The 57671-nt window shown below is 37.9% G+C and carries 65 protein-coding genes, 1 pseudogene and 1 riboswitch (1 of these 67 running past the window's edge); of the genes and pseudogenes, 26 read left to right on the top strand and 40 right to left on the bottom strand.

Annotation, left to right across the window (positions count from 1 at the left end):
• The 3 genes from OC533_RS10950 to OC533_RS10940 form a co-directional block, all read left to right on the top strand.
• Window positions 1-1045, top strand: partial view of a MalY/PatB family protein gene (locus OC533_RS10950; protein ID WP_194322917.1) — the 3' portion only. 122 nt of this gene lie to the left of the window's left edge; the window shows 1045 of its 1167 coding nt (coding positions 123-1167); its start codon lies off the left edge, out of view; its stop codon occupies window positions 1043-1045.
• A gap of 138 nt (window positions 1046-1183) precedes the next feature.
• The gene (locus OC533_RS10945; protein ID WP_010991210.1) at window positions 1184-2287 is read left to right on the top strand and encodes an ABC transporter permease; all 1104 of its coding nucleotides are present in this window, start codon (window positions 1184-1186) and stop codon (window positions 2285-2287) included.
• Entirely contained in the window at window positions 2287-2967 is a 681-nt protein-coding gene (locus OC533_RS10940) for an ABC transporter ATP-binding protein (protein WP_003763734.1), read from the top strand. Before OC533_RS10945 ends, OC533_RS10940 begins: the two co-directional genes overlap by 1 nt.
• A 42-nt stretch (window positions 2968-3009) precedes the next feature.
• Here OC533_RS10940 and OC533_RS10935 read toward each other — a convergent pair whose 3' ends face one another.
• Window positions 3010-3324, bottom strand: coding sequence for a PTS sugar transporter subunit IIB (locus tag OC533_RS10935; protein ID WP_003763736.1), 315 nt, complete (start codon window positions 3322-3324; stop codon window positions 3010-3012).
• 243 nt (window positions 3325-3567) lie between these two features.
• Between OC533_RS10935 and OC533_RS10930 the strand changes: the two genes are divergently transcribed.
• The gene (locus OC533_RS10930; protein ID WP_185541202.1) at window positions 3568-4929 is read left to right on the top strand and encodes an aspartate kinase; all 1362 of its coding nucleotides are present in this window, start codon (window positions 3568-3570) and stop codon (window positions 4927-4929) included.
• 45 nt (window positions 4930-4974) lie between these two features.
• Here OC533_RS10930 and OC533_RS10925 read toward each other — a convergent pair whose 3' ends face one another.
• Entirely contained in the window at window positions 4975-5370 is a 396-nt protein-coding gene (locus OC533_RS10925) for a hypothetical protein (protein ID WP_194324101.1), read from the bottom strand.
• A 156-nt stretch (window positions 5371-5526) separates the two neighbouring features.
• Here OC533_RS10925 and OC533_RS10920 point away from each other — a divergent pair, with 156 nt between their 5' ends.
• A complete protein-coding gene (locus tag OC533_RS10920; RefSeq protein WP_194324013.1) occupies window positions 5527-7248 on the top strand; it encodes an ABC transporter substrate-binding protein in 1722 nt (573 codons plus the stop codon).
• A gap of 40 nt (window positions 7249-7288) precedes the next feature.
• Here the strand turns inward: OC533_RS10920 and OC533_RS10915 are convergent, their stop codons facing one another.
• On the bottom strand, window positions 7289-7873 hold the full coding sequence (locus OC533_RS10915) for a peptidylprolyl isomerase (protein WP_003726864.1): 585 nt from the start codon (window positions 7871-7873) through the stop codon (window positions 7289-7291).
• Between the two features lie 231 nt (window positions 7874-8104).
• On the opposite strand from OC533_RS10915, the gene OC533_RS10910 reads away from it, so the two are divergent.
• The 8 genes from OC533_RS10910 (at window position 8105) to mnhG (ending at window position 15649) form a co-directional block, all read left to right on the top strand.
• Complete coding sequence (locus OC533_RS10910) at window positions 8105-9316, top strand: lmo2377 family MFS transporter (RefSeq protein ID WP_003763740.1); 1212 nt, start codon at window positions 8105-8107, stop codon at window positions 9314-9316.
• Window positions 9317-9660: 344 nt separating this feature from the next.
• Complete coding sequence (locus OC533_RS10905) at window positions 9661-12069, top strand: Na+/H+ antiporter subunit A (RefSeq protein WP_194324015.1); 2409 nt, start codon at window positions 9661-9663, stop codon at window positions 12067-12069.
• Entirely contained in the window at window positions 12053-12478 is a 426-nt protein-coding gene (locus tag OC533_RS10900) for a Na(+)/H(+) antiporter subunit B (protein ID WP_003769105.1), read from the top strand. Before OC533_RS10905 ends, OC533_RS10900 begins: the two co-directional genes overlap by 17 nt.
• Complete coding sequence (locus OC533_RS10895) at window positions 12478-12825, top strand: Na(+)/H(+) antiporter subunit C (RefSeq protein WP_003763750.1); 348 nt, start codon at window positions 12478-12480, stop codon at window positions 12823-12825. The genes OC533_RS10900 and OC533_RS10895 overlap by 1 nt, the downstream gene beginning before the upstream one ends.
• The gene (locus OC533_RS10890) at window positions 12818-14302 is read left to right on the top strand and encodes a Na+/H+ antiporter subunit D (protein WP_262265273.1); all 1485 of its coding nucleotides are present in this window, start codon (window positions 12818-12820) and stop codon (window positions 14300-14302) included. The genes OC533_RS10895 and OC533_RS10890 overlap by 8 nt, the downstream gene beginning before the upstream one ends.
• 6 nt (window positions 14303-14308) lie before the next feature.
• A complete protein-coding gene (locus OC533_RS10885; protein ID WP_003768160.1) occupies window positions 14309-14788 on the top strand; it encodes a Na+/H+ antiporter subunit E in 480 nt (159 codons plus the stop codon).
• Window positions 14785-15072 carry a Na(+)/H(+) antiporter subunit F1 gene (locus OC533_RS10880; protein WP_003722409.1) on the top strand — a complete coding sequence of 96 codons (288 nt, stop codon included), beginning with the start codon at window positions 14785-14787 and terminating at the stop codon, window positions 15070-15072. Before OC533_RS10885 ends, OC533_RS10880 begins: the two co-directional genes overlap by 4 nt.
• Window positions 15056-15649: a monovalent cation/H(+) antiporter subunit G gene (mnhG, locus tag OC533_RS10875; protein WP_185484844.1), complete on the top strand. Its 594-nt coding sequence runs from the start codon at window positions 15056-15058 to the stop codon at window positions 15647-15649. Before OC533_RS10880 ends, mnhG begins: the two co-directional genes overlap by 17 nt.
• A gap of 44 nt (window positions 15650-15693) precedes the next feature.
• Here mnhG and menI read toward each other — a convergent pair whose 3' ends face one another.
• Window positions 15694-16065 carry a 1,4-dihydroxy-2-naphthoyl-CoA hydrolase MenI gene (menI, locus tag OC533_RS10870; RefSeq protein WP_194324017.1) on the bottom strand — a complete coding sequence of 124 codons (372 nt, stop codon included), beginning with the start codon at window positions 16063-16065 and terminating at the stop codon, window positions 15694-15696.
• 127 nt (window positions 16066-16192) lie between these two features.
• Between menI and OC533_RS10865 the strand changes: the two genes are divergently transcribed.
• The gene (locus OC533_RS10865; protein ID WP_003763760.1) at window positions 16193-16666 is read left to right on the top strand and encodes a divergent PAP2 family protein; all 474 of its coding nucleotides are present in this window, start codon (window positions 16193-16195) and stop codon (window positions 16664-16666) included.
• 33 nt (window positions 16667-16699) lie between these two features.
• On the opposite strand, the gene OC533_RS10860 is transcribed toward OC533_RS10865, so the two are convergent.
• The 3 genes from OC533_RS10860 to OC533_RS10850 form a co-directional block, all read right to left on the bottom strand.
• A complete protein-coding gene (locus OC533_RS10860) occupies window positions 16700-17518 on the bottom strand; it encodes a YwqG family protein (protein ID WP_194324019.1) in 819 nt (272 codons plus the stop codon).
• A 34-nt stretch (window positions 17519-17552) separates the two neighbouring features.
• A complete protein-coding gene (locus OC533_RS10855) occupies window positions 17553-18374 on the bottom strand; it encodes a YwqG family protein (RefSeq protein ID WP_010991217.1) in 822 nt (273 codons plus the stop codon).
• 83 nt (window positions 18375-18457) lie between these two features.
• Window positions 18458-19669: an NAD(P)/FAD-dependent oxidoreductase gene (locus OC533_RS10850; protein ID WP_003769108.1), complete on the bottom strand. Its 1212-nt coding sequence runs from the start codon at window positions 19667-19669 to the stop codon at window positions 18458-18460.
• A 450-nt stretch (window positions 19670-20119) separates the two neighbouring features.
• Between OC533_RS10850 and OC533_RS10845 the strand changes: the two genes are divergently transcribed.
• Entirely contained in the window at window positions 20120-21115 is a 996-nt protein-coding gene (locus OC533_RS10845; protein WP_003763767.1) for an NAD(P)/FAD-dependent oxidoreductase, read from the top strand.
• Window positions 21116-21202: 87 nt separating this feature from the next.
• Window positions 21203-21832, top strand: coding sequence for an SDR family oxidoreductase (locus tag OC533_RS10840; RefSeq protein WP_003769109.1), 630 nt, complete (start codon window positions 21203-21205; stop codon window positions 21830-21832).
• A gap of 45 nt (window positions 21833-21877) precedes the next feature.
• Here OC533_RS10840 and OC533_RS10835 read toward each other — a convergent pair whose 3' ends face one another.
• The 5 genes and pseudogenes from OC533_RS10835 to OC533_RS10810 form a co-directional block, all read right to left on the bottom strand.
• Window positions 21878-22111 (bottom strand): YuzB family protein, encoded by a 234-nt coding sequence (locus OC533_RS10835; RefSeq protein ID WP_003725587.1) that lies wholly within the window; start codon window positions 22109-22111, stop codon window positions 21878-21880.
• A gap of 21 nt (window positions 22112-22132) precedes the next feature.
• Entirely contained in the window at window positions 22133-22459 is a 327-nt protein-coding gene (locus tag OC533_RS10830) for a YuzD family protein (RefSeq protein WP_003768177.1), read from the bottom strand.
• Window positions 22460-22699: 240 nt separating this feature from the next.
• Window positions 22700-22882 carry a hypothetical protein gene (locus tag OC533_RS10825; RefSeq protein ID WP_077957558.1) on the bottom strand — a complete coding sequence of 61 codons (183 nt, stop codon included), beginning with the start codon at window positions 22880-22882 and terminating at the stop codon, window positions 22700-22702.
• A 31-nt stretch (window positions 22883-22913) separates the two neighbouring features.
• Window positions 22914-23045, bottom strand: a complete 132-nt coding sequence (locus OC533_RS10820; RefSeq protein WP_373404175.1) for a hypothetical protein — start codon at window positions 23043-23045, stop codon at window positions 22914-22916.
• A 164-nt stretch (window positions 23046-23209) separates the two neighbouring features.
• A pseudogene (locus OC533_RS10810) lies at window positions 23210-23341 on the bottom strand (hypothetical protein); the annotation flags it as partial.
• A 430-nt stretch (window positions 23342-23771) separates the two neighbouring features.
• On the opposite strand from OC533_RS10810, the gene OC533_RS10805 reads away from it, so the two are divergent.
• From OC533_RS10805 to OC533_RS10795, 3 genes are all read left to right on the top strand, one after another.
• Window positions 23772-26579: a MucBP domain-containing protein gene (locus OC533_RS10805; RefSeq protein ID WP_194324021.1), complete on the top strand. Its 2808-nt coding sequence runs from the start codon at window positions 23772-23774 to the stop codon at window positions 26577-26579.
• A 173-nt stretch (window positions 26580-26752) separates the two neighbouring features.
• Window positions 26753-26989, top strand: a complete 237-nt coding sequence (locus tag OC533_RS10800; protein ID WP_003763779.1) for a NifU family protein — start codon at window positions 26753-26755, stop codon at window positions 26987-26989.
• Window positions 26990-27103: 114 nt separating this feature from the next.
• A complete protein-coding gene (locus tag OC533_RS10795; RefSeq protein WP_003769113.1) occupies window positions 27104-27604 on the top strand; it encodes a phosphatidylglycerophosphatase A in 501 nt (166 codons plus the stop codon).
• Between the two features lie 23 nt (window positions 27605-27627).
• On the opposite strand, the gene OC533_RS10790 is transcribed toward OC533_RS10795, so the two are convergent.
• From OC533_RS10790 to OC533_RS10770, 5 genes are read right to left on the bottom strand one after another with little or no spacing between them, the layout of a single operon-like run.
• On the bottom strand, window positions 27628-28938 hold the full coding sequence (locus OC533_RS10790; RefSeq protein WP_003769115.1) for a hemolysin family protein: 1311 nt from the start codon (window positions 28936-28938) through the stop codon (window positions 27628-27630).
• A 35-nt stretch (window positions 28939-28973) separates the two neighbouring features.
• Window positions 28974-29417, bottom strand: coding sequence for a GNAT family N-acetyltransferase (locus OC533_RS10785; RefSeq protein WP_003763788.1), 444 nt, complete (start codon window positions 29415-29417; stop codon window positions 28974-28976).
• A gap of 49 nt (window positions 29418-29466) precedes the next feature.
• A complete protein-coding gene (locus OC533_RS10780; RefSeq protein ID WP_185482652.1) occupies window positions 29467-30234 on the bottom strand; it encodes a TIGR01457 family HAD-type hydrolase in 768 nt (255 codons plus the stop codon).
• Between the two features lie 19 nt (window positions 30235-30253).
• Window positions 30254-30529 carry a YutD family protein gene (locus tag OC533_RS10775; RefSeq protein WP_003722426.1) on the bottom strand — a complete coding sequence of 92 codons (276 nt, stop codon included), beginning with the start codon at window positions 30527-30529 and terminating at the stop codon, window positions 30254-30256.
• Window positions 30526-31917, bottom strand: coding sequence for a bifunctional metallophosphatase/5'-nucleotidase (locus OC533_RS10770; protein WP_194324023.1), 1392 nt, complete (start codon window positions 31915-31917; stop codon window positions 30526-30528). The genes OC533_RS10775 and OC533_RS10770 overlap by 4 nt, the downstream gene beginning before the upstream one ends.
• Window positions 31918-32049: 132 nt before the next feature.
• On the opposite strand from OC533_RS10770, the gene OC533_RS10765 reads away from it, so the two are divergent.
• The gene (locus OC533_RS10765) at window positions 32050-32889 is read left to right on the top strand and encodes a sulfite exporter TauE/SafE family protein (protein ID WP_003722428.1); all 840 of its coding nucleotides are present in this window, start codon (window positions 32050-32052) and stop codon (window positions 32887-32889) included.
• Entirely contained in the window at window positions 32890-33255 is a 366-nt protein-coding gene (locus OC533_RS10760; RefSeq protein ID WP_185543594.1) for a DUF1634 domain-containing protein, read from the top strand.
• Between the two features lie 31 nt (window positions 33256-33286).
• On the opposite strand, the gene OC533_RS10755 is transcribed toward OC533_RS10760, so the two are convergent.
• Window positions 33287-34129 carry a DUF72 domain-containing protein gene (locus OC533_RS10755; RefSeq protein ID WP_070752519.1) on the bottom strand — a complete coding sequence of 281 codons (843 nt, stop codon included), beginning with the start codon at window positions 34127-34129 and terminating at the stop codon, window positions 33287-33289.
• Window positions 34130-34265: 136 nt separating this feature from the next.
• Here OC533_RS10755 and OC533_RS10750 point away from each other — a divergent pair, with 136 nt between their 5' ends.
• The gene (locus OC533_RS10750; RefSeq protein WP_041176564.1) at window positions 34266-34439 is read left to right on the top strand and encodes a hypothetical protein; all 174 of its coding nucleotides are present in this window, start codon (window positions 34266-34268) and stop codon (window positions 34437-34439) included.
• A 66-nt stretch (window positions 34440-34505) separates the two neighbouring features.
• On the opposite strand, the gene sufB is transcribed toward OC533_RS10750, so the two are convergent.
• Genes sufB through sufC form a run of 5 tightly spaced genes read right to left on the bottom strand, consistent with a single transcriptional unit; the run spans window position 34506 to window position 39695 of the window.
• A complete protein-coding gene (sufB, locus tag OC533_RS10745) occupies window positions 34506-35900 on the bottom strand; it encodes a Fe-S cluster assembly protein SufB (protein WP_003722438.1) in 1395 nt (464 codons plus the stop codon).
• Window positions 35901-35922: 22 nt separating this feature from the next.
• A complete protein-coding gene (sufU, locus tag OC533_RS10740) occupies window positions 35923-36366 on the bottom strand; it encodes a Fe-S cluster assembly sulfur transfer protein SufU (RefSeq protein WP_003722439.1) in 444 nt (147 codons plus the stop codon).
• On the bottom strand, window positions 36363-37589 hold the full coding sequence (locus tag OC533_RS10735; protein WP_185501409.1) for a cysteine desulfurase: 1227 nt from the start codon (window positions 37587-37589) through the stop codon (window positions 36363-36365). The genes sufU and OC533_RS10735 overlap by 4 nt, the downstream gene beginning before the upstream one ends.
• The gene (gene sufD / locus OC533_RS10730; protein ID WP_160464761.1) at window positions 37590-38891 is read right to left on the bottom strand and encodes a Fe-S cluster assembly protein SufD; all 1302 of its coding nucleotides are present in this window, start codon (window positions 38889-38891) and stop codon (window positions 37590-37592) included. It abuts the gene before it with no gap.
• An 18-nt stretch (window positions 38892-38909) separates the two neighbouring features.
• Window positions 38910-39695 carry a Fe-S cluster assembly ATPase SufC gene (gene sufC / locus OC533_RS10725; protein ID WP_003768207.1) on the bottom strand — a complete coding sequence of 262 codons (786 nt, stop codon included), beginning with the start codon at window positions 39693-39695 and terminating at the stop codon, window positions 38910-38912.
• 339 nt (window positions 39696-40034) lie between these two features.
• On the opposite strand from sufC, the gene OC533_RS10720 reads away from it, so the two are divergent.
• Window positions 40035-41111: a hypothetical protein gene (locus OC533_RS10720; protein ID WP_010991227.1), complete on the top strand. Its 1077-nt coding sequence runs from the start codon at window positions 40035-40037 to the stop codon at window positions 41109-41111.
• 40 nt (window positions 41112-41151) lie between these two features.
• On the opposite strand, the gene OC533_RS10715 is transcribed toward OC533_RS10720, so the two are convergent.
• The 15 genes from OC533_RS10715 to OC533_RS10645 form a co-directional block, all read right to left on the bottom strand.
• Entirely contained in the window at window positions 41152-41982 is an 831-nt protein-coding gene (locus OC533_RS10715) for a MetQ/NlpA family ABC transporter substrate-binding protein (RefSeq protein ID WP_003763809.1), read from the bottom strand.
• A gap of 64 nt (window positions 41983-42046) precedes the next feature.
• The gene (locus OC533_RS10710; protein WP_003763810.1) at window positions 42047-42721 is read right to left on the bottom strand and encodes a methionine ABC transporter permease; all 675 of its coding nucleotides are present in this window, start codon (window positions 42719-42721) and stop codon (window positions 42047-42049) included.
• Window positions 42718-43740, bottom strand: coding sequence for a methionine ABC transporter ATP-binding protein (locus tag OC533_RS10705; RefSeq protein ID WP_003769138.1), 1023 nt, complete (start codon window positions 43738-43740; stop codon window positions 42718-42720). Before OC533_RS10705 ends, OC533_RS10710 begins: the two co-directional genes overlap by 4 nt.
• An 89-nt stretch (window positions 43741-43829) precedes the next feature.
• Window positions 43830-43948, bottom strand: a riboswitch (SAM riboswitch).
• A gap of 108 nt (window positions 43949-44056) precedes the next feature.
• The gene (locus OC533_RS10700) at window positions 44057-44245 is read right to left on the bottom strand and encodes a hypothetical protein (RefSeq protein ID WP_003768214.1); all 189 of its coding nucleotides are present in this window, start codon (window positions 44243-44245) and stop codon (window positions 44057-44059) included.
• Between the two features lie 78 nt (window positions 44246-44323).
• Window positions 44324-45466 (bottom strand): histidine kinase CesK, encoded by a 1143-nt coding sequence (cesK, locus tag OC533_RS10695; RefSeq protein ID WP_194322928.1) that lies wholly within the window; start codon window positions 45464-45466, stop codon window positions 44324-44326.
• Window positions 45456-46151, bottom strand: coding sequence for a response regulator CesR (gene cesR / locus OC533_RS10690; RefSeq protein ID WP_003763814.1), 696 nt, complete (start codon window positions 46149-46151; stop codon window positions 45456-45458). Before cesR ends, cesK begins: the two co-directional genes overlap by 11 nt.
• 75 nt (window positions 46152-46226) lie before the next feature.
• Window positions 46227-47102, bottom strand: a complete 876-nt coding sequence (locus OC533_RS10685) for a cation diffusion facilitator family transporter (RefSeq protein ID WP_003768219.1) — start codon at window positions 47100-47102, stop codon at window positions 46227-46229.
• A 192-nt stretch (window positions 47103-47294) separates the two neighbouring features.
• Window positions 47295-47603 carry a thioredoxin family protein gene (locus OC533_RS10680; protein ID WP_077918115.1) on the bottom strand — a complete coding sequence of 103 codons (309 nt, stop codon included), beginning with the start codon at window positions 47601-47603 and terminating at the stop codon, window positions 47295-47297.
• A gap of 60 nt (window positions 47604-47663) precedes the next feature.
• Window positions 47664-48041, bottom strand: coding sequence for a glycine cleavage system protein GcvH (gene gcvH / locus OC533_RS10675; RefSeq protein ID WP_003769150.1), 378 nt, complete (start codon window positions 48039-48041; stop codon window positions 47664-47666).
• A 39-nt stretch (window positions 48042-48080) separates the two neighbouring features.
• Window positions 48081-48434, bottom strand: coding sequence for an arsenate reductase family protein (locus OC533_RS10670; RefSeq protein WP_003763821.1), 354 nt, complete (start codon window positions 48432-48434; stop codon window positions 48081-48083).
• A gap of 154 nt (window positions 48435-48588) precedes the next feature.
• Window positions 48589-49764 (bottom strand): rod shape-determining protein RodA, encoded by a 1176-nt coding sequence (gene rodA, locus OC533_RS10665; RefSeq protein ID WP_003769152.1) that lies wholly within the window; start codon window positions 49762-49764, stop codon window positions 48589-48591.
• Window positions 49765-49834: 70 nt separating this feature from the next.
• Window positions 49835-51004 (bottom strand): rod shape-determining protein RodA, encoded by a 1170-nt coding sequence (gene rodA / locus OC533_RS10660; protein ID WP_003768222.1) that lies wholly within the window; start codon window positions 51002-51004, stop codon window positions 49835-49837.
• A 140-nt stretch (window positions 51005-51144) separates the two neighbouring features.
• Window positions 51145-51936, bottom strand: coding sequence for an ABC transporter ATP-binding protein (locus OC533_RS10655; protein ID WP_003768223.1), 792 nt, complete (start codon window positions 51934-51936; stop codon window positions 51145-51147).
• Window positions 51933-52943 (bottom strand): FecCD family ABC transporter permease, encoded by a 1011-nt coding sequence (locus OC533_RS10650; RefSeq protein WP_003732470.1) that lies wholly within the window; start codon window positions 52941-52943, stop codon window positions 51933-51935. Before OC533_RS10650 ends, OC533_RS10655 begins: the two co-directional genes overlap by 4 nt.
• Window positions 52943-53914, bottom strand: a complete 972-nt coding sequence (locus tag OC533_RS10645) for an ABC transporter substrate-binding protein (protein WP_033837589.1) — start codon at window positions 53912-53914, stop codon at window positions 52943-52945. The genes OC533_RS10650 and OC533_RS10645 overlap by 1 nt, the downstream gene beginning before the upstream one ends.
• A 155-nt stretch (window positions 53915-54069) precedes the next feature.
• On the opposite strand from OC533_RS10645, the gene OC533_RS10640 reads away from it, so the two are divergent.
• Both OC533_RS10640 and OC533_RS10635 read left to right on the top strand, forming a co-directional pair.
• The gene (locus OC533_RS10640) at window positions 54070-54234 is read left to right on the top strand and encodes a hypothetical protein (protein ID WP_003763827.1); all 165 of its coding nucleotides are present in this window, start codon (window positions 54070-54072) and stop codon (window positions 54232-54234) included.
• A gap of 132 nt (window positions 54235-54366) precedes the next feature.
• Window positions 54367-55125 (top strand): alpha/beta hydrolase, encoded by a 759-nt coding sequence (locus OC533_RS10635; RefSeq protein ID WP_194324025.1) that lies wholly within the window; start codon window positions 54367-54369, stop codon window positions 55123-55125.
• 38 nt (window positions 55126-55163) lie between these two features.
• Here the strand turns inward: OC533_RS10635 and OC533_RS10630 are convergent, their stop codons facing one another.
• A complete protein-coding gene (locus OC533_RS10630; RefSeq protein ID WP_194324027.1) occupies window positions 55164-56567 on the bottom strand; it encodes a glutamate decarboxylase in 1404 nt (467 codons plus the stop codon).
• 125 nt (window positions 56568-56692) lie between these two features.
• On the opposite strand from OC533_RS10630, the gene OC533_RS10625 reads away from it, so the two are divergent.
• Complete coding sequence (locus OC533_RS10625) at window positions 56693-57001, top strand: SdpI family protein (protein WP_194324029.1); 309 nt, start codon at window positions 56693-56695, stop codon at window positions 56999-57001.
• Between the two features lie 59 nt (window positions 57002-57060).
• Here the strand turns inward: OC533_RS10625 and OC533_RS10620 are convergent.
• Window positions 57061-57671, bottom strand: a 611-nt coding sequence (locus OC533_RS10620) for a BglG family transcription antiterminator (protein ID WP_262265257.1), incomplete at its 5' end; no start/stop codon positions are given.

Raw genomic sequence — 57671 nt, 5'->3', positions numbered from 1 at the left:
TGCGCCAAAGCCTGTACTTGATGCATTCCAGCGTCAAATCGATCACGGGATTTTTGGTTATTCAACAAAATCAGCGGCACTTGTCGAAGCTGTTATTGATTGGAACAAAGAGCAACACCAATTTGAAATTGATCCGAGCACTTTGTTTTTCAACGGGGCTGTTGTTCCAACTATTTCGCTAGCAATTCGTTCGTTAACAAGTGAAGGTGACGCTGTTCTAATGGTTTCGCCGATTTATCCGCCATTTTTCAACGTAACCAAAGCTACAGAACGAAAAGTAGTTATGTCCCCACTCATATATGAAAACCACCAATATCGAATGGATTTTAATGATTTGGAAAAACGGATGAAAGAAGAAAATGTAAAATTATTCCTTCTATGTAATCCGCAAAACCCTGGTGGTCGTTGTTTCACAAAAGAAGAACTAGTGGAACTTGCTAATCTGTGTGAAAAATACCAAATTCCGATTGTTTCAGATGAAATTCACGCTGATTTAGTGATGAAAAATCATAAACATGTACCAATGATGGTTGCTGCGCCATTTTATAAAGATCAAATTATCACTTTGATGGCTGCTACAAAAACATTTAATTTAGCTGCTATTAAAGCTTCCTACTATATTATTACGAATAAAGACTACCAAGCAAAATTCGCCGCGGAGCAAAAATATGCTACAACTAATGGGCTTAATGTTTTTGGAATTGTTGGTACTGAAGCTGCCTACCGGGATGGCGCTGCTTGGTTAAACGAACTAAAAGAATATATTTATCGTAATTATGAATATGTAAAGGCTACAATCGAAAAAGAAGTACCTGAAGTTGGTGTAACGGACTTAGAGGCAACTTACTTGATGTGGCTTGATTGCCGCGCGCTTCCTAAAGATGAGAAAACGATTTATACTGATTTAATCGAAGCCGGCGTTGGTGTCCAAATGGGTTCTGGATTTGGTCATTCAGGTAAAGGTTTTGTCCGCCTCAACATTGCTTGTCCAAAAGAAACTTTAGAAAAAGGTCTAAAACTTCTGATTCAAGGCTTAAAAAAATAGCTTATTCTGGGAAACTAAGTAGCAAATACTTAGTTTCTTTTTTTAGGAAATTGAATATAGCTTTGGTATACTATTCTTTGGAAAGTGAAATAATGTTCATTTTCCGTTTACATAAATTTAAAGGAGTTGGTATAACCGATGTTTTTAGGGCTTCGTGAATTAGTTTATTCTAAGTTGCGCTATATTTTAGTAACAGGCATCATGGTCTTAATTATGTTACTATCACTTATTTTATCAGGGCTGGCAAACGGGCTTGCTTACGATAATGCTTCATCTGTAGCAGATAACGGGGTTCCATATTATGTTCTCAGCAAAGACGCCCAAGACAAATTATCTAGATCTCAGTTCCCAGAATCCAAACTCGCTGACGTGAAAAAAGATGCGAACGTGAAGGATGCTGCGGTTCTCGGACAATCTATGCAAACGTTAAAACGGGAAAGTGACGATAAAAAGTTTAGTGTAGCACTTTTCGGTATTCAACCAGATAGCTTTCTCGCTCCCAAAATTTCTGATGGAGCTAACATACAAGTAACAAAACCTGACGAAATCGTTGTCGATTCTTCCTTGAAATCAGACGGAATCAAAATTGGCGATGTTTTAATGGATGATATTTTAAATAGAGAATTAACAGTTGTCGGCTTTACAGAAAATCAAAAGTATAGCCATGCTCCCGTTGTTTATATTAATATCGCAACTTGGCAAGAGATTAACCCTGTTTTATATCACCAAAAAATCCCACAAACAAGTACTATTGCGATTAAAACAGACAACCCTGATAAAGGTGTAACACTCTCGGATAAAGATTTAACGACAATCGATCACAAAGAGTTTTTAAATCAAATTCCAGGTTATTCCGCGGAACAAATGACGCTTAACATGATGATTTTCTTCCTAATCATTATTGGTGGATTTATTTTAACAGCATTCTTCTATGTAATGACGCTCCAAAAAACAACGCAATTTGGTATTTTGAAAGCACTTGGAACGAAAACTAGTTACTTAGTGAAGAGCATTATTACTCAAGTGGTGATTATTTCGATTATTAGTATTTTAATTAGTGTCGGTGTGACGCTCCTACTTCCAAGTATTATGCCAGCAGCTATGCCATTTAGATTGAGTCCAATGACGATTGCGCTTTATAGTGGCCTATTCTTCTTAGTTGCTCTATTTGGTGCTCTTTTATCACTTAGACGAATCGCTAAAGTAGATGCATTAGATGCTATTCGAGGAGGTGATGAATAATGGAAACTCTATTATCTTTTGAAAATGTATACAAAGATTACCCGTCTGGCCCTTCAATTATTCATGCACTGAAGGAAACCAATTTCGAAGCGAAAAAAGGAGAATTAATCGCCATCGTTGGTCCAAGTGGTTCTGGTAAAAGTACGCTACTTTCTCTTGCCGGAGCGCTATTAACACCAACTGGCGGAACGATTTCCATAAACGGCAAGTCAGTCGGAAACTTATCTTCTAAAGAACAAACGGCTCTTCGTTTAGAAGAAATTGGCTTTATTTTCCAAGCTGCTCACTTAGTTCCTTATTTACACGTAAAAGATCAAATCAGCTTTATTGGAAAAATGGCAGGAAAAAGCGCGGCGGAACTTGAAAAAGATACTGCTTCCCTTCTAAGCCAACTTGGAATTAGCGATCGCGCAAATTTCTATCCAAAAGATCTATCTGGTGGGCAAAAGCAACGTGTCGCTATTGCGCGAGCACTTATCAACCAACCTTCCGTTATTTTAGCCGATGAACCAACTGCAAGTCTTGACACAGAAAGAAGTCGTGAAGTTGTGGAGCTCATCCGAAACGAGGTTGTTCAAACGAGTCGAACTGCGATTATGGTTACACACGATGAACGTATGTTAGATTTAGTGAACCATGTGTATCGTATGGAAGACGGAATACTTACCCAAGAAAGCTAAAAAACCTGCGTGGCTTAACTGCCACACAGGTTTTTTTACTGTTTATTTTTGGAACCCATCAATTAAATCTAATGCTTGACCGAGTACTTTTTCACCGTTCATTGTACCATAAGCTGCCATGTCGATAACATCTACTGGAATTTTCCCAGCAGCTAGTTCATCAACTGTTTTTTTCTGATAACGTACTTGTGGTCCTAAAAGTACTACATCTGCATCATCGATTAAGTTACTTACTTCAGCAATGGAGTATGCTTCGATTTCGCATGTTTCTCCACGATCTTCAGCTGCTTTACGCATTTTTGTTACTAAAAGGCTTGTTGACATCCCTGCCGCACATACTAAAACAATATTTTTCATCGTAATCTTTCCTTTCAGATTAAGGCTGCTTTTTTTGTACACTCTTATTATAACTACCTTTAGCTTTTTAAACAAGTAAACTACTGGTGCCAAGATAAAATTATTAAAAATGCGAAAAAACATTGCGATTTCACGTAAAAAGAGCGATAATAGACAATAACTTTATCCGAAAGCTCAGAAAATTTCGCATCATCCAAATACAACAGTTTCGGGAGATAAAAATTCAGATCAGGAGTGTGTTGCATGAAAGTAATTAAATTTGGCGGAAGCTCTTTAGCATCAGGGATTCAATTAAATAAGGTTTTCCAACTTGTAGCGGAGGATTCTGAACGAAAAATCGTCGTTGTTTCTGCACCTGGAAAGCGTTTCAAGGACGATACAAAAGTGACCGATTTACTTATTGATTGTGCGGCAAAAGCACTTCTAGGCGAAGATACGAGCGAACTATTTGAAGCCGTCATTGCGAGATATGCTGGCATTGCCCTTGATACAGGAATGGATGACGCGATTATCACACAAATTCGCGCCGACTTACAAAAGACTATTTCGTCTGATAAAAGCGATCCAGATAAATTTTTAGATCGAATGAAGGCTAGTGGAGAAGACAATAATGCGAAATTAATCGCTGCTTATTTTAAATTCAAAGGCTTAAACGCCAACTATGTTAATCCAAAAGATGCCGGGTTATTTGTGACGGATGAACATGCTAGCGCCCAAGTTCTTCCTGAGTCTTATGACCGTTTATTTGCGCTTCGAGAGCGAGAAGGTATTATTGTTTTCCCAGGATTTTTCGGTTATACGAAAGACGGTGAAATCAGTACATTTTCTCGCAGTGGCTCTGATATTACTGGAGCGATTGTCGCAAACGGGGCTCAAGCTGAGTTATACGAGAACTTTACTGATGTTGATGCAGTGTATGCGGTCAATCCCGCTATTGTGAAAAATCCGAAGAAAGTTCTTGAACTGACTTACCGGGAAATGCGCGAACTTTCTTATGCAGGCTTTTCTGTTTTTCATGATGAAGCGCTGATTCCGGCGTTCCATGCGGGTATTCCTGTGCATATTAAAAATACGAACAACCCTGATTCTTGTGGTACACGTGTCGTTCATGAACGCGAAAACAATAATGGTCCTGTCGTTGGTATTGCTAGTGATGATGGCTTTTGTAGCATTTATATTAGTAAATATTTGATGAACCGGGAAATTGGCTTCGGACGGAAAGTGCTGCAAATTCTGGAAGATGCTGGGTTGAACTATGAACATATGCCGTCTGGGATTGATGATTTAACGATTATTATTCGTGAAAATCAATTTGGTGAAGATACCGAACGGACGATTATGACGCGGTTAAAAGAAGAATTAAATGCTGATCAAGTGATTATGCAACATGGTATCTCCCTGATTATGGTCGTTGGTGAAGCTATGCGCCATAATGTTGGAATAACCTCGCGTGCTTCGAAAGCTTTATCCGACGCGAAAGTGAATATTGAAATGATTAATCAAGGTTCTTCTGAGGTGAGTATTATGTTTGGTGTGAAGGAAGAACAGGAAAATGCGGCCGTTCGCGCACTATACAATGAATTCTTTTCAGAAGTTTTAGTCTAAAAAAAACAAGTTTTTCATCCTGATTGATGAGAAACTTGTTTTTTGTTATTTATTTGCTTCTTCTAATTGGTGGTCTTTGGCGATTACGTCAATAATATAATTATAAGTGCTAACGCGGTAATGCTTAAAATCTTGAACGTTATAATCATTTCTTATTTTCACTCGTTCATGGATTAAATTAGACTGCTCGATTATTTCAAAATTGCTCTGACTTGTTAACCAACTCGTACTCCATTTGCTTTTTTCGTAGGTGTCGAGTTCGGTGGATGAGTAGAATAATAATCCAGAGAAAATTAAATTCAGTTGACTGCTTCTAGTTTCGAAGTCAATTTCAAGCAAAAGCGTAAGGACATTATCATTTTGTTGTAGTCCATTTAACCAAATCTTGTCCCTCCCATAAATTATTTGTTGGTTTATTTTTATAGGTTTAGATTGCTCTATTATTTTGTCCACCTTCTCCATATGATATTCAAATTCTTGTATAAAAGATACCATACCACTCCTATAAAAACAAAGTTCTCCTTAGTAATCATATGTATCAACATTCAAACAAGAATATAATGAGAGTATTATTTTATAAGTTAGGAAGTGAACTATTTGAGAGATCCGAATTATTTTGAATTAAGATCTATACTTCATGAAAATGAAAAAGAAAATATTGTTCATTTTAGTTTAGGTAAACTCGCTGAAGCTTGGTATTACTCCAAGAAAAATGCTAAAAAAAAGCTACAAAAATATGAAGAAAACAATTTAATAAAGTATATTCCTGGAAATGGCAGAGGTAATTTATCAACTATTATTTTCCATAATGATTTTTATTCAGAAGTTCACGAGGTATTAACTAATTGCATTGAAAATAAAGACATTAAGTTTGCACTTCAACTTTCTCAATTGTCCATACCTCAAGAATGGTTTACTCCTTTCTTAGAGGAAATACACGCCCTTTTTAATCATAGCAGTGAAAATGGAAATAATGTTCTTAGGTTTGTAATTAACAGAAAAATCGAGGTATTAGACCCTAATTTAGTTTCTTTGCACTTTGAAGCTTCCTTAATCAAGCAAATCAGCAATACGTTAGTTGACTACAATGAAGAAGAAGATACATTCACCTCTTCCGTTGCAATTGATTGGTCTCATACTGAGGATTTCACAAAATGGACTTTTAATATTAGAAGAAACATCTTTTTCCATAATGAGAAAAAAGTAACTGGCAGCGATGTTATTTTTACGTTTAAGGAAGCTGCGAAAAGTAGTACCGGTAAATGGCTACTCTCTAATTTAGAAAAAGCTTACTCGGAATCTGAAAATATTGTTCACTTTATCTTTAGACAACCAGAGCCATCATTTTTAAAGTTGGTAACTCATTATTCGCTTGTAATCAGACCTGCGAATTCAAATAGCAAAAAGCTTATCGGTTGCGGTCCTTTTATGCTTGTGGAAAGCAAGAATAATTATGTTTACTTAAAAAGTTTTTCAAAGTATTTTAAAGAGCATCCATTAATTGATGGGGTAGAATTCTGGCTGATAAATTCAAATTTCAAAAAATGGTTAATTGTTCCTCAAGAAAAATACATTCAGCTCAATAATGATGGAATTAAGCCTATTGAAGTAGCTCGGTCCGGAGCAGCTTATTTAATTTTCAATAAAAATAAACAAAATCCTACAGATATGCTTTTGATAAATTATTTAAAATTAATCTTTAATGTAGCTGATTTTGTATCTGAGTTATATCAAGCTAGCATCCCAAAGGCTTACAGTTATTTTTATGAACTTTCGAAATCACTGGAACCAGTACAAAACAAACAATTAGTAACTCCTTCCGATGTCTCAAGCTACATAGATAAGCCTTTAAATTTAGCAGTTTTTAATCATCCTAGACTCATTCAAGAAGCGTTATGGTTTAAAGAACGCGCGGCGATGTTTAAATTAAAAATAGAAATAATAACATATACATTTGACGATGATTTTTTCAAAGAAAAGATTTTAGTTGATGCGGATATAGCCTTAGCTATGGATGTGCCCGTTACTGATGTTGAATTAGGTTATCTCGATTTTTTATTAAATAAAACTTTACTCTTTCAGCGATTTATCAATACAGAGCAAACCGCTACTATAGTTTCGCTCACGGAAGAATATAGAGCAGCTGTCTCCTTTGAACAAAAAACAACCTTAATCAATCAAATTGAAGATTATATAAAGCGGGAAAATATACTTATATATCTTTATCATCCTTTAAAGCACTATAATATTCACACTTTCATCAATGGAGTTGAATTTGATAGTAATGGCAATATTGCTTTAGGTAAATTGTGGTGGTGAATACAAAAAGAGCACTTTCTTAGAAAGTGCTCTTCATTCATTATTTAATATTAATTTTCTCAATCACAACGTCATTTACTGGTTTGTCTTGCATGCCAGTTGGTAGGTTGGCGATTTCGTCTACTACGTCCATGCCTTCGATTACGTGACCGAAAACTGTGTGGCGGCCGTCTAACCATGGTGTTCCGCCTTGTTTGTAAGCTTCGATAATTTCTACTGGGAAGCCAGCTTGTTCCATTTGGCCAAGCATGTCAGCAGGCATATCTGGTTTTTGAACGATGAAGAATTGGCTGCCGTTTGTGTTTGGACCAGCGTTTGCCATTGATAGAGCTCCGCGTAAGTTGAAAGCTTCTGTAGAGAATTCATCTTCAAAAGATTCGCCCCAAATACTTTCGCCACCAGTACCGCGGCCGTCTGGGTCGCCACCTTGGATCATGAATTCAGGAATAACACGGTGGAAAATAAGGCCATCATAGTAGCCGTTTTTGGAATGTGTAACAAAGTTTTCTACTGTTTTTGGTGCAATTTCAGGGAACAGTTTGATGCGGATAGTTCCTCGGTTTGTAATCATTTCTGCTTCGATTTCATTAGGTGCCACTTCTTTTGATAATTGTGGGTATGTCATATTGTAAAAACTCCTTCTTTTGTTTAAATTTATTGTTTACTAACGTAGCCAAATAATAAGCAAATTAACAACGACAGCAATCAGATACAGTACTAGTATAACAGCTGAAACCCAAATAACAATTTTTTTAACCAAAAATGCACATCCTTCACTTTATTTTTCATTCACTATCTTTTATTCTATAATGAAAAGGACAGTTTTAACAATAATACGAATAGAGATGATTCTTTTATGACAACTCGAACACGGAATTTATACATCTTAATGCTGGCCAACCTGCTGATGTCAGCCAGTATGACAATGATTATGCCCTTTTTATCTCTTTACATTGAAACCTTTGGTGATTATAGCAATGCCTACGTCCAAAGGTGGGCCGGTTATATTTTTGGCGTGACATTTTTAGTTGCCTTTATCTTTTCGCCGATTTGGGGTCGTATTGGTGATAAGCACGGTTATAAAGGGATTTTGATTCTGACTTCGGTTGGTTTATCAGTTTGTATTTTTTTGATGGGATTTGCGCATTCTGTCACTTATTTACTGATATTGCGAATTTTCATGGGGGTTGTAACTGGCTTTATTGGCGTTAGTAATGCCTTTATTGCAAGGCAAACTCCTCGTAATGAAGCTGGTAAGATTCTTGGTACGCTGCAACTTGGCGGGGTTACTGGGATGCTTTTTGGGCCACTTATTGGTGGTGCGATGGCGGATTTATTTGGTTTTAAAGACACTTTTACAATTACTGGGATTGCGATGATGGTTGCGGCATTGCTTGTTGCTTTTGGTGTCAAAGAAATTCGGACAGAAGAACAAAAAGAAGCTGCCAAAGTAGTGTATTCTCGTCGTGCGGTGTTAAAACAAATTTTTACGCTACGAGTACTTTTTACTGTGATGGTTATTACTGCTCTTATTCAAATAGCGAATTTTAGTGTGCAACCGCTTCTCGCACTGTATGTTGGAGATATGACGAAATCAGATAATATTGCGTTTTTATCGGGATTAGCGTTTTCTGCGACGGGGTTTGGGAACTTGGTGATGACGCGAAAATGGGGACAGCTTGGCGATAAATATGGATATGAGAAAATTTTAAATATCCTATTGATTATGGCGGCGGTTTTCGTTATTCCGCAAGCATTCGCGACAAATCTTTGGGTGTTTATCTTCTTTCGCTTTTTATTCGGTATTGCAATTGGTGGAATGGTTCCTTGTACGACAGCCTATATTCGGCTTGCGGCGCCTGGAGTTATGCAAGGAGAAATGCTTGGATATAACCAGAGCGCTCGCTTCTTAGGAAATGTTATCGGACCTATTCTTGGTGGAACGCTTGCTGGCTTTACTGGGATTCCAAGTGTTTTCTTATTTATGAGTTTTATGTTTCTTGTCGCGTTTTTCATTTTACTTTACGCCCTTCATTCTGACCGAAAACGGCAAGTTAATGTTGATTAATCTTTGCAAACCTAAGTTTTTTCTTAGGTTTGTTTTTTTATTCTTCCTATTTAATTGTTTTTTAACATTGCGTAAATTGATTTATAAAGTTAAGTTTCCTGCCTTTTTTTCAGATAAAAAAGTATGTTATAATAAAAAATATAAAAAGTACGGCGTTTATTTGGGTACTTCGTGAATAGTAAGGTTGTTGAAATTTGATGAGTTAGCGCAATTTTTTAAAATGTTAATTAGAGCTATGTTTCATTAAATGTAAGTACTTGCTTAAAAAATAATGATTTCCTGTTCTTATTTTCACATTTCCAGGATGAGTTTCCGTATAAAAATTCTTCGAGGAGGAGCCGATATTGTCATTTCTTCATCTAGCAATTGTTCTGCCATTTATTGTGGCACTGCTAATTCCACTTTTTTACCGGTGGACTAAACAAGTTCATACTGGCTGGTTAGTACTTCCGATTCCAGTGATTTTGTTTATTTACTTCTTAACATTTATTCCCAAAACGATGGACGGGGCAACGATTGTTTCAATGCCTTGGATTCCGCAACTTGGGATTAATTTTACAGTAGTAGTAGATGGGCTAAGTTTACTGTTTGCGCTACTTATTACTGGAATTGGTTCACTCGTTACATTTTACTCTATTTATTATTTAGGGAAAAAGAAAGAACGACTTAGCAATTTCTATACATTTTTATTTATTTTTATGACGGCAATGCTCGGGGTTGTCTTAAGTGATAACTTGATTGTCCTGTATCTTTTCTGGGAATTAACTTCGATTAGTTCGTTCTTATTGATTGGGTATTGGTATCATCGCGAACGTTCACGGTACGGTGCTCGTAAATCGATGATGATTACAGTCTTCGGTGGACTAATGATGCTCGGCGGGTTTATTTTGCTTCATATTATGAGCGATTCTTATTCCATTCGCGAGATTATTAGTAACGCGGACGTGATTAGTAATAATAGTTTATTCATTCCTGCAATGATTCTTGTGTTGCTCGGGGCATTTACGAAATCGGCACAAGTACCATTTCATATTTGGCTACCTGATGCAATGGAAGCACCTACTCCGGTCAGTGCCTACCTCCACTCTGCTACGATGGTAAAAGCAGGGATTTATATTGTAGCTCGCTTTACGCCTCTATTCGCAAGTTCGGGTTTCTGGTTTTGGACGGTATCACTCGTTGGGATTACGACGCTTTTCTGGGGTTCACTGAATGCCACAAAGAAAAACGATTTAAAAGCGATTTTGGCTTACTCGACAATTAGTCAACTTGGACTTATTATGTCACTTCTTGGTGTTGGAGCGGCCTCGCTTCATTTTGACACGCTAAGTGATGATATTTATGTGATGGCGATTGTAGCGGCTGTCTTCCATCTGTTTAATCATGCGACATTTAAAGGAAGCTTGTTTATGATGGTTGGGATTGTCGATCACGAAACCGGCACGCGGGATATTAGACGGCTTGGCGGATTAATGCGAATTATGCCTATTACAGCAACGATTGCATTTATCGGAACATTTGCGATGGCTGGTATTCCACCATTTAACGGATTTCTAAGTAAAGAAATGTTTTTTGAAAGCATGGTAAATATTACGCAATTGCAATTGTTTGACGCAAGTACTTGGGGCGTTCTGCTTCCTGTTGTTGCTTGGGTTGCTAGCGTATTTACATTTGTGTATAGCATGATTATCTTCTTTAAAACATTTACTGGAAAACTGAAGCCATACTTACTTCCGAAAAAGCCACATGAAGCTCCGTTTGGACTACTCTTGCCACCAATTATTTTATCAATTTTTGTGGTAGGGATTGGGCTTTTCCCTAATTTAATTGCAGAGCCGATTTTGGAACCTGCTGTAAGAGCGATTGTTCCAGGACTTGCTACTGATTTTTCTATTCATATTGGTTTATGGCACGGATTTACACCAGCTTTATTGATGACTTTCGGGGTTGTCGCAGTTGGTATTGGCTTGTTCCTTACACATAAATACTGGAAACCTTGGATTACTACTCGGGTTCCAAAAGCACTTCGAATTGGCAAAACATATGATAATGGGATGTATTATTTAGAACAAGGTTCGTATCGGATGACGATGTTTATTATGACTGGTTGGCTACGAACTTACTTAAACTATATGTTATCGGCCTTTATTTTAATGATGGCTTCGGTCATGATTTTCACACAAGCACTTGATTTCAATTTCTCGAGTATGACGAAAGTAACAGTTGTTGATTTTGTTTTAGCGGCAGTTATTTTAGTGACGTTGGTTGGGATTGTCTTTTCCAAGTCGCGGATTACTTCGATTATTTTACTTGGAGCAATGGGATACACGATTAGTATTTTCTTTGTTATCTCTAGAGCACCAGACCTTGCTTTAACACAGCTTATTATTGAAACTATTTCCGTTGTGCTTTATCTACTTGTGTTCTATCACCTTCCTCAGTTTAGTAATATTGAGGAAAAGCCGAAATGGTTTTCAATGAAGACGATATTGAGTATCGGGGTTGGTGTGATTATTACACTGGTTTCCCTTTCAGCGTATAATACGACTTTTTATGACTCAATTTCGAAATACTATGTCGATAATGCTTACGTGGAAGCGGCGGGACGAAATATTGTTAATGTTATCTTGGTTGATTTCCGTGGTTTTGATACGATGTTCGAAACTGCTGTTCTGTCAATTGCCGCGATTGGTATTTACGCGATGATTAAATTACGACTGACGAAACGAGGTGAGAATGATGAAAACGAATGACGTTCTACTGAGAAATGTAACAAAAGTTGTTGCTTTCATTATTTTCTTATTCTCGCTTCACCTCTTCTTCGCAGGGCATTATAATCCAGGTGGCGGGTTTGTGGCCGGGCTTACAACAGCTGGCGCAATTACGTTAACATTACTTGCTTATGATACAAAAACAGTCGCTAGTATGCTTAATATCAATACAATTATGCTCACTGGTGTCGGTCTTGTTTTTGCTCTTGGTACAGGAATGATTGGGATTTTCACGGGTGACCCTTTCTTAACACATAAGTTTGGTCATGTTGATTTGCCCATTTTAGGAGATACTGCGTTACACACGGCGACTTTGTTTGACCTTGGCGTTTACTTAGTTGTTGTCGGTGTAACACTTACGATAATTCAAACGATTGGGGAGAGTGACTGATGGAACTATTAATGTCTATATTAATCGGCTTGATTTTTGCAGCTGCTGTCTACTTAATTCTCTCTAAAAGTTTGTTACGAATTATCATTGGAACAGCTGTCCTAAGTCATGGCGTCAATTTACTTGTACTAACGATGGGTGGACTGAAAAAAGGTCGCGTACCGATTCTTGGTACACCGGGATCTGGAACATACAATGATCCCCTTCCACAAGCACTTATTTTAACTGCGATTGTTATAAGCTTTGGTGTAACTGCCTTTTTCCTTGTTCTTGCTTATAGAGCGTATCAGGAGCTTGATAGCGAGAGTGTATCCAAGACGAGAGGACATGAAGCCGATGATGAATAATTTAATTTTAATGCCGATATTGATTCCTTTCCTTGGAGCAATTACGTTAATGCTACTGCCAAAACGGGTCATCGTTCAACGAGTTTTCGCCCTAATATTTAGTGGTATTCTGGTTGTGGCAACACTTGGACTTGTGTTTTACATTCGAGAAAATGGTATCACAACTGTGAATATTGGTAACTGGGCTGCTCCTTTTGGGATTACGATGGTTGGCGATATGCTTGCGATTTTACTTACGGCAACGACTAGTATTATCCTTTTCTGCGTGATACTTTATTCCTTTTACACGATTGGGAAACCGCGTGAAAAATTTCTTTATTACCCAGCGATTCTCTTTATGATTGTTGGGGTGAATGGTTCGTTTTTAACTGGTGATATTTTCAATATGTTTGTGTTCTTTGAAGTAATGTTGATGGCCTCTTATGTACTTCTTGTCATTGGTGGGACCCAAGTTCAACTGAAAGCAACGATTAAATATTTACTGATAAATGTGGTTGGTTCTGGATTTTTCGTTGTAGCGATTGCACTGCTTTATTCGATGATTGGAACACTCAACATGGCGGATATTTCACAAAAAATTATGGACTTAAATGGTGCCAATACGGGAATGATAAGCGTTGTCGCAGTTTTATTCTTGTTTGTATTCGGACTAAAAGCAGGACTCTTCCCGCTTTATTTCTGGCTTCCGGGATCTTACTTTGCTCCACCAATCCCAGTTCTCGCTTTATTTGGCGGGCTTCTGACAAAGGTTGGGGTTTACGCAATTATTCGAACGTATACACTATTTTTCAGTTCACTAACTGACTTTGTTGTTCCGTTACTTGGAATACTCGCGATTGTGACGATTATCCTTGGCGTTATAGGGGCAATTAGTTATTATGATATGAAAACAATTGTGATTTACAATATTATGATTGCGATTGGCGTGATACTATTTAGCGTTTCGATTATGACACGCGAATCGATGACTGGTGCCGTATTTTACTTGATTCACGATATGATAATCAAAGCCGCACTCTTCCTCATTGTTGGGATTGTGATGGCGATTACTGGTTACTCTAGCGTGAAAAAATTCAGTGGCTTAATGAGCGTGAAGCCGTCACTTGGTTGGATTTTCTTTATTGCCACATTAGGCCTTTCAGGGATTCCACCTCTTAGCGGATTTATCGGAAAACTTTTGATAGTCGAAGGTGCTTTCTCTGCTGGTCAAATTGTTGGTGGGATACTCATTTTATTATCAAGTTTATTCGTCCTCATGTCCTTAATCAAAGTCTTTACAAGAGGTTTTTGGGGTGAGAAAAAAGGAGTATTCAATCTACAAATTCCGTATAAAAAAATGCTCGTACCTGTAGTTATTCTACTTGCGATTTCTATTGGTTATGGCGTGTTTAGTAACGCAATCTATCCGTTTATTGAACAGGCGGTTGACCCACTTGTTGACCCTTCTGTTTATATCGATGCGGTGATAAAGGAGTGATAAAAGATGGCTTTTCAACTTATTCTTAATATAATACTTGCTTGTTTGTGGATGTTTCTTGAGTCATCATTTAGTTTTGCGACATTTATCATTGGCTTTATTATCGGGATATTTTTGCTTTTATTTATGCGACGCTTTCTTGGGTCAAGATTTTACCTTTTCCGGTTATTTGCCCTCGTTAAACTAGTTTTCCGTTTCTTACATGATTTAATAGTTTCAACGGTTCATGTAAGTCGAATTGTTTTGAAGAAAGATATGAACATTCGTCCAGGGATTTTCAGATACGATACAACACTTGAAACTGACTGGGAAGTAACTATGCTTGCGTTATTAATTACATTAACTCCTGGTACACTTTCGATTGATATTTCGGATGATTATAAAGCAATCTATGTTCATTCACTGCACGTTCCGAATATCGAAGAAGAAATTGCGACGATTCGTAAATCTTATGAAGGTGCGATTATGGAGGTGTTCCACGGATGATTATTCAAATAGCTTTATCCATTGGTTTACTTCTTTATTCGATTTCTACTTTCTTATATCTTTACCGTATTTTAAAAGGACCAACTACTTCTGATAAGGTCGTGGCGCTTGATTCTATTGGCATGAATTTAGTGGCAATTGTTGCCCTCCTTTCAATGTTTTATGACACCCATGCCTTTTTAGATGTTATATTACTTATTGCGCTCCTTGCCTTTATTGGGACGGTTTCCTTTGCTAAATTTATTGAGAAAGGGAAGGTGATTGACCGTGAACGTGATAATTGAGATTATTATTTCTATTATGATTTTAATTGGTGGCTTGCTTAGTATTCTGGCGGCAATTGGTGTTATCAGACTACCGGATGTTTATACAAGAACACATGCTGCTGGGATTAGTAATACATTTGGCGTTAGCTTGCTTCTTTTTGCAACGGTTGGTTATTTTTTCCACTCAGGTGAAGGTTTTAATGCGCGAGTGCTTCTGGCAGTGCTGTTTATTTTCTTAACGACTCCAGTAGCTTCCCACCTTATTAACCGGGCCGCTTATGATACTGGTGTGCCGCTAGCTATTCGAATTCGTGACCAATTGCGTTCGGTGAAAAAAGACGACATCAAGAAAAAGAAAAGCCTTATTATTCGCCAAGAACAAATTGAAAAAGCGCGACAAGAACGAGAAGAATTGGAAGAACGAATGGAATGGGAACGACGCGAAGAAAAAATTGATGAGCGTGAAGATCAAGAAGAACAAGAACGCGAACGTGAGGAACAAACGATTGAAGAACAATCAGATGATTCCGAGCATGAAATCATCGAGCAAGATGAAAATGAAACTGAATCAGACGATGATAAAACAGAGAAATAAAAAAAGCATGGCGCGAGTTCATCAATTGACCTCTGCCATGCTTTTTATTTTCGTTTCTTTTTGACTGCTATGGTACATCTGCTAATACAAATTAGTTTTTCCGTTTCGTCAGTGATTTTAATTTCCCAGACTTGGGTACTTCTGCCAAGGTGGATTGCTTCCGCGGTTGCTGTTACTATTCCTTCTTGTTTTGAAGCAAGGTGGTTGGCGTTAATTTCTAAACCAAAGACGATTTCATCAGGTTCAATTGATTTCGCAGCACCAATACTCGCAGCATGTTCCGCCAAAACAACAGAAACTCCGCCATGCAAATAGCCAAATGGTTGATGAACTTTTTCTGTTACTTCTAACTGAACGACTGCTTTTCCTTTTTCTACTGAAACAATTTCAATGCCAATAGTTTCTTGGAGTCCCATATGTTCCCTTCTTTCCGAATTTGATTTATACTTTATTATATAAGAGTTAGAAGAAAAATTCTAGAAAAGGTTTTTAATAAGCTCATTGTGGTAAAATAAGAATAGACTTTTTGACAGGAGAGATTTGATGTCGATATTTACGAATACACCATTAATTGCATCTATTATTGCGATAGTGTTTGCTCAAGTGGTAAAAGTGCCGATTCATATATTAGTTTACCGGAAGTTTAACCTCGGACTAATGTTTTCCACTGGTGGTATGCCTAGCTCTCACTCGGCTGCGGTTACTGCACTAATGACAACACTCGCAATTGAATACGGGCTAGATTCACCTTATTTCGCGATTGCTGTTGTATTTGGTATTATCGTGATGTTCGATGCGACTGGCGTTAGAAGACAAGCCGGTGAACAAGCAGTTGTTTTAAACAAATTAGTAACGGATTTTCAAGACTTCGTGGAGCATGCAAAAGGGCTCGCGGCACCTGAACAAGAAGAAAAAACGAAGCATTTAAAAGAATTACTCGGCCATAAACCAATGGAAGTTTTCTTTGGGGCTTTGACCGGGATAGCGATTGGATTTATTTTAGAAATATTTATGTAAATAAAAAGCTGACTCATTGTAGTCAGCTTTTTTTCATGAGCAATCCCAGTTATACATAATGTTAGAAAAGTCTCGATTGATTAAATCTTGTTTATTAATGAAGAAGTTCGCAACACCGCAGTCGCCCCACATAATCGCCATTCTATTTTCATCAAAGTCTTCGGACGCTAATTGGAACAAAAGCGTGTCGTGATGAGGATTTTCTGCATACATACGCGGATCTTCTTGCGTGAAGAACGGATACCCGCCGAGCTGACTGCCTTCGCTAGCTAGGTTGTATAACTGATCTGCTTTATCTTCCTCATCAGCGAAAATTTGATCAGCTAATTCATAAAAATTATTCCCAAATTCATTTTCAAAATCAAAGCTATCTTGTAATAGAATTTGATCTGAAACTTGGCCAGCAATTTTAAATTCACCATTTACAACAGGGTAAAAATCTGTTTTCGCTACATCTTCAAAAAATGCATCTTGTTCTTCGGCAGTTAAGCTCTCACTTCCCAAGTCATCAAAGAAAAACACCCGAAAACCGTCTTGGCTCGTAGGATTTTCAAAATTAAGTCCGTATAAATCATCTTGATAATCCACATAAAAAGCAAGCAAGCCAAATTCTGGATAATTTTCCATTTGCGGCATTTCCGAAAAATTAATTTGCGCTAATAACGAAAGCGGCTTACCTTCTTCCGTCACCGGATAGCCTTGTTCTTTCGGCAAATAACCGCGGCCACCAGCTTTACTTTGTAACAAGGAAAGTGTACCCGCATCTTTAAAATGCAACTCTATCCGCTCTTTTTCTGTTTCCAAAAAGCGTTCGGCCCATTCACTTGGAAGTATATCAAAAAGTTGTTCCATTATTTACCTTCTTTCTTTTTTGTAACGTGATTCTTTAACAATCCCAGTTAAAAATAACATTGGAAAAATCCCGATTAATTAAATCCTGTTTATTAATAAAGAAGTTGCCGACTCCACTCATGCCCCACATGATATTTATTTGGGCACCTGGCTCTTCACTGTACTCACTATCTAATTGAAACAGCAATGTGTCGTGATACGAATTTTCTGTACGCATTCGCGGATCTTCTTGGGTGAAGAACGGAAAACCACCAATTTGACTACTATACGTTGCAAGGTCAAATAGCTCATTCGCTTTATCTTCATCATCACCAAAAATTTGCTCCATGATGTCATAAAAACCACTGCCAAATTCTTTCTCAAACTCTAGAATATCATTCATCAAAAGCTCTTTCGTTACTCGACCAGCAAGTTTATACTCCCCTTTGACCACAGTATAAAGGGCTGATTTATCAATACCTTCAAAATAAACAGCTTGTTCTTCTGCAGTCATGCTCTCTCTGTCTATATTCTCAAAGAAAAACACCCGAAAACCATTTTGTTCTGTCTGATCATCAAAATTAAGACCGTATAAGTCATCATGATAATCAACATAAAAAGCAAGTATTCCTGATTTTGGATAATTCTCGATTTGCGGCATTTCCGCAAAATTTATTTGCGCTAAAAAGAAAAGTGGTTCTCCTCCTTCATTCACTGGATAACCTTGTTCTTTCGGCAAATATCCTCTCCCACCAACCTTACTTTCTATTAAAGAAATCACGTCTTCATTTGTAAAGCTTAACTCAATACGTTCTTTCATTGTTTTTGAAAATTTTTCTGCCCACTCACTAGGAAGTATCTCAAAAAGTTGTTTCATGGACTTACCTACTTTCATTTTTCCTTCATTATAACATAACAAAAAAGCAATATCTGCACTAACAGATATTGCTTTTAGAAGTCTTATTTATAAAATTTAAACTTACCTTTACTAGCAAGAACGCCTGAACCACCAATAAGTAGTAACGCGCGGTCATCAATGACTTTTTTCATAACGGAAGCTGGGTAGCCTTTTAGGTTTTTGCCGAAAACAACACCGATTGCGTCGTTATCACCTAGTGAGCAAACTGTTCCTTTTTCATGATAAACAAAGTCTTGTAGATCTGTTTCGCCTTTAACTAATTTAGCTAAGTTCACTGCAGCCACATCTGCTTGTTGCATTGCAATTTGAGCAGTTGGCGGGAATGGACGGTCGTTTGCAGGGTTGATGATTAGTGAGCAGTCACCAACAATTAAAATTTCTTCATTACCAGGAACGGTTAAATTGTTGTTTACTTTCACACGACCACGACCAGCTTCAAAACCAGACGCTTCAATAACACTGTTACCACGAACTCCGGCAGCCCAAATAATTGTCGCTGCTTTAATTTCGCGTACTTCTGTTTCACTTTCAGCATATTTAACGCCGTCAGCTGTAGCTTCTTTAACTGGTTTACCAACATGGAATTCTACGCCGCGATCTTCTAGTACACCAACACCATAATCAACGAGTTTCGCATCAAATTGTGGTAATACTTTTGGAGCTGCTTCCATACAATAAATGCGCACTTTTTCGCGAGGCACATCGTACTCTTTCACTAGTTCTGGAATGCGATTAGTTAATTCCCCAAGAAACTCAATTCCAGTAAAGCCAGCGCCACCAACGATAATTGTTAATAATTCATCGCGTGGATCTGTTTTCCATTTAGCAAATTGCGCTTCAATGTGCGCACGGATTTTTTTAACGGATTCTACACTTGTAATAGTGAAGGCATATTCTTTCAAACCACTGATTCCAAATGTTTCTGCTTCTGACCCAAGTCCAATTAATAAATAGTCATAGCTGATATCGCCATTTGCATCTAGTGTGACTGTTTTTTCGTCTTTATTAATTTTTACTACAGTATCTTGGATAAATGTAGTTTTCGTATTGTTTACGACTTTATCAAGTGGATACATTAGTTTTTCTGGCTCAATTGTTCCAGCTGCTGCTTCATGTAACCAAGTCGTTTCGTGGTGGTAGTCATTCTTATTCACTAGAACGATTTCGGCATCCAAGTTTCTTTGTTGTAACTTACGTAAAGTTTTTAGTCCCCCGTATCCTGCTCCGAGAATGACAATTTTTGGTTTACTCATCTGTTATCACATCTACTTTCCCTTATATTTTTCTTCACAAAAAAAATTGCATTAAGAATTTCTTACTGCACCTATGTAGATTGCGCTAAAAATCTACTGCAACCAGTGAAAAAAGCGGAACTGGTAAGTACCAATTATATTCCCTCTTTCACAGCTTACAAACTATATCATAGACTTTTTAACTTGCATTTTCAAGGAAGGGAACTCAAGGGTTTATGCTTCTTAGCGGTAAGGTTAGAGTGGTATATGATTTTTTTCACAATAAACCTCTGAGATGACTTGGTTTTCGTAAAAATCTTTTATTTGAGTGGTAATTGGTCTAGTTCATTTTTCCGGATTTTTTAATACCACAATCCCGTAAACATTCTTTTTCAAAAATATATGCTAAAATATGCTTATTGCAACTTTAGCTATTTCATAGGGAAATTAGGAACTAGGGGGTGATGTATTTTGGATGAAAAAACAAAAATTTATGATATCACGATCATTGGTGGCGGACCGGTTGGGCTATTTGCCGCTTTTTATGCCGGAATGCGCAATGCGAGTGTGAAAATAATAGAAAGTTTACCGCAATTAGGTGGACAACTTTCAACGCTTTATCCTGAGAAGTATATTTATGACATTCCAGGCTATCCTTCTGTTCGCGCACAGGAACTCGTTAATAATTTAATACAACAAATGAAACCATTTGATCCGACAGTTGCGCTTGAAGAAGCAGTTCAAAGCGTTGAAAAGCAAGTCGATGGCACATTTGAAATCATCACGAAGAAAGATACACATTATAGTAAAGCAATCATTATTACTGCTGGTAACGGAGCATTTGAACCAAGACGTTTAGATCTTCCGGAAGCTGAACAATACGAAGGAAAAAACATTCATTATTTCATTAATGATCTTAGCCGTTTTTCCGGTCGTCGCGTTGCTGTTTGTGGCGGCGGGGATTCTGCGGTTGACTGGGCTCTAATGCTTGAAAAAGTGGCAAGCTCTGTTTCAATCGTTCATAGACGTAATGCTTTTCGCGCGCACGAACATAGCGTTAACAATTTAGAAAAGTCATCCATTGCGATTAAAACTCCATTCATTCCAACAGAAGTTCTTGGTAACGGCGATAAATTAACGCATATTACGCTTCAAGAAGTCAAAGGTGATACTACAGAAACGTTGGAAATTGACGATTTCATTATTAACTACGGTTTCGTTTCCTCGCTCGGACCTATTAAAAATTGGGGCTTAGAGTTAGAACGTAATTCGATTATCGTGAATTCCAAAATGGAAACAAATATCCCAGGGATTTACTGTGCTGGTGACATTTGTACTTATGATGGTAAAGTAAAACTAATTGCGACAGGATTTGGTGAAGCGCCGACTGCCGTAAATAACGCAATGAATTTCATTGATCCAAAAACCCGAGTGCAACCAATGCATTCCACATCTTTATTTGAATAACAGCAAAAACCACGAGGCAACTTGTGGTTTTATTTTTTACTCACCGGGAAAAGTTCTTTGTAGATATTTTTTAGGAGGAGATTAGCAATGAATGTACTCGTAATTGGCGCAAATGGCAAAATCGGTCGTCTTTTAGTAGAAAAACTCGCAATGGAAAAAGGCTTTTTCGTCCGAGCAATGGTTAGAAAAGCAGAACAAGTAAGTGAACTTGAAAAACTTGGCGCAAAACCAATAATTGCCGATTTAAAAAAAGATTTCCACTATGCCTATGATGAAATTGAAGCGGTTATTTTTACAGCTGGCTCAGGTGGTCATACGCCTGCATCAGAAACAATTAATATTGACCAAAACGGCGCCATTAAAGCAATCGAAACTGCCAAAGAAAAAGGTGTACGTCGTTTTATCATTGTTAGCTCTTACGGTGCTGATGACCCAGAAAGCGGTCCTGAATCTCTCGTCCACTATTTAAAAGCAAAAAAAGCCGCCGATGAAGAACTCAAACGAAGCGGTCTAGATTACACCATTGTTCGACCAGTCGGCCTTTCAGACGATCCGGCTACAGGTAAAATCTCAGAAGTCTCAGGAAAACCTAAGACAAACATTCCTCGTGCAGATGTTGCAAACTTTATTAGTGAGGCTTTAACTGAGAAATCCAGCTACTATAAAACCTATACTATCGAAAGCGGCGAAACACCAATCAGCCAATTTTTTGATTAATAAAAAGCGATGAGCCAGATTACGCGCTCATCGCTTTTTTCTATATTAAAACGGATTTTCTTCCAAAAATGTATATATATTCGCAACCAATTCCTCCGCTGTTTCTCCGCGAACCACTTCTCCGTCCACTAGAGCAAACAAACTTGTCGCGCATAAATCACAATATGTCAGACAATCATATTCAATCACGTCTAAACTATCATCCGCATCTAATTTCGCAAACGCCGCATCAGCCCCGCTCGCCAAATTATTAACGCAAAATTCCACAATCGGATTCATTTCCACTTGCCTCCTAGACTGTTACATCGTTGCCAAGTAACCACGGTCGGTCATTACTTGATAAATATCTTTCAACCGAGGATTGCCTTCCGCGATAATTTCACCGTCAACCACAATGACTGGATACATATAATCTTCATCAACAATCTTATTCGCCATATCTGCTAAAGCCGCTTCATTTGGCGGATTAAAAATATCTACATATTCCACTACAAAAGGCTGTCCAGAAAATTTCCGACCAATCGCAGCTCGAAGCCATTCCTCTGTTTCTTTCGAGGACGGTGCTCCGACACAACTCGCACAAATAGTCGTTGAACCATATACATATAATTTCGCTTCATTTACCATCATGCTTCACCTCACTATCATTGTACAAAAACCTACCCCAAAAAGCGACTAAGCTGTCTCATTTAGCATAACTATTAAACTTTATGAATTTTTATAAAGATATGAATTGACACAAATTTCTAGATATATTATAATATTTCCAATACATTGCAAATCTTTAAAGCAGTAGTGTATTAGCATGATAAACCATCTCCAGGTTGTACCCGTGATTTCACGGTCAACATATAAGTAACACTCCCTTTAACAATTGGGCGCGCAACCCAATTGTCTTTCAACCTTACCAGTTGAAAGAGCACGTTCCTTTCTGAGCCTTAGGAACGTGTTTTTGTTTGGCCCGTTCGAAGCAAAGCGAGTTACGGGCCAAATATGCATGCGAGCAAAGCGAGCATGTAATCCTTCCAGAAATGTGCGCCCTCCACACAAGCTTTCTTCCTCCATCAAAATCCATCCACCCTCAACCGAAAACCCACATTCCCATTCGCCCGTTCGAAGCAAAGCGAGTTACGAGCCAAATATGCATGCGAGCAAAGCGAGCATGTAATCCTTCCAGTAAAGTGCGCCCTCCACACAAAAACTTCCCTCCCATCAAAATCCATCCACCATCAATCTAAACCCTTCATCCCATTCGGCCCGTTCGAAGCAAAGCGAATTACGGCCAAATATGCATACGAGCAAAGCGAGTATGTAATCCTTCCCGTAAACTGCGCCCTCCACACAAAAAGCCCCCACCCATCAAAATCCATCCACCATCAACCTAAAACCCTCCATCCCATTCGGCCCGTTCGAAGCAAAGCGAATTACGGCCCAAATATGCATACGAGTAAAGCAAGCATGTAATCCTTCCCGTAAACTGCGCCCTCCACACAAAAAGCCCCCACCCATCAAAATCCATCCACCATCAACCTAAAACCCTCCATCCCATTCCACCATTCAAAGCGAACCAAATCACCCCCAACCAAAAACTAACCATTCAATATTTTTAGAAAAATTTAAAACCTAACAACTAATTTATATGTTATATATATCCAAAAACCCTCTTCCCACACCAACAAACAAGCGAAACCCTTTCTCCCACCTACATCCTCGCCCTAAAAAACAAATATGTCCAATTATTGAACCTCCCTCTACTTTCAATAAATTTCTTTTAGAAAACCCATGATTTATGAAGAGCCCTCATGGTATTATAACTTTGCTTTGAAGTGTATTCGATTGAAACCACTAGATTCTCGACTAATTTTGTTGCTGAAATAGTCAGTTTTAACGAATAACTAATTACGAATACATTCCAAAAAACAAGGAGGAAATTAGACATATGCAAAAAGCAATCAAAATAATGTTAGCTTTATTTTTAATCACAACCGTATTTTTACCTTTTAGTAATGTACGGGGAGCATCAACTGATGTAGTAAATATCCCAGATCCGTATTTAAAAGAAGGTCTTAAAACCATCGTAGGAAATCCGTTGCTAGACGAATTAACTGAAGCACAACTTGAGACGATTAGTACGGCCGATATTTCCTATATGTTCGGTTCATCTGGATATGCTGTCACTGGATTAGTTAGAGATTTAACTGGGCTCGAAAAAGCGGTCAATTTGACTAAATTATATTTTTCAAACCAAACAGGAATCACTAATTTAAATCAGATTAAGAATTTACCTAAGCTGAAAAAAATCGTTGGTATTACTACTGGATTGAATGATATTAAAGCTCTTGGCGAAATGCCAGCGCTCGAAGAAGTAGAACTAGGCGGGGATTATATTACTGATTTCACTCCCTTACTTGAAAAAGAAAACTTAAAATCATTTTCTTATAATTCGTATGCTTGGTTAGATCCAGCATATCACCAAATCGATAATGAAGAATTTACAAAATTTGCAAACCTTAAATCACTCGAAACTTTAGATGTAACTTGGAATAATATTTCTGATTTAGCAGCATTAACTGCAGATGATCATATTACACACTTAAATCTAAGTTACAACAAGTTCACTAATGTAGCTCCAATTGCTACGATGAAAAAACTTAAAGTCCTTTATTTAAACAATAACAACTTAACTTCCATTGATTCTTTAAATACACTTAGAGGATTATCTATTGCTTACGCTGATAATAATAGCATTACTGACTTAAGTAAGTTAAAAGACTTTTTTGAAAGCATGGCAGTCGTTGGTGATTATAAAGGTTTACAAGTTAACAACCAAACTATCACACTTCCAACTATTAATATTAAAGAAGGGGCAACAGCTATTTCAAACAACCCTACTTTAGATATTGATGGAGAAAAAATGCCTATTTCTAGCATTTCTGACGATGGAACGGTATCCGCTGATAATAAAACAGTCTCTTTCTCAAACTTACCAATTGGAACTAAGACTGTGACTTACAACGCGACATTCACAGCTACTTCCGCTAAAGGAGTACCGCTTAGTTACTCCATTAAAGTATCACAACCAATTAAGGTATCTGAAAAAACCAATTCAGCTGTAAACGTATTTTATAAAGATGAAAATGGCGATGAATTAGCTCCAAGTGAAACAATTTCTGGTAAATCCGGAGAAAATTACCAAACAACAGAAAAAACAATTACTAACTACAAACTAAAAGAAATCGAAGGCCAAGCTTCCGGACAATTTGGCGACAGCGATACAACAGTCACTTATGTTTACGAAAAAGCAGATGGCGCTCCTGTTACCGTTAAATACGTTGATGGTGATGGCAACGAACTTGCTACTTCCGACACACTGAATGGCAAAATCGACGCTTCTTACCAATCGACAGCCAAAAGTATCACAGGTTGGGCAGTTAAAACCACTCCTGCCAATGCTAATGGCGTATTTACAAATGCTAACCAAACTGTCACTTATGTTTATGAAAAAGCAGACGGCGCTCCCGTTACCGTTAAATATGTCGATGGTGATGGCAACGAACTTGCTACTTCCGACACACTGAATGGCAAAATCGACGCTCCTTATCAATCAACAGCCAAAAGCATCACAGGCTGGGCAGTCAAAACTACGCCCGCCAATGCTAACGGCGTATTTACGAACGCTAACCAAACTGTCACTTATGTTTATGAAAAAGCAGACGGCGCTCCTGTTACCGTTAAATATGTCGATGAAGACGGCAACGAGCTTGCTACTTCCGACACACTGAACGGCAAAATTGACGCACCTTATCAATCGACAGCCAAAAGCATCACAGGTTGGGCAGTTAAAACTACACCTGCCAACGCTAATGGCGTATTCACAAACGCTAACCAAACTGTCACTTATATTTACGAAAAAGCAAGCGGCGCTCCCGTTACCGTTAAATACGTTGATGAAGACGGCAACGAATTAGCTACTCCTGACACGCTGAACGGCAAAATCGATGCTCCTTACCAATCGACAGCCAAAAGTCTTTCTGGTTGGGCAGTTAAAACTACGCCTGCCAACGCTACAGGAGTATTCACAGACACTAACCAAACTGTCACTTATGTTTACGAAAGAGTAGATGGCGCTCCTGTTACCGTTAAGTACGTCGATGGCGATGGCAATGAACTTGCTACTCCAGACACACTGAACGGCAAAATTGACGCTCCTTACCAATCGACAGCCAAAAGCATCACAGGTTGGACAGTTAAAACTACTCCAGCCAACGCTACAGGAGTATTCACAGACACTAATCAAACTGTCACTTACGTTTACGAAAAAGCAGATGGCGCTCCCGTTACCGTTAAATACGTTGATGAAGACGGCAATGAACTCGCAACTCCTGACACACTGAACGGTAAGCTAGATACGTCTTACGCGGCAACAGCTAAAAACTTGAGCGGTTGGAAGTTAACAGCTACACCAGCCAATGCCACAGGTGTATTTACAACAGATGCTCAAACAGTCACCTTTGTATATACTAAACAAGAAGATAATCCTAAAAAAGAGGATAAAACACCAAGTAATACACAACCAGATAAAGACAAAAAAACTATTAAAATCAATGAAAACAAACCAACCACAATCAAAAAACAAACAAAATTACCGAAAACCGGCGATAACCAACAAGAAAGTATATTGTTCGGATTAATTGGTACATGTTTCGTTCTCTTAGGAATTTACTCAATTTCTAAGAAAAACAGCTAAAACAAACAACTAAAACTCTCTTATCCAGCTGATAAGAGAGTTTTTATTTGGAAATTATTCCAAAGTACACTACTTTCCACCTTGGAAAAACCCAATTTAATTTCTTTAATTTTTTCCGTATCCTGTTATAATAGAGAATATGATAGTGCCTCGCGAAAGGAGAACTATATCCTATGGAAGAAATTAGTTATGCCGAAGTTGATAAAGCTTTAAAAAAGTTCCGACCGTTTTTAGTTCGTGATGGCGGGGACTATGAGCTTGTGGAAGTGACCCCAGACGGCATTGTAAAAATCAAATTACTTGGTGCATGCGAAACTTGTCCAAGTTCTGATATGACTTTAAAAATGGGAATCGAATTGACTTTAGCAGAGAAAATTATCGGATTTAAAGAAGTCGTTCAAGTATTTTAAGAACTACTATTTTAGCGACCAAAATAAGCGGTCGCTATTTTTGTATAAATATGTTTAGAAATCCTGTAAACGTCTATCATACAATATACATACAGTTAGAAGGAGGTAAGGACAATGGTAGAAAAACAAAGCGCCCTAGAAGCTAAAGCTCGGAGTTGGCTGATTGAACGTGGCGTAGAAATAGATGACATCGCAGAATTGGTATTATTTTTACAACAAAAGTATCATCCCGGATTAGAATTAGAAATATGCCGTCAAAATGTAGAGCACGTGCTTCGTAAACGCGAAGTTCAAAATGCTGTTTTAACGGGCATCCAGCTTGATGTCATGGCCGAAAAAGGTGAACTCGTCCAACCGCTACAAAACATTATTAGCGCTGATGAGGGGCTTTATGGCGTAGATGAGATATTAGCACTTTCTATTGTTAACGTATATGGTTCGATTGGTTTTACAAATTATGGTTATATCGATAAAGTAAAACCTGGTATTTTGGCAAAACTAAACGAACATGATGGCATTGCTGTTCACACGTTTCTGGATGATATTGTGGGAGCTATCGCAGCGGCTGCAGCAAGTCGTCTTGCCCATAGTTACCATGATGATATTGTTAATTAAACAAAAACCAGTAAAACTAGAGGTCATTCCTCCGTTTTTACTGGTTTTTCTTTGCCACGTTTTACTTCCACTTGCCTGATTGAGTTTTTATTCATCGAACGAACGATAAACCGATAACCTTCATGTTCAATCTCGTCCCCTGTTTCTAAGTCAAAGCGTTCGAGCAGCATCCAACCTGATAGCGTATGGACACCCGGACTTTCAATCGGAACGCCAATTGCTTCCTCTACTTCCAAAAGCGGCTCAGATCCCTCTATAATGAAATGATTTAATGCCACCTTACGTATTCCTTTAGGTCCTTTTGCTTCTTCCATATCGCCGACAATCACTTCCATGACATCTTCAAGAGTCACAATACCTGAAGTCCCGCCATATTCGTCTGTTAAAACGACAAATGGTTCGCTTTCTTGTTGCATTTTTACGAGTAATTCTTCTAAAACCATCCCTTCAAATACTTCTAAAACTGGCGATATAAAAGGTTTGATTGATTGTTCTACAATGGCTTCATCTTTTCCAAGTCCAGCCATAACCGCACTGACACGTAACATGCCAATGATATGATCTTTATCTTCATCTTCTGTTACCGGAAAAATATGATATGTATGCTCGGAAGTTAATTTAAGCAAATCTCGCACTGTCGCTGTTTGGTCAATGGCAATCATCGACATCCGCGGAATCATGACTTCTTTTGCCGGCACATCCCCAAGCTTGAAAATATTTTTCATATAACGAAATTCTTGTGGATTTAAAAGACCTTGCCGGTAGCTATCTTCAAAAATAATTTTGAGCTCAGTCGGTGTCATTTGATCTGCATCATCAGTACGTTTCACACCAAACATCCGCGTAATTAAATTTGCCGAGTTATTTAAAAGCCAATTGAGCGGAAAAGTTAGGCGATACCAATAAACTAGCGGGCGCGCGATGAATAACGCTACTTTTTCGGTACTTTGAATGGTGAATGTTTTCGGGGCTAGTTCCCCAAGTACCACATTTAAAAAGGTAATTAAAATGAACGATACAAAAATCGAAATCGGTTTTTCTAGTGATTCGGGTAGTGGCAGCATTAAAAAAAGTGGTTCTAGCCAACCGCGCATTGTTGCTTCACCGACCCACCCCATCGCAAGTGCTGCGAGTGTGTTTCCTAGCTGACAAGCAGCCAAATAATCATTCATATTGGAAGTTACTTTTTTAACGTATTTCGCTCGTGGGTTATCTGAGGCAAGTAGTTGTAGGACAGTAGGTTTTCGAATTGCAACAATGGCAAATTCACTCGCTACAAAAAAAGCAGTCGCTGCAATTAAAAATACGACAAAAAAATCATTAAATACGTCCATTCCCAGTCCTCCTTATCCCCATTCTATACCCTTTTTCATCGTTTAAACCACAAGTCTGCAACTGCCTCACCATCGATAATTTCGCCCGTTTTCTCAAACCCATATTTCGCATAAAATTTCTCTGCCACATGGTTATCTGGTTCGTAAGACAAGCGTAATCTTGCAGGTTTTTCTGGCAAATTTTTCACCATTTCGATGATTTGCTCCAAAGCATCCCCGCCGTAGCCTTTACCTTGGTGCTCTTTTCCAGTCATAAAACGTACTAGCCAAAATTCGCCGTCATCCGTATCCATTCCGTACATTGCATATCCAACTGGCATATTATCAGCATAAATGACAATAGAATGATACGTTTCTTCAAAACTTGCTTCGATAATCGAGTACCAATTTTCTGCTACAAATGTTTTCTGGTGAGGATGTACTTGTAATTTAGCCGTTTCATGAAAATTATCTTTCGTTAGCTTTTGTATTGAGACCATTTTTCTAACCTCCTAATTATTAAAAAAAGAGCAGAAAAAATCCGCTCTTCTAGTTAAATTTCCAATCAGTTAGCTTCGTTACAGCATATGTCGGCTGGACCTCTTTGGTTGTTAGTGCCTCTTTTGAAGTGAAACCAGTATGAACGATTAAAGTATCCATACCGTAGTTGATTCCCGCCATAATATCTGTTTCGTAGTTATCGCCAACCATAATTGCTTCGTCTTTTTGAACACCGAGTTTTGCGAGTGCTTGCTCCATAATAATTGATTCCGGTTTTCCGATAAAAACAGGCATCGTTTCTGTCGCGACAGAAACAACCGATGTAATCGAACCATTTCCCGGAAGCAAACCGCGTTCAGTTGGGATTGCCGCATCGCCATTTGTGGAGATAAACATTGCGCCACCTCGAACCGCAAGAGCTGCCTTAGCAAATTTTTCGTAATCTACTTCTCGGTCAAGTCCAACAACAACAAAAGCTGGGTTACTAGAAGTTATTTCAAATCCATTATCAGTTAGTTCTTGTTTTATTCCACGTTCACCGATAACATAAACCGATTTCTCACGTTTTTGTTCAAGCATAAATTGCACAGTTGCTTGTGAAGTTGTAAAGACGTCACCCGATTCCGCTTGAATGCCCATGCCAGTTAAATGTTCGGCTACTTGATCTGGTGTCTTTGTAGAATTATTAGTTACAAATAAATACGGAATTCCCGCACGTTTTAAATTTTCGATAAAAATGATTGCTTCGGGAATAACTTCTGCTCCGCGATACATTGTGCCGTCTAAATCAATTAAATACGCTTTATAATTCTTCAATTCCAAATTACCTCGTTTACTATTTTACTTTTTTAATAACAAAATAAGCACAGCCAAAGTTGCAGTATTCGTAAATATATTCTTTTAACGTGCTAATCTTGTTGTCGTATGCGGCTTTACGGTTGTCGTCTTCAAAGAAACCTTTCAGTCTAAGTTGATCGTAACCCCAGTCACCTACTATATAATCATATCGCCCAAGAATATCGCTAAATCGTTCGTTCAATTTTTCCTCGTCAAAAGCGTCGCGATAATTGGTGATAATTTCGTAATTTAAATCTTGAATCGTAATCGTCACGTGTCTTCCTCCTGTCCGTACATTTTTTTGAGTTTCCATTTTAAAATATCTCGGAGTAATTCTGGTGTATATACTTCTTTTCGTTTAATTTGCTTCACTATCGGGAAAAATGGCGCGAATACAAACGTATCGTGTGTCGCAATCCGGTATTCCCGCGTTTTATCAATCGGTTTATTATCAAAAAGTGCCACTTGATTTTCCGAGTCAAAACCAGCTCTGTCCATCAAAACAGTACCAAAATACTCGCCTCGGAAACCAAAACCTCGAAGCGGAATATCTTGCAGTTCTGCTTTCTTTCGGTAGATTCCGTCAATAAGTATTTCAAGTTCCTCACCAGACATCGTTAAAGCAATCGCATTTAACGGATGCGGTAACATTTGGTGAATATCAAAATCCGTCACAATCCCAGCTTCAAAATCAGTCATAAAAATGCCCGCGTTCATCACAAACGTTTCCGAACCAGTCCATTCACAAACAGCCTCATTCAAAATGTGTGCAATTTCCGAGTCATCAAACCAATTATGCGCTAACTTCCCGGGAATCGCAACTACTTTTTCAGATAATTCATCTCGTCCTTTCTCAAAGAAAGCTTGAATTTCTGCCGTTTCATTTGGAGGAATCGGAAGTTTTTCGGTTGCAAAAGTTACTGCTTTTTTAGAGATGATCTGATTATTTTCATCTAGCTCAATAGTAACTTTCCCTACATGCTCTCCCCATCTTCCGGCAGCAGCCAGTAATGCATTTCCTTCTATTTTTCCATTTTCAAGTAAATGATGGGTATGCCCACCTAATATAATATCAATTTCTGGTAATTCTAAAGCAATTCTTTCGTCTGTCGGCAAACCGAGGTGACTCAGTAAAATAACTACATCTGCGTCCGCGTCCAAGCCAGCAATTTGCTTCTTAATCGCACTAATTGGCTCTTCTACTCCCCAGCCCATCTCTTCGTAGTACTCTCTAAATGGCGCCGTCGCACCGATAATAGCAATTTTCACTTGTTCTATTTCTTTATACACAATCGATTTCACCCAGTCCGGCTGCTCGGTGCACTCTTTATCCGCATAAAAATTACAGCAAACTACCGGGAAAGCCGCGTGCTCGTATAAATTATCCAAGTCTTCATGTGCCAAAGTCGTTCCTTCATTATTGCCAAAAGTTACTGCGTCATATGGAAGCTGATTAAGTAAGTCCGTATTCGCAAGTCCATTTGTCCCTTCAGTAAGCGGATGAACCCGGTCTAAAAAATCGCCAATATCAAAAAAGAGCGCCGCCTTATTTTCTTTATCTGCAGCTGTTCTTTTCTCTTTTAAGAAATTAAAAATACGAGGCCAATGCTCCAAGTGACTATGAACATCATTTGTATGCCATAAAGTTAAATGTTTCATCAATCCACCTCACTCCTCACATATAACTATTGTAGCTCAAAATAGCTTTTTTTACACGCAGTAGGACCGTTTGAATCGTTCAACCTTCATTTTATGTTATGATAGGATATATTGTTTTAAAGGGAAGTGATTTTTTTGGATATTACGCAAACAGTCGAAATTCTTCTAATCTCTGTTTTTGCAGGGGTTGTTGGCTCTTTGCTTGGGCTTGGTGGTGGAATTATTGTAACGCCTGCCTTGACTCTTATTTTCGGGATTGATATTCAGTATGCGATTGGAGCGAGTATTATTTCCGTTATCGCAACAAGTAGTGGTTCCGCCATCGCTTATATCAAAGACGGCATCACCAATCTTCGTGTCGGTATGTTTCTCGAGATTGCCACAACAATCGGTGCAATAACCGGGGCTTTCGTCAGCGGACTGCTCTCGGCTACAGCCCTCTACATCATCTTCGGACTTTTACTTCTATATTCTGCTTTCAACATGATTAAAAAGGTCGGTTCAGAATTTCCTACCAATGTGAAACCAGACCCACTAGCAACAAAATTAAACTTACATGATTCTTATTACGATAAATCTTTACGGCAAACAGTTGACTACCAAGTAGCAAATGTTCCTGCTGGTTTTGGTGTAATGTACGGCGCAGGTATCGCTAGTGGCTTACTTGGAATCGGTAGTGGCGCATTTAAAGTAATGGCACTTGATGTCTTTATGAAAATGCCGCTAAAAGTAAGTAGCGCAACGAGTAATTTAATGATGGGTGTAACCGCGGCTGCCAGTGCAACTGTGTATCTTTTCCAAGGTGACATCCAGCCCGCTATTGCAGCTCCTGTTGCGATTGGGGTACTTGTCGGCGCAACACTTGGAACGCGCATCATGCAACGTTTAAAAAGCAAAGTTATTCGGATTATTTTTATTCCCGTCATTTTATATGTTGCCTTCCAAATGATTTTAGAAGGATTGGGGTGGATTTAGATGGCAGAGAAAAAAGAAGAAATGTACCGCGTGGAGCTAATTGTTAGCGCACTGCTACGAATCGGTGTTGTCCTTAGTGCGATCATTATCGTTTTTGGCCTCGTTATGCTATTTATTACCGGCGAAAGTGGCTATCCTGGGGAAACTTATCCGACCTCACTTACAGCGATTTTTAGCGGGCTAGGATCGCTTAAACCATACGCGATTATGATGTTCGGTCTGTTTTGCTTGATTTTAACGCCAGTCCTTCGTGTCGTTGTATCATTGTTTACTTTTTTGAAGGAAAAAGATTACTTATACGTTGGCGTAACTGGGATTGTGTTAATTATTTTAGTTATTAGCTTTTTAATTGGAATTAAGGCATAAAAAAGATGGCGCTGCTTACGCGCCATCTTTTTTATTCTGAAAACAAATCCATTTGCATCGGAGCTAAACCTTGAAACTCGACTTGGAGCGCCTTTTGTAAATGTTTCGCATTATCAGCCGCATCCCCGCCGCTGTTATTATTAAAAATCACGACTACCTCTTTGGACAATTTTTGTAAATGCTCCACATATTTGGTCCATTCGTTAATTTCTTCCTCATTATAACGATAAAGCGTGCGAACCTCACGCCATTCCGGACTACTCGCTTTCATCCAACCATACTGATTCCGACCATGCAGTCTTACTAGCGTCATCTCACTATTTGTCTCACGAAGCACAATTGGTACACTTCCAGATCCAACTTGTGGTTCATCAACAACCGTATGAATAAAACCTAATTCGCGTAGTAAATCTAACGTCTTTTCTGTATTTTGTTCGCTATACCATGAGTTATTACGAAATTCAATTGCTACAGGCAAATCACCCATTTTCGAAGCGATATATCTTAAATAAGTCACATTTTCTTTCGTACAATTAAAATACGGTGGAAATTGATATAAAATTGCCTGTAGTTTTCCCGTTTCACTTATCGGCGCAATCATATCCATATAAGCCGTATACATCGCATTTTCACTATCAAAATACTGCGACCATTCCTTATGTTTTGTCATCGCCGAAAAAGCCTTTATCACAAAACGAAAATCATCCGGAGTTTGCGCCGCCCAGTTTGCCGTTGTTCGCGGAGAAGGAATCGCATAAAAACTCGTATCTACTTCTACCACAGGAAAATGTGCCGCATAATCAGCCAACGTTAATTTTTTTGATTGTAATAAAGAATCATGATCACTCCATCCAGTTAATCCGATTGTAATCATCAACCGCCACCCTCTCTATCGTTTTTGATTTATGTTTATTATAACGCAAAAAGGAGGGAGAATCTTTTAATTTGGTTGTTGCTTTACCTTGGATATTTTATGTCTTATACTTTAATTAAAAAAAAGGAGAAAACAGATGAAAAGACTTATTATAATGACTTCAGTTTTTTTCGGAACGATATTAATCGGTTCAGCCTTTACTGGTAGGAAACCTTTTGACGGATCAGATATATCTTTAATAGGCGGATTATCTATTTTTATACTATCTTATTTTATTGCTGGCTTTTTAAGTAGAAAGAAAAACAGCTAAAATTAAATGTAAATAAAAACCCCCTTCAACCACAAAGCTGCAGTTGAAGGGGATTTTTTTGTTATATTAACCAATCGAGCCTTCCATTTCAAACTTAATCAAACGGTTCATCTCAACGGCATATTCCATTGGTAATTCTTTCGTAAATGGTTCAATGAAGCCCATAACGATCATTTCTGTCGCTTCTTCTTCGCTTAAACCACGGCTCATTAGGTAGAAAAGTTGTTCCTCGGATACTTTGGAAACTTTGGCTTCGTGTTCTAATGAGATGTTGCTGTTTAGGATTTCGTTGTACGGGATTGTGTCCGATGTGGACAGGTTATCCATAATGAGCGTATCACATTCGATATTGGAACGTGCTCCGTCTGCATTACGACCAAAATGAACAATTCCACGGTACGTTACGTTTCCGCCTTGTTTCGAAATCGACTTCGATACAATCGTAGAGGACGTATTAGGCGCATAGTGCATCATTTTTGCTCCTGCGTCTTGACGTTGCCCTTTACCGGCAATCGCGATAGAAAGGGTCGTTCCGCGCGCTCCTTCGCCACGTAAATGTACAGCTGGGTATTTCATTGTTAATTTCGAACCAATGTTACCATCAATCCATTCCATTGTCGCATTTTCTTCACAGAAAGTACGTTTTGTTACTAGGTTATAAACGTTATTTGCCCAGTTTTGGATGGTTGTGTAACGGCAGTAAGCGCCTGGTTTTACAATGATTTCCACGACAGCTGAGTGAAGGGAATTCGTTGTATAAACGGGAGCAGTACAGCCTTCTACGTAGTTTACGCTGGCATTTTCGTCGACGATAATTAGTGTCCGTTCAAATTGCCCCATGTTTTCCGAGTTAATGCGGAAATAGGCTTGAAGCGGCGTATCTACTTTGATACCTGGTGGTACGTAGATGAATGAGCCACCTGACCAAACAGCCGAGTTTAATGCTGCGAATTTGTTATCGCTTGGTGGAATTACTTTTGCGAAGTATTCTTTGAAAATATCTTCGTTTTCTTTTAACGCGGAATCTGTATCTTTGAAGACAATACCTAAATCTTCTAGGTCTTGCTTCATATTGTGATAAACTACTTCGGATTCATACTGCGCAGATGCACCAGCCAAATATTTTTGTTCGGCTTCAGGAATACCTAATTTATCAAAAGTACGTTTAATTTCTTCAGGAACTTCATCCCAAGAGCGCACTGTTTGTTCAGACGGTTTCACGTAGTAAGTGATGTCTTCAAACTTAAGTTCTGACAGGTCGCCACCCCAAGTCGGCATTGGCATTTTATAAAATTGCTCCAAAGACTTCAAACGGAATTCAAGCATCCATTCTGGTTCTTCTTTAATATTCGAAATTTCTCTTACTACTTTTTCTGTTAATCCGCGTTCTGTACGGAACACAGAGGTATCTTTGTCATGGAATCCATATTGGTATTCGCCAATTTCTGGAATTTCAGTCATGTCGTATCCTCCTTTTCGCTACTTATTTTGTTCCTTCTTTTTCAAAAATCGCTCTCTCCATTGCTTTCCAAGAAAGGGTTGCGCATTTGATTCTTGCTGGGAATTTCGCAACCCCGGCAAGTGCCTCAACGTCGCCGTATTCATCAATTGTTTCATGGTCGTGACCTTGCACCATTTCTGAAAATTCACGGGACATTTTTAATGCTTCTTTCTCGGTTTTCCCAATAATGCTTTGCGTCATCATCGAAGCAGAGGCCATCGAAATTGAACAGCCGCTACCAGTGAATTTTGCCGCAACGATTTTATCACCGTCCATTTTTAAATGAAGATGAATTTGATCACCGCATGTTGGGTTGTTAAGGTCGATTGTTACATCGCTATCTGGGAGCTCTCCATTATTGCGCGGATTTTTATAGTGATCCATAATGACTTGTCTATAAAGCTGATCTAATTTCCGGCTTGTCATAATCCAAAATACTCCTTTGTTAACTTGAGGCCATCTATAAGCGCATCAATTTCTTCTTTTGTATTATAAATATAAAAGCTTGCGCGAGCTGTAGAAGAGACATCTAGCCATTTCATCAACGGTTGTGCACAGTGATGACCAGCTCGAATTGCAATTCCATCTTCGTCCAAAATAGTCGCAATATCATGTGGGTGTGCGCCTTCTAAATTGAAAGTCACTAAGCCACAACGTTTACTCGCATCTTTTGGTCCATAAATGGTAATGCCTTCGATTTTGCTCATTTCTTCTATCGCGTAGCTGGCTAATTCTTGTTCATGTGCGTGAATATTTGCAAGTCCGACTTCTGCCAAATAATCAATCGCCGCACCTAGCGCAATTGCTCCGCCGATAATTGGTGTTCCAGCTTCAAATTTCCATGGCAGTTCTTTCCAAGTCGAATCGTATAATTCAACAAAATCAATCATTTCTCCGCCAAATTCGGTAGGTTCCATCGCATCGAGTAATTCACGTTTTCCATACAAAGCGCCAATGCCAGTAGGAGCCATCATTTTATGTCCAGAAAAAGCATAAAAGTCAGCATCTAAATCTACTACATCGACTTCCATATGAGGCACAGCTTGCGCACCATCAACGAGAATGACTGCTCCAAATTTATGAGCAATTGCTGCGATTTCTTTAATTGGCGTGATAGTTCCGAGTACATTAGAAACATGAGCTAATGCAACGATTTTCGTTTTTTCACCAATCGTTTTTTTGGCTTGTTCCACTGAAATCGTTCCATCTTCTTCTAACTCAATATATTTCAAAACCGCACCCTTACGTTTAGCTAGCTGTTGCCATGGAATCAAATTGGAGTGATGTTCTAAATAAGAAATAACTATCTCATCGCCCGCTTCAATATTTGCTTCCGCGTAACTATCTACAACTAAATTAATCGCTGAAGTAGTACCTCTTGTGAAAATAATTTCTGCAACTTCGCGAGCATGAATGAACTTGGCTACTTTAGAACGAGCTGATTCATATGCATCCGTCGCTCTTGCCGCAAGTGTGTGCACACCGCGGTGAACGTTCGCATTATCAAATTCATAGTAATGAGTTAAAGCAGCAATAACTTGTTTTGGCTTTTGTGAAGTGGCAGCATTATCTAAATAAGCTAGCGGTTTTTCATTTATTTCTTGATCTAAAATTGGAAAATCCGCCCGAATTTTTTGGATATCAATCATTTAGCGCACTTTCCCTTCGATTACTTCACGAAGCATCGTTTTTACACTTTCGATTGGTAACTGACGAACAACAGGATCCAAGAAGCCATGAATAACTAATCTTTCTGCTTCTTTTTGAGAAATCCCACGGCTCATCAAATAGAATAATTGTAGTGGATCAACGCGTCCAACAGAAGCCGCATGTCCTGCAACTACGTCATTTTCATCAATTAATAAAATTGGATTCGCATCGCCGCGTGCTTCTGGGCTAAGCATTAATACACGTGACTCTTGTTGTGCATCAGACTTAGAAGCACCATGTTTAATGTGACCAATTCCGTTAAAAATAGTTGTTGCTCTTTCTTTCATAACACCATGAGATAAAATCGTACCGTTAGAAGCTTTTCCGTAATGTGTCACGCGAGTTGTTACGTTTTGCGTTTGCTTACCGCGACCAACTGTCACTGTTTTAACATCAGCAGAAGAGCCATCACCCATCAGGTTTGTTACGTTCTCATTAATTGTGTCGCCATCATTCATTAGGCCAAGTGCCCATTCAATTTGGCTATCTGTTCCAATGTGTCCACGACGGTTCACATATGTCGTAACGCCACTTGCAAGATTATCTACACCGCCAAAAGTAATACGCGCATTTTTCTCAGCGATTACTTCTTCAACAATACTAACAATCCCTTTAGGTGCGTTGTCTACTGTTACATAGTTTTCCACATAAGTGACTGCGCTATTATCATCCGCCACAAGCAACACATGGTTAACAAGTGGAGATTCTGCTTTTTCTTGTACAAAAACAGCTTGAATTGGCGCTTTCACTTCAACATTTTTAGGAACGTAAAGGAAAATCCCACCGTTCACTAGTGCCGCATGAAAAGCAGTAAGTTTATGTTCGTTCACTTGAACTGCATCTGTCATGAAGTATTTTTTCACAAGTTCAGGATGGTTTTTCACAGCGGAAATAATATCTGTAAAAATAACACCTTGATCAACTAATTCTTGTTGCAACTGAAGTCTCGCAGGTCTTTCATCCATTTGAACGTAAAAATTGGCTTCTTTATTATCTAAATCAACTAAATTCGCTACTTTTTCAGGCAAAGTTTCATTTGTTACGCCTTCTTTAAAAGGTATAAACGTCTCAAACTTCGTGAAATTCCAGCGAGTAATTTTTGTTTTATCCACAAAAGGCAAGTCCAGTTCCCCGTAAGCTTTAAAAGCATTGCGACGGATTTCTAAAAACCAATCCGGTTCATTCGCATTACTTGAAAAAGCGTGGATAAAATCATCTTTAATTGTCATATTTTCTGCCATGATTTTAACCTCACTTCCTTATTGTTGGTCTACTGCTTCTTCTTCCTCAAGTTCAATACCAAGTTCTTGTTTAATCCAGTCATAACCTTCAGCTTCTAAACGTTTAGCAAGCTCAGGTCCACCTTCTTTAACTACTTTACCTTGCATCATTACGTGCACAAAATCTGGTGTAATGTAGTTAAGTAAACGTTGGTAATGGGTAATGATTAAGCAGCCGAAACCTTCGCCGCGCATTTCATTTACACCTTTAGAGACAACTTTAAGTGCATCAATATCAAGACCAGAGTCAATTTCATCTAAAATCGCTAATTTTGGCTCGATCATTAATAATTGTAAGATTTCATTACGTTTTTTCTCTCCGCCTGAAAATCCTTCATTTAAATAACGTTCTGCCATTTCTTCGTCCATATCTAAAATGTCCATTTTGGCATCTAATTTACGGATGAATTGCATTACTGGAATTTCGTCGCCTTCTTCGCGTCGGCTATTGATGGCTGCACGAATGAATTCAGCGTTTGTAACACCACTAATTTCACTTGGATATTGCATCGCTAAGAAAAGGCCAGCACGAGCGCGTTCATCTACTTCCATCTCAAGTACATCTTCTCCGTCAAGCGTGATTGATCCTTGTGTTACTTCATATTTCGGGTGCCCCATAATTGCTGAGGACAACGTAGATTTACCTGTTCCGTTTGGTCCCATGATAGCATGGATTTCGCCAGTTGAAATTTCAAGGTTAACGCCCTTCAAAATTTCTTTTCCTTCTATTTCAACATGTAAATCTTGAATCTTTAAAGTTGCCATAAAAAAGTCCTCCCTAGTGTAAAATTTGCATAATCCTAGTTTAGTATAATTCTAATCTGATTACAACTATAAAAACCAGCACTCTTCGCATTCTCCCCTTCATTCTACTATTAATAGCCGTTTTTTACCAGTTTTCGTGCATTATCACTATTTCCATTTTATTTGAGAATCCATGACATAAAAGAAAGAGCGCTCTATATCAATAGAAGAAAGGTCCTTTTTTACTATAAAAAAGGATTGTATATCTTATTTAGATATGGTATTGTTGTAACGTAACAAATTTGCAACATAATAACTTATTTGTAATAAACGATTATTTATTGAAGGAGAATTTAAAATATGAAGAAAGCAATAATGGCTCTGACCATCTTTGTATTGCTTTTAGCCACATTATCCGGGTGCAGCTCCCCTAAGTCCGACTTCACATCTACTTTAAAGAAAACAGCTGAAAATAAACAATTTACAACGAACGTCACATTCCAAGTAAACAACCTATCTGATAACTACATTAAAAAACTTGGCTCTGATATTGACTTAAATCAACTTAAAAAATCTAACATTCAATATAAAATTTCTGTAGATAGTGATTCTTCCTCTTCCTATAGCGCCTATTCGCTTCACTGGAAAGGCAAAGAACCACTTGATTTAACCTTACACGCGCTCCAAAACAGTGAGGACGGGAAAGCTTATATCCCTGTAGCTGATATTTATGACGCAGCAGACAGTTTTTCAAGCCTACTATCCGATTCAGCAGCTCAGATTTTCAACAAAGTACTCGCGCAAAATAAGGACTTAGAATCTAAATATCTCAATGTATTCGAGACATTCCAAAACTTCTCCAATCAAACAATTGATTCAGAAACCGTTGATCGTCAAGCGGAAGAATTGAAAAAAATTGAAGAAGCCAGTGGTATCGCAATTTACAGCTATTTAAATAACTTAGATGACAAACATTTCACTTCCAAAGATAATGGAGATATTGTTTTAAACCTATCCAAAAACGAAATAAAAGATTTAGTCAATGACGTCTTTACAGCACTTGATAATGACGGAAACATCATCACACTTCTTTCAGAAATTGATGGTAGCTCGCAAAAAGAAGCTCAAAAAAAATGGAATTCCGGTGAAAAAAGCGTTCGTTCTTCGCTAAAAAACCTTACTTCCAATAAAAATCAAACACTCGATTTCAAATTAACGTTAACACCAGATAGTAAGAAAGGTTTCAGTAAAGCCGTTATTACTACAAACTTTGAAGATAGCAAAACAAAAGATTTAATCAACTTAACAACAACCGTCGATATGCTTGATTACGAAAAAGTTCCTCCAATGCCAGAAGGTAAAGACATTGTTTCTAAAAAAGAACTTGATAAAGCCATTTCTGATGGACTGAAACTATATTTAAGTAGTGCTAATTAAAAAAAATCCTTTTACCAAATCGGTAAAAGGATTTTTTTGTTTACTTATCAACTGGAACAACTGCTCCGTCCCATTCTTTCGTAATGTAATCTTGAATTTCTTTTGAATGTAACACTTTAACTAGTTCTTTAATGTTTTTGTCGTCTTTTTTCTTGTCAGTAGTTACAACAATATTAGCGTAAGGAGAATCTTTGCTTTCGATTGCAATAGCATCTTTCGAAGGGTTTAAGCCTTGGTCTACAACAAAGTTTGAGTTAATAGCGACAACATCGCCTTCTTCATTATTATATGCAGTCATCAAGTAAGCTGGGTCAAAATCATATTTGAATTTCAAGTTTTTCGGATTGTCTTTAATGTCGTCAAATGTTGCATCTTGCGGTTTCACGCCATCTTTAAGCGTTAAAAGTCCATTATCTACAAAAATCCCAATAACACGCGGCCAGTCAGATTTTGAGTTAGAAAGTAAAACTTGCGCGCCGTCTTTTAAATCTTTAATATCTTTTACTTTTTTAGAATAAATGCCCATTGGTTCGATGTGAATAGCACCGACATCAGCAAATTTGTAACCTTTTTCTTTTTCTTCTAATTCAAGATATGGTTTATGTTGGAAGTAGTTAGCATCTAAATCGCCTTCTTCTAGGGCTTTATTAGGCATAACGTAGTCTGTATATTTAACAATTTTCAAGTCAATCCCTTTATCTTTCAGGATTGGTTTTGCTTGTTCTAAGATTTGAGCATGGGGTGTATTTGACGCACCCACTACCAATTTATTATCGTCTTTACTAGATGAAGCTTTATCTGAGGAGCCACCGCAAGCTGTAAGTACTAAAACTAAACTTAATGTGAAAATTAAACCAAGAACCTTTTTCATGAAATTCTCTCCTTTTTTGCGGGGATTCCGCGTTTTTTTATATAAATTTCTTCATATACATTGGTTAGCGTTTATCGGTTCGTTTTGTTAGGAAGTCGCCGATAAATTGGAAAATAAAGACGATAATTAAAATAATAATTGTCGCAAGTACTGTTACATCAGGTTGTCCACGTTGGAATCCTTCAAGATAGGCAGTATTCCCAAGCCCACCTGCACCAATGACGCCGGCCATCGCTGTGAATCCAACAAGTGAAATTGCTGTCACTGTAATACCAGAAATAATCGCTGGTAAGGCTTCTGGGATGAGCACTTTACCAATAATAGTAAACATGTTCGCACCCATGGATTTAGCGGCTTCAATAACGCCTTTGTCTACTTCACGAAAGGCAATTTCTACCATTCGACCATAGAACGGAGCTGCTGAGATAATTAAAGCTGGAAGTGCTGCTTTCGGTCCAATTACAGTCCCGACTAACGATTTTGTCATCGGTAAAAGTAACACGATTAAAATAATAAAAGGAATGGAACGGAACACATTAACAAGGATTGCTGTGATCCAGTATAAAATGCGCGCTCCGGCATGTTTTTTATTATTGGTTAAAAATAGTAATAATCCTAGCACGATTCCTAGTAAAAAAACTGCAAATAATGAAGTAAGTGTCATATATAGCGTTTCTTGTGTGGCAACCCACATCATTTGAAAATCAACATTTGGAAATAACTCTTGTAATTTCGTCATCGTTCTAACACTTCCGTTTCTACTTTAAGTTGACGTAGCTGTGTTAGACTGGCATCTATCGCTTCTTCAGTGCCTAGAACTTGGACATACAATGTTCCGTATGCACCGTTTTGCGTTTGAGTTAAGTTCCCATGAAGGACATTTAGCATAACATCATTTTCTTTTGCTACTTGAGAGATAACTGGCTGAGTTGCATTTTCACTCATGAAGAGTAGTTTAACGATTTTACCTTCTGCGTAATTATCGAGTAATAGATGGATTAGTTCTTCCGTTTCGTCTGAATCAGTTACTTGGCGGACGAAGCGCTGCGTTACTTTTTCTTTAGGATGGCGGAAAACATCTAGTACGTCACCGAGTTCAGCAACTTTCCCGTTTTCCATGACTGCCACGCGATTACAGATTTTCCGGATAACATGCATTTCGTGGGTGATAACGATGATAGTTAGGTTGAGGCGTTTATTTATGTCTAGCAGTAATTCTAAAACTTCATCAGTTGTTTGTGGATCTAGTGCGGATGTAGCTTCATCACAAAGCAATACTTTAGGATTATTCGCGAGAGCTCTTGCAATACCTACGCGCTGTTTTTGCCCACCACTTAGTTCAGCTGGATAGGCGTTTTCTTTTCCTTCTAAGCCAACGAGTCGGATTAGTTCATTGACCCGAAAACGTCTTTTCTCACCGCGAACACCAGCAATTTCTAATGGAAACGCGATATTTTCTGCAACAGTTCTAGACCATAATAAATTAAAATGTTGAAATATCATTCCGATTTGTTGGCGCGCTTTTCTTAATTTACTACCACGAATTTGGCTAATTAGTAGGTTATCTACTTCAACAGACCCTTCTGTTGGTAGTTCTAATCCATTGAACATTCGGATTAGTGTACTTTTACCAGCGCCTGAATAACCAACTACTCCGAAAATCTCACCTTGTTCAATTTCTAAATCGACATGGTCGACTGCGAGAACTTTGTTATTTCTAGACGTATATTCTTTTACGACGTTCTGTAACGTAATCATCTCTATCACCTTTTCTACATTCTGATATACAAAAAAGCCTTCCTGCTAATGAGCAGAAAGGCAGCATTTTTTCAAATGGGCTAACTTCCTTCTCATCTTTCAGAACAAATCGTTGTTCTGCATGACTTAGCACCTTAAACACATAATGAATTATTGTTTAGGTTGCTGGGTTTCACAGGGCATTTCCCTCCACCACTCTGGATAAGATTTCTACATATTATTATATCACTTCATTTGTGACTATAGTGACGTTTCTTGTTTTTTCATATTACCTTTTCCGTCACACTTTGTCAATAACTTTTTTATTTATACGCATCTATTTGTAATTTACTTCACTAATAATACTATTTTCTCCCGAATGTTCCTGGCTAGCTAACTGAGAGGCTATTTTAATCTGAGCTCTATTTTGATATTTAAGTTCGCTACTATTGACTTGAATTATGTACATAAATACCGCAATGACTGTGATACAAGCAACAACAATTAAAACAATATGTTTTTTCATTTTTCTCTCCTCCGTGATTTATATTCTACTGAAAGAACATAAATCACAAGGAAAGAAACATTTAAGAATTTTTAAAGATTAAATGAGAGGCAATTTGACGATAAAACTTGTTTTGCGATGTTTGCTTTCTGCGGTAACAATTCCGCCGTGTTTTTCAACGATAGACTTAGCAATTGCAAGGCCTAAACCAGTCCCCGTTGTTGTCCGGTTTTTATCTACTTTATAAAAACGTTCAAATAAATAAGGCAAATCAACGGTTGGAATCTCTTCACCGTAATTAGTGACCCGCACAACAGCCATATGATCTTCTTTTTTCGCGCTTACATCAATTTGTTTATTTCCTTCTCCGTATCTAAGCGCATTGGAAAATAAATTCTCAAACAAACGCATAATTTGGTTACCATCGCCACCAATAATGAGTTTATTAGCATCAAAATGTTCGATTATCTGCATATTTCGTTCTGCAGCTCGTCCGTCATATTCTGCTACTAATTGTCTGAGTAATTCAATGATGTCTAGTTCGTCTTTTTTCAATTGGTAATCAACACTATCAAGCCTAGTATAAGAGAATAAATCATCAATCAGTTTATGCAGATGACGCGCTTTTCCGTAAACAAGTTCCGTATAATAACGCAGCTCAATCTCATCACGATAACGATCCTCATGAATATAACTTAAATATCCTAAAATCGACGTTAAAGGCGTCCGCAAATCATGTGAGACATTCGTAATCAAGTCATTCCTAGCTTGCTGCGCCTGTTCTTCCTTTTTCATTAATTTATTTTGTCGTTCACGCATATTTTCAATGTTTCGCTCAAGTTCTTGAATTTCCGGGACAAAACTTTCTGTATCAACCGGCTTTTCATCATTTAAAGCAAAATTAATCGTTCGTAGTTGTTTTTTTAATATCCGCTGACGCATCAATCGATAAAAGAATGCAAAGAATAAACAAGCAATCAAAAAGATAATTAAAAACTTCAGCGATAACATCCAAAACGACTGCATTATCCGAGTATATTTATTCGGCCCAAAAAGTTGAACCATAGATTGCGTCACTTCACGTAAAAACAAAGAATCATCACGAATAGAAATACTCCACAAATAAATAGTTTGGACAGTAATCAAAGCAAAAATCCAAGACACTATTGCAAAAAAAGTCGCCTGCCAAACATTCATCACATGGCTAATTTTCGTAAACAACACTTCCAGCCTAGATTTCAATTTTGTACCCTACTCCCCATATTGTCTTAATCACATTTTCTCCGCCCATAGCATCTCTCAATTTATCACGCAAGTTGCTAATATGGACCATGACCGTTTTACTCGCTCCGAGTGCTTTCTCCTGCCAAATTTTCTCAAAAATATATTCCGAACTGAAAACGCGACCTGGTTCACTCGCTAGTAAAAATAAAATATCAAATTCTGAAGTAGTTAGATGAAGTTCTTTTTCTCCAACAGTTACAACATGAAGCCCGCGATCAACTACAATTGGTCCAATAATGACCTTATCTTGACTAACTGGCTCCGCTTGACTCATTTGTTGCATACGTCTTAAAATCGCTTTAACGCGAACAGAGAGCTCTAAAGGATTAAACGGTTTGACCATATAATCATCCGCTCCAGTTAATAGTCCCATAATTTTATCATTATCTTCTGCCTTTGCACTAAGCATTAAAATTGGCGTTAAAATACCATTTTTCCGCATTAATCGGCATACTTCAAGGCCATTCATTTCTGGCATCATTATATCTAAAATCACTAATGTTGGCTGCTTTTCTTGCACTAAACGCCATACTTCCGCACCATCATAAGCTTGATAAATTGTGTATCCTTCATTTTGTAAATATAATTTTACTAAATCAACAATTTCTTTATCATCATCGGCAATCAAAATAGATGTTGTCATACTCATTGTCCTTTCCATTCTTATTTCTACCTATTGTAACACTTTAGAAACAAATCGAATAGAAAGAGCTGATTTTTAATTTCTAGTTAGCACTCGCTCTTCTTCAGGTTCTAAGTGAATCAAAACTTCTGCTTTCGCGTAGAAATTCATAATCTCTGCTTCAATTTCATCACAAAGCGAATGAGCACTTTCAATTGTCATCGTGGAAGATACTACTAAATGAAAATCAATATATTCTTCCGCTCCTGCTCGTCTAGAGCGAAAATCATGAAATTCAATAAATTTATTTTTATGCGCTAAAATAATCTTTTTAATCGCCTCTTCTTCATTATCTGAAAGACGTTTATCCATTAATGGTGGAAAAGATTCTTTTAAAAGCTTAAATGCTTCGTACATAATATAAAATGCCGTTAAAATAGCGATAACTGGGTCTAACCACAACCAGCCAGTTATGTATACTAAAAATAAACTAAGCGCAATACCAAGCGATGTGAAAACATCTGTATATAAATGTAGCGCATTGGATTTCATTGCCACTGAATTGGCTTTAATTGCCGCTCTTTTAATAATTCGTGACACAATAATATTAACAATCGCCCCAAAAAGCATGACAGCAATACCGAGCGCTGGAAATCTAATTTCATGCGGATTTAAAAGTTTATTAACAGATTCAACAATAATCCAAATACCCGCTACAAAAATCAATAAAGTTTCAATAGTCCCCGCGATATTTTCCGCTTTCCCGTGCCCATATGGATGGTCCTCGTCTGCTGGCTGATTCGAAATTCGAATAGAAAAGAAAGTAATGACTGATGCAAATAAATCCATTGAAGAGTGAATTCCTTCTGAAATCACAGCTACTGATCCCGTGAAAAAGCCGACAATTAATTTAAGTACGACGATAACAAAATTACTACACACCGATAAAATAGTAAGGTTAGAATTGTTCATAGAAAAGCCTCCGATATGTTTATGTTTCACTAAAAATTTCTCTTTATAAAACACTATTTTAACAACTCGAATTATCTTACCACGAGTAGCCAAATTGTGTCTATAGCAATGTTTTTAGCTAAATGCAGTTCTATATGAGAAACGAAACTTTTTTGCGCACGGGCAAAAATTAACACAGAAAAAATCCCTGTATCACTCACTATACAGGAATTCAAAAATAGCTGTTGCATCATGTAATTTATACGTTAAATCCTTTGGTTCGCCGTTCTTAAATTTCACTAACGCGGGGACTGACGTGATTTCCAAGCTTTGAGCAATATCTGGCACATAATTCAAGTCTACTTTTGCGACGTTGCTGTGAATACTGTCTGCTTCTAAAACCACGTCTACTAAGCGGCTTGCTATCTGACAGCTGCCACACATTGGTGTAAAAAAGAAAACGACAAAATCCGCGCCATTGTTTTGCGCCTCGCTAAAAGTCTCTTTTTCCCAAGTTTCCAGAAAAAACGCCTCCTATCAAAAAAAGCCAGCTTCGGTTGTCCCAAGCCGGCTTCTAATAAATTAATCTAATCCTTTTTCGTAATCATCACTTGATAAAAGAGCAGTTACATCTGCTTCTTCTACTTCAGTAAGTTTTAAAATCCAACCTGTGTCATACGGGTTGCTATTAATTAGTTCTGGCTCATCTTCTAATGTTTCATTAACAGCAACTACTTTACCAGTTACTGGCGCATAAAAATCAGATACTGTTTTAACGGATTCAATGCTACCGATTGAATCACCTTTTGTTACGGTATCGCCAACTTCTGGCAATTCAACAAATACAATATCCCCTAATTGATCTTGGGCAAAGTCAGTAATTCCAATAATATAACTACCGTCTTCTGCTTTCACCCATTCATGTTCTTCTGTGTACAATAAGTCTTTTGGTAAACTCATTTCAAAACTCCTCCTTTTACTTGCAATTATCTATATTGACTATTTCCAAGTTGCTTCAAATTCTTCTTCTTTGAAACCAAGTGTTACTTCTTTACCGTTAGTTGTAAGTGGGCGTTTGATTAACATGCCATCTGAAGCAAGCAAATTATAAGCCTCTTCCGGTGAAAGTGTATCAAGTTTATCTTTTAGTCCAAGTTCGCGGTATTTAATACCACTTGTATTAAAGAAACGACGGATTGGAAGCCCGCTAGCCTCATGCCATTTTTGTAATTCTTCGGCAGTTGGGGTTTCAGTCTTAATGTCTACTTCGTTAAAATCAACATGCTCATTTTCAAGCCATGCTTTTGCTTTCTTGCAGGTGCTACATTTTGGATACCAATAAAAATTAATCATTTTGCCTCTCCCTCCGATTGCATTCTATTACTATCATAGTGCATTTTTTCTTAAAGTACAAATAGCAACCCTTAGAAAAAAACAGAGATTTTGAAAGCGCATTCATATCAGTTCAAAAAAATACAAAAGCCACTTCGACTTCTGTATTTTTCTTTTAAGATGCGTGATTTTCTTCTTTTACTTCAAACATCGATTTCTTAAAGTTAAACCTTATCCCGAGAACGAGCCCGACTGCCATCATATTCCCGAGCAGAGCACTACCACCGTAACTAATAAACGGAAGCGGAATACCTGTGATTGGTAATAAACCAATATTCATTCCAACATTTTCTAGCACGTGGAACATTAACATCATTACAACACCCGTACAGATATATGAATAAAATGGAACGCCCACATCAAGCGCCACCCGAATAATTTGATAAATTAGTAAGAAATAAATCGCCAGTAGAATACTCGCTCCAATAAAGCCATAGTCTCCAGCTACAATCGTAAAGATAAAGTCATTATGATTTTCAGGAATTGCGATGGCATCATATCCCGCCCCGTTTCCAGAAATCTGACCAGAACCAATTGCCGTCATCGCTCGCAGCACTTGATAGCCCCCGCCTTGAGGGTCATTTTCCGGATTTATCCAAGTCGTAATCCGGTCAAATTGATATGGTTTAAAACCAAGACTCGTTAGCCAATTCTGATGATAAATAACCATCCAAATAAGCGTAGTACCGATTGCTGCTATCGAGCCAAAAAGCGGTACGATAATTTTCCAAGTAATACCTGAAATAAGAATCATCCCCGACATAATGGCGATAAATACAAGTGCTGTCCCTAAATCGGGTTGTAGCATAATTAAAATAAGTGGCATTAATGTAAATAAGCCGATTTTCAGCAGTAACCAAGCGTCATAACTAAAGCGATGAACCTTATACGTTCTATTATGATCCCAGATTACTTTTGCCAATACGATAATTAATATAACTTTTACAACCTCGGAAGGCTGAATATTACCTAAAAACGGAATAACAATCCAACTCTTCGCTCCTTTTACTTCTTTACCAAAAAGTAAAACAAACACGAGTAAAAATAGACCTAATCCGTAAAAGTAATAAGCCCATCTCGTGAGTCGATCATAGTCCAGTTGCATCACGACAATAATTGCAAATGTCGAAACCACAAACCACATAGCTTGTTTTACAACAAAGTTTGCATCATATTGATTATTTGTTAATTGCGCACTATAAATGGACACCAAACTGATTATCATAAGTAACATCATTGATAAAACAATCCCGTAATCAATGCGTCCAGCTAGTTTATTTTGTTGATTCATTATTTAATTACTCCTTACTGGTTGGTTTGTGTATACTAACGCTTTCTCCCAAACAGTTTAAAAAAGAAAATCATACGCGATTCCCTTTTCCTAAGTTAACTTCTGGGGCATTATACCTCGCAGATAACACGAGTCCAAGTGCCATAAATGCGCCAAGAAGAGAGCTTCCCCCATAACTGACAAAAAGTAGTGGAATACCGGTAATTGGAAGAAGACCAATTGTCATCCCGATATTTTCTAAAACGTGAAATAAAATCATCGAGCAAACACCCGTACAAATATACGAATAAAAAGGAATACCAATGTCTAATGCCACTCGAATAATTTGGTAAATCAGTAAAAAGTATAACATAATAAGTACGCAGCCACCAATAAAACCGAAATTCCCACCAATAATAGAAAAAATAAAATCATTGTGGTTTTCTGGAATAGCGATTGCCTGGTTGCCAATACCATTTCCTTGTAACTGACCAGAACCAATCGCCTGCATTGAACGGAGCAGTTGCATACCGTCCCCAAGCGGATCTTCCTCAGGTCTAAGCCAAGAAGTAATTCGTTTAAATTGATATGGTTTAAATCCTAGTTTTTGTAAAAAATCTTGATTGTACATAACTAAATAAATTAACGTCCCACCCAGTAAAGCAACTGAACTAAATACTGGTACTAAAATTTTCCATGTAACGCCACTAATAAAGACCATTCCGATGATAATAGCTATAAATACTAAAATCGTTCCTAGGTCTGGCTGAAGCGCAACTAGTCCAAGGGGAACGATAGAAACGATGCCTATTTTAAGCAATAATTGCATATCTAATTTTACCGAGTGTAATTGATATTTTTTATTATGGTCCCAAATTACTTTTGCAAGCGCGAGAATTAAGAAGCTTTTCATTAACTCTGATGGTTGCAGACTTCCTAGTGAGCCAATACTAATCCAGCTTTTAGAACCTTTACGCTCATCGCCGACAATTAATACAAGCACTAGAAGTAAATTCCCGATACCATACAAGTAATATGCTGCCCATTGAAGCCGATCATAATCGAAAAAAAGTACAATAACAACGACTACTCCAGTAGAAATAACAATCCAAATAGACTGCTGCAGTAAGAAATTATTTGTGTACTGGTCATTAACAAGTCCTGCGACATAAATAGCCATTAAACCAATAATACAAAGCAACATCATCAAGAATATAATTGCATAGTCAATTCGAACTGCCTTTTTTCTATTTCTAGCCATTGCTTTCCGTCCTTTATGTTTAGATTTAAATGTAAAAAAGCTGCTATTCTTAAAAAGAGCAACAGCCTTCATCTATTATAATAAAGTTTACCTTGGATAGGAAGCTTTTTCACCAAATTCTAATCTTCTTTCTGTTTTCTTTAATATTCAAATCTAGTCGAAGCAAGTGGATGAATGTGTTGTTTTCCATCTTTTTCAGTAATATCTGCTGTAATATGAAAGACATTTCGCAAAAGCTCCGTTGTAAAAACTTCTTGAGGCGTACCATTTTTGACTAATCGACCATTTTCGCAAACAAAAACATAATCACTGTAGATTGCAGCTTGATTTAAATCATGTAACACTAACACAATCGTTAAATTATATTCTTTATTTAAATGAACTAACAAATCTAAAAGCTCAAGTTGATGGGCAATATCTAGATATGTCGTTGGTTCATCAAGTAGTAAAATAGGTGTTTTTTGCGCAAGAGCCATTGCAAGCCATGCGCGTTGACGTTCACCGCCTGATAACGAGTGAAGTGGTCGATACGCCAGATTTTCTAAGTTACACACTTTAATTGCCCACTGAATAACCGCCTCATCATCTTCTTGTAAAGTAGAAAGCCAACTTCTGTGAGGCAAACGTCCATAAGCCACCAAGTCATGCACCATCACATCGACTAAACCTTCAGGCGCTTGAGATAACATCGTCATTTTCTTCGCTAAATCTTTAGAAGGAATATCCGTAATATTTTTTTCATCAAGCAAAACTTCTCCACTATCAGGTGTCAAAAGGCGCATCATCAAACGAAGCATAGTTGATTTACCTGAACCATTTGGACCGATAAGTGTTGTGATTTTACCTTCTGGAATGCGTGCGCTCACGTCTTTCATTTCAAAATCTCTTTTACGTGAGAAAGAAATATTTTTTAGTTCTAATGCTGGTTTCATGAAGCAACCCTCCCTCTTTGAAGTAGGAATAAGAAGAATGGTGCGCCAATCATCGCAAGCAGAATCCCAACCGGAAGCTCAATCGACCCAAACCAACTTCTAGCAGCCGTATCAGCAAAACCGACTAATAGTGCGCCACCTAAGGCAGATAATGGCAGTAAATATTTGTAGTCATTGCCGATAATCAAGCGGAAAATATGTGGCACAACCAGTCCAACAAAGCCAATTAATCCAGCTACACTCACTGCGACCCCACTTAAAAATGCCGCTAACATGATAATGAAAAAACGATGTCGTTCGACGGAAAAACCAAGTAATTTTGCAGCATCGTCCCCAAGTAGCAACACATTGGAAGAGCGAATAGCAAAACCACTTAACACAAAACCAACCAACATATACGGCCAAATCATATCCAAGTGATACCAACTTTTCCCAGAAAGCGTTCCTGTCATCCAAGAAATAACACTTTGAACCCGATTACTATAAAGCACCATAACTCCAGAAGTCATTGCGCCAATAAAAGCATTAATAGCAACACCAGATAAAATGACACGTAATGGAGAAACGCCACGATCCCACGCTAATAGATAAATTAAAATTGCCGTACCAAAAGCCCCTAAAAATGCGCCAATTGGAACAAAAGAAGCCAAAGCAGGAAATGCTAACGTCATTAAAATTGCTACAAATCCGCCGCCCGCTGAAACGCCGATTACACCTGGGTCAGCTAATGGATTTCGCATTACGCCTTGGAGCAAGCAACCTGCTATTGCAAGTGCAGCGCCTACTAAGAATGCAATCAATAGTCGTGGCAAACGCAAATTCCATATTAATTGATTCGCAAGGTCACTCCCGCCGCCAGTCAAAGTTTGCCAAGCGTCACTATATGTAACTTTCACGGACCCAGTAGTCAGCCCGTAGAAAAAAGCTAAAATAAGTAAAACGATTACTACAATAAAAGTTATCCGTCTACGTTTTCGCCGCGGATCATGCGCCTTCACAGTTGTCATTAGTTAGCCACCTTATTTATTTCATCTGTCATATAATCCAATGCTTGATCAATTTTCATTCCGGGATTTGTTCCGAAAAGTTCTGCTGGAAGTACGACAATATGATCATTTTTAACGGCGCTTGTTGAATTCCAAGCTTCATTTTGTTTCATTTCTTTTTTAAAGGCTGTTTCTGTTTCTTTTTCATCTCCGCCGTGAATCATTAAGAAAATCACTTCTGGATCAGCAGCAACAATTTTTTCAACATTCATCGAAGCGTATTGCGGAAAGTTTTCCACACCCTTAAAATCTTTCGCCACGTTTTCTCCACCAGCGATTTCTAAAACATTTCCGCTTAACGAGGATGGTAACGCCGCGTAGTTACTTCCTGGAGCCCCAAGTACTAGTAAAGCGCGTACTTTTTTACCTTGCTGTTTTTGCTTCACTTCTGCTACTTTTTTGTCAATACTTGCTTCTAGTTCTTCTGCTTTTGTTTCTTTACCTAAAAGCTTGCCAAGAACGGCTGTCTGTTTTTTTATTTCATCGATCGAATTCGCTCCAGTTAGCACAACTTTCGGTCCTACGCCTTCCATTGCAGGCACGTCTTTTAAGTTTTGTTCTGAACTTGCTACAATAGCATCAGCCCCCAGAGAAGCAATTTTCTCTAAGTTTAAATCATGCGTATTGCCCACTTCTGTTGCTTTTTTTGCGCCATCTGGAACACCACTCGCATCTGTTGTTTGACGACCAACGACTGTCCCACCGAGCGCATAGATAATGTTCATATCTGCATTTGTAAGTGCGATGATTCGTTCTGGTTTTTTATCAAAAGAAACATCACGACCAGCCATATCCGTTACCGTTAAGGCTGCTTGCGATTTATTTTCTGTTTTTACTGTTTCGTTATTCGTATCAGTTGCAGTATCATTTCCACACGAAGCAAGGAGTAGTGCGGCTGTTATACTTAACGTCAATATAGTTATTTTCTTCATAATTCCCCTCCACAATACTGTCCTTTTCATTTTACTAAATTATACCACGATATTCAAAAAGTCGGACCCCTAATTGAGAATTATTTTCATCTATATCCAATTAGTCGATATTTTCACGTTAATACTTTATAATTAAATCAAGGAGGCGATGAAAAATGACTGATAATCTTTTTCCTAATCTAGCGCATGAAAATTGCAAAGAACCGATGCCCCCAGTCACAACAGAACAATTCAAAGAAGCAGCCATTCTAGAAAAGAATCGCAAGCTTGAAGAAATTTTGAACATCGTGGATAAAAAGAAACCTAGTATAAAAAAATAACGAGGACCTGTTCGCGCAGGTTCTTTCTTTACACTTTAATTCCGAGTTAACTCATAAGATAAGTTATATTTATTTTATTTCACTAAAAAATCATGTATACTAGAAAAAAAGATAGGTCAGGAGGCCCTTACATTGGCTATTTTAGAACTAAATTTCAAATCAGAATGTTTAGCCATGCAAACAAGTGTAACGGTGATTTTACCCGAAACAGAAACACTTTACCATGGTTCAATTCCTAAATATAAAACATTATATATTCTGCACGGCTTGTCTAACAACCACACTACTTATGTGCGCAATACAAATATTGAACGTTACGCTACCGAAAAAGGACTCGCTGTCATCATGCCCGCAGCAGACCATAGTTTCTATTCTAATATGGTTCACGGTCGCGATTTTTTCCAATTTGTCAGTACTGAACTTCCTCACGTGATGAAAAACTGGTTTCCACTTTCGGATAAAAAAGAAGATACTTTCATAGCTGGGCATTCAATGGGTGGTTACGGTGCGTTCAAAGTTGCACTTACTTTCCCAGAAAAATTCCAAGCCGCTGCAAGTATGTCTGGTGTCATGGATATTAATTATATCATTAAAGAAGATTGCTTCGAAAATTTCAGTACACGTGCCATCACAGGAGAAATGACTAGCCAAACTGGTACGGAAAATGACTTATTTCATTTATTAGAAACAAATCTAACGAACAACGTGGAGTTACCAACTCTTTTCCAAAATTGTGGTACAGAAGATTTTCTTTATGAAGACAATCTTCGTTTCCGTGATTTTGCACTTGCCAAAAACGCTCCCCTAGAATACCGCGAAGGTCCTGGTGACCATGATTGGGATTTTTGGGATAAAAGCTTAAAAGAAATTATCGACTGGCTTCCACTTTAATAAAAAGAAGACTTGGACTCGCATCCAAGTCTTCTTTTTTAATGCGTAAATCCGTATGAATCGTTTCGTTCCTTATCATGATAAAGCACTCTAGCATGTTCTAAATTATGGAGTGCATCCGCGAAATCAGCTGCAAATTCTTCCGCCACATTATAACCTAAGTCCGCCCGGCAAACAAACCGCTGAATAATCGTATCACTTAAATCAGCCGGCAGCGGATAAGCCGGAACTTGCCAGCCTTTCATAAGGAGCTGGTCAGCGAGATCATAGAGCGTCCACTCAACATCAATATCATCTTTCAACTTATAACAGACAATCGGCAAATTAGAGCCATTATTAATAATTTCAAAGTAGCCACTTTTTTCTACCGTTTTTGAGAGATATAGTGCTGTTTTCTTTGTTTTTTCGTGAATTTCTCGGTAGCCTTCAAAACCATAACGCAAGAAATTATAATATTGACCAATAATTTGACTAGCACTACGCGAAAAATTAATCGCCATGGTTGGCATTGAACCACCTAAATAACTCACTTCAAAAATAAGCTCTTTTGGTAAATATTCTTTATCTTTCCATAAAATCCAACCAACACCCGGATAAACTAAGCCATATTTATGACCAGAAGTATTGATTGAAACCACATTTTTAAGCCTAAAATCCCACGGTAATTCTGGATTTACAAATGGAGTAAACATTGCGCCACTTGCCCCGTCAATATGAATCACTAATTGATGCTCGTTTGCTTCATTATAAGCTTCTACTTTTTCATCTAATAAAGCAATATCATCGAATTTCCCTGTGTAAGTAATACCTAAAATCCCAACGATACCAATCGTATACTCATCCACTAACTCAAATACCTTCTCAACATCAAGGCTTAGATGCTCTTTATCCATTGGAACGACACGCATATCAACATCCCAGTACACACAAAATTTTTCCCAACATACTTGGTAGCCTGATGAAATAATTAAATTTGGCCGTTTCGCTTGAATATCTAGACCACGTTTTTCAGCATTATTACGCCAACGAAATTTCATTGCCAAGCCGCCAAGCATACACGCTTCCGAAGAACCAACAGTGGAAGTGCCTAGATAAGACATTTCTTTTGGCGCATTCCATAAATCCGCTAAAATATTAACGCAGCGATTTTCTAGTTCTGCTGTTTGTGGATACTCAGATTTGTCGATAGCATTTTTTTCCAGTGTTTCTGCCATCAATATTTCGGCTTCTTTTTCCATATATGTCTGACAAAAAGTCGCCAAGTTCTGTCTCGCATTTCCTTCATCCATCAGCTGATCTTTCACTAATTGATAAGCAATGCGTGGTTCCATTGGTTCCTTTTTTAATACGTATTTCGGGATGCTAGTACTTTCTTCTTCAGATCCAAAGAGCGGGATTCGATAACTTTCATGTTTTCGCTTGTCGTTTTCACTATAAAGCATCTTTTTTCCTCCTTTAAAATAACTGATCATCTCTTTCACCAATACCCATTAAAGCAAATAGGCAAACCGTTCAATTTTTCACAAGAATTTGTTATACTACGGTGGTACGTAAAAGGAGGTTTGCTATGTTTGATTTAATTTTTCCGCTTTTATTAATTATTATTGGTATTATTTACAGAGTTAATCCGCCCAAAAATAAAAATGGCCGCTTTAGTTACCGGACGAATGCTTCTTTAAAAAACGACGCCAACTGGAAAAAGGCTCATCGATTGCTTGGAATTTACTGGATAATCATTGGCGTGTGTATTCTAGTTTTTTCACTGATACTTGCATTTATCTCAATGTATGCCATGATTCGCAGCTCCATTTTATTAACTACTAGTGTTTTCGCAGTGTTATTTTCGGTCATATTAGTAGAGAAAAAATTACAATAAAAAAAGCACCGCGATAAGCGGCACTTTTCTGTAATCCATTACATATAAGTCCAAAAAAATTATTCTTCTTCTTTTGCTATTGTGTTTCTTTCAGTAACGCGGTAAATATGAATTGCGAGGTAGACACGTTCGTCTCTTGTTAATTCCGTATGATGCGTATTAATCAGATATGCATCAATTTTTTTCGTACAATTAAAAGCTTCTGGATACTTTATTTGCACTTGTTCATATAAAAAGTCATCGCCAGAATCGACAATTTCTTTTCGAAGTAAACGTTGTGCGAAATACTGTAAATGAGTAATAAAACGTGTATAGTTCAGTGAAGTTTCATCTAAAACCATACCATAATGATACGTGACAATGCTTAAAATATCTTGAACAATTTGGGTCATTGCTACTGTCATGTGCATTTGTTGTCCGTCTTGTCTCGCATTTACAATGTGGAGAGCAATAAAACCAGCTTCATCTTCGTCTAGCCTAATTCCTACTTCTTTCTCAATAAAATCAAGGGCCTTCATTCCAACTAAATACTCTGCGTGATAAAATCGTTTTATTTCCCACAATAGTGCATTTTTCAAGTTAATACCTTGATTATACCGTGATACTGCAAAATTAATATGATCTGTGAGAGTTAAATAGATATTATCGCTTAAGTCTGTTTCAAGTGTTT

The sequence above is a fragment of the Listeria sp. Marseille-Q6474 genome, assembly GCF_946902005.1.
GTDB lineage: Bacteria > Bacillota > Bacilli > Lactobacillales > Listeriaceae > Listeria > Listeria innocua.
This window is presented reverse-complemented; position numbering and strand designations above follow the sequence as displayed.

Coding starts and splice junctions, on each gene's coding strand:
- OC533_RS10715 (WP_003763809.1), bottom strand. CDS start 41,982: ATGAAAAAGGTTCTTGGTTTAATTTTCACATTAAGTTTAGTTTTAGTA.
- OC533_RS10700 (WP_003768214.1), bottom strand. CDS start 44,245: ATGAAAAAACATATTGTTTTAATTGTTGTTGCTTGTATCACAGTCATT.
- OC533_RS10830 (WP_003768177.1), bottom strand. CDS start 22,459: ATGGTAAATGAAGCGAAATTATATGTATATGGTTCAACGACTATTTGT.
- OC533_RS10930 (WP_185541202.1), top strand. CDS start 3,568: ATGAAAGTAATTAAATTTGGCGGAAGCTCTTTAGCATCAGGGATTCAA.
- OC533_RS10850 (WP_003769108.1), bottom strand. CDS start 19,669: ATGAGTAAACCAAAAATTGTCATTCTCGGAGCAGGATACGGGGGACTA.
- OC533_RS10945 (WP_010991210.1), top strand. CDS start 1,184: ATGTTTTTAGGGCTTCGTGAATTAGTTTATTCTAAGTTGCGCTATATT.
- rodA (WP_003768222.1), bottom strand. CDS start 51,004: ATGGCTAGAAATAGAAAAAAGGCAGTTCGAATTGACTATGCAATTATA.
- OC533_RS10805 (WP_194324021.1), top strand. CDS start 23,772: ATGCAAAAAGCAATCAAAATAATGTTAGCTTTATTTTTAATCACAACC.
- OC533_RS10755 (WP_070752519.1), bottom strand. CDS start 34,129: ATGATTACAATCGGATTAACTGGATGGAGTGATCATGATTCTTTATTA.
- OC533_RS10860 (WP_194324019.1), bottom strand. CDS start 17,518: ATGGAACAACTTTTTGATATACTTCCAAGTGAATGGGCCGAACGCTTT.
- OC533_RS10915 (WP_003726864.1), bottom strand. CDS start 7,873: ATGACATACCCACAATTATCAAAAGAAGTGGCACCTAATGAAATCGAA.
- OC533_RS10885 (WP_003768160.1), top strand. CDS start 14,309: ATGGCTTTTCAACTTATTCTTAATATAATACTTGCTTGTTTGTGGATG.
- OC533_RS10880 (WP_003722409.1), top strand. CDS start 14,785: ATGATTATTCAAATAGCTTTATCCATTGGTTTACTTCTTTATTCGATT.
- OC533_RS10710 (WP_003763810.1), bottom strand. CDS start 42,721: ATGACGAAATTACAAGAGTTATTTCCAAATGTTGATTTTCAAATGATG.
- OC533_RS10655 (WP_003768223.1), bottom strand. CDS start 51,936: ATGAAACCAGCATTAGAACTAAAAAATATTTCTTTCTCACGTAAAAGA.
- gcvH (WP_003769150.1), bottom strand. CDS start 48,041: ATGAGTTTACCAAAAGACTTATTGTACACAGAAGAACATGAATGGGTG.
- OC533_RS10625 (WP_194324029.1), top strand. CDS start 56,693: ATGTTTGATTTAATTTTTCCGCTTTTATTAATTATTATTGGTATTATT.
- sufB (WP_003722438.1), bottom strand. CDS start 35,900: ATGACTGAAATTCCAGAAATTGGCGAATACCAATATGGATTCCATGAC.
- OC533_RS10835 (WP_003725587.1), bottom strand. CDS start 22,111: ATGAATCCGATTGTGGAATTTTGCGTTAATAATTTGGCGAGCGGGGCT.
- OC533_RS10670 (WP_003763821.1), bottom strand. CDS start 48,434: ATGATTAATTTTTATTGGTATCCAAAATGTAGCACCTGCAAGAAAGCA.
- OC533_RS10890 (WP_262265273.1), top strand. CDS start 12,818: ATGAATAATTTAATTTTAATGCCGATATTGATTCCTTTCCTTGGAGCA.
- OC533_RS10865 (WP_003763760.1), top strand. CDS start 16,193: ATGTCGATATTTACGAATACACCATTAATTGCATCTATTATTGCGATA.
- OC533_RS10760 (WP_185543594.1), top strand. CDS start 32,890: ATGGCAGAGAAAAAAGAAGAAATGTACCGCGTGGAGCTAATTGTTAGC.
- sufU (WP_003722439.1), bottom strand. CDS start 36,366: ATGACAAGCCGGAAATTAGATCAGCTTTATAGACAAGTCATTATGGAT.
- OC533_RS10630 (WP_194324027.1), bottom strand. CDS start 56,567: ATGCTTTATAGTGAAAACGACAAGCGAAAACATGAAAGTTATCGAATC.
- menI (WP_194324017.1), bottom strand. CDS start 16,065: ATGGGACTCCAAGAAACTATTGGCATTGAAATTGTTTCAGTAGAAAAA.
- OC533_RS10840 (WP_003769109.1), top strand. CDS start 21,203: ATGAATGTACTCGTAATTGGCGCAAATGGCAAAATCGGTCGTCTTTTA.
- sufD (WP_160464761.1), bottom strand. CDS start 38,891: ATGGCAGAAAATATGACAATTAAAGATGATTTTATCCACGCTTTTTCA.
- OC533_RS10685 (WP_003768219.1), bottom strand. CDS start 47,102: ATGAACAATTCTAACCTTACTATTTTATCGGTGTGTAGTAATTTTGTT.
- OC533_RS10750 (WP_041176564.1), top strand. CDS start 34,266: ATGAAAAGACTTATTATAATGACTTCAGTTTTTTTCGGAACGATATTA.
- OC533_RS10735 (WP_185501409.1), bottom strand. CDS start 37,589: ATGATTGATATCCAAAAAATTCGGGCGGATTTTCCAATTTTAGATCAA.
- OC533_RS10940 (WP_003763734.1), top strand. CDS start 2,287: ATGGAAACTCTATTATCTTTTGAAAATGTATACAAAGATTACCCGTCT.
- OC533_RS10935 (WP_003763736.1), bottom strand. CDS start 3,324: ATGAAAAATATTGTTTTAGTATGTGCGGCAGGGATGTCAACAAGCCTT.
- OC533_RS10790 (WP_003769115.1), bottom strand. CDS start 28,938: ATGGACGTATTTAATGATTTTTTTGTCGTATTTTTAATTGCAGCGACT.
- OC533_RS10720 (WP_010991227.1), top strand. CDS start 40,035: ATGAAGAAAGCAATAATGGCTCTGACCATCTTTGTATTGCTTTTAGCC.
- OC533_RS10645 (WP_033837589.1), bottom strand. CDS start 53,914: ATGAAGAAAATAACTATATTGACGTTAAGTATAACAGCCGCACTACTC.
- OC533_RS10705 (WP_003769138.1), bottom strand. CDS start 43,740: ATGATTACGTTACAGAACGTCGTAAAAGAATATACGTCTAGAAATAAC.
- OC533_RS10855 (WP_010991217.1), bottom strand. CDS start 18,374: ATGAAACAACTTTTTGAGATACTTCCTAGTGAGTGGGCAGAAAAATTT.
- OC533_RS10820 (WP_373404175.1), bottom strand. CDS start 23,045: ATGGGAGGGAAGTTTTTGTGTGGAGGGCGCACTTTACTGGAAGGATTA.
- rodA (WP_003769152.1), bottom strand. CDS start 49,764: ATGAATCAACAAAATAAACTAGCTGGACGCATTGATTACGGGATTGTT.
- OC533_RS10650 (WP_003732470.1), bottom strand. CDS start 52,943: ATGACAACTGTGAAGGCGCATGATCCGCGGCGAAAACGTAGACGGATA.
- OC533_RS10800 (WP_003763779.1), top strand. CDS start 26,753: ATGGAAGAAATTAGTTATGCCGAAGTTGATAAAGCTTTAAAAAAGTTC.
- OC533_RS10640 (WP_003763827.1), top strand. CDS start 54,070: ATGACTGATAATCTTTTTCCTAATCTAGCGCATGAAAATTGCAAAGAA.
- OC533_RS10900 (WP_003769105.1), top strand. CDS start 12,053: ATGATGAAAACGAATGACGTTCTACTGAGAAATGTAACAAAAGTTGTT.
- OC533_RS10795 (WP_003769113.1), top strand. CDS start 27,104: ATGGTAGAAAAACAAAGCGCCCTAGAAGCTAAAGCTCGGAGTTGGCTG.
- cesR (WP_003763814.1), bottom strand. CDS start 46,151: ATGACAACATCTATTTTGATTGCCGATGATGATAAAGAAATTGTTGAT.
- OC533_RS10785 (WP_003763788.1), bottom strand. CDS start 29,417: ATGGTCTCAATACAAAAGCTAACGAAAGATAATTTTCATGAAACGGCT.
- OC533_RS10895 (WP_003763750.1), top strand. CDS start 12,478: ATGGAACTATTAATGTCTATATTAATCGGCTTGATTTTTGCAGCTGCT.
- sufC (WP_003768207.1), bottom strand. CDS start 39,695: ATGGCAACTTTAAAGATTCAAGATTTACATGTTGAAATAGAAGGAAAA.
- OC533_RS10910 (WP_003763740.1), top strand. CDS start 8,105: ATGACAACTCGAACACGGAATTTATACATCTTAATGCTGGCCAACCTG.